The following is a 55399-nucleotide window of genomic DNA, read 5'->3' as shown; positions in this document are numbered from 1 at the left end:
TAAGCAGTTCCAAGGTGAGGCCGGCGATTGTGGTGGGTCACGGCAGTTGGGCGGGCGACTTGCTGGTGGTGCCGGTGACCTCACCGCTCTTAGCTGACTTTCAGCGGTGTGAGGTGCCGGCGGGAAATCCGGCAGGCCAGCCATGCCACAAACTTCCACTTGGGGACGATGGCCGGTTTGTTTTCCAGGCGGGTGTGCTGGCCGAGGATGAGGTCGGAGAGTCGGGCTCCGGTGATGGCCGGGATGTAAATGTCGCCCTGATACCAGCCGTAGCAGTCCCATGACGCGGCGACCCAATAGACGTCAACGGCCTCAAGGCGCTTGTGCCAGAACCAGAGTGCTTCCAGTTCGCGGACGACTGTGCGGTTGGCCCGGCACATGTCCTGATAGGTGATGACATGCCGCCGGAGTTGGCGTGCGGCACTTTGCTGATGGGGCATGATGGTGGAAGGTTGGTGTAGTGGTAAACCGGTAGGGGCATGGGAGGTTAGGGTTGGAAACGAAAAGGCCCGGCGTCATGCCGGGCCTGTGTCGCTTGGGTGGTGGTCCGATGCCTACGCGGCTTCGGGCAGCGGTCAAAGCCCCGCTTCGGCCAGGCGCTCGTCCATCTCGGTCTTCTGGAGCTCGTTGGTGAACTCGGTGAGGTCGCCGGCCATCACGCCGGTCAGGTTGTGCGAGGTGAAGCCGATGCGGTGGTCGGTGATGCGGCTTTGCGGGAAGTTGTAGGTGCGGATCTTCTCCGAGCGGTCGCCGGAGCCGATGAGCGAGCGGCGGTGGCTGGAGTAGGCTTCCTGCTGTTCGCGGAGTTTCTGCTCGTAGAGCTTGGAACGGAGGATCTGGAGCGCCATTTCCTTGTTCTTGATCTGCGAGCGGCCGTCCTCGCAGCGGACGTAAAGCCCGGTGGGAAGGTGGAAGATCTGCACCGCGGATTCGGTGCGGTTGACGTGCTGGCCGCCCGCTCCGCCGGCGCGGCAGACTTCGATGCGGAGGTCTTCGGGTTTCAATTCCACATCGACCTCCTCGGCCTCCGGCAGGACGGCGACGGTGACGGTGGAGGTGTGGACGCGGCCTTGGGTCTCGGTGGCGGGCACCCGCTGGACGCGGTGGACGCCGGACTCGTATTTCAAATAACGGAACACTTCCTGGCCGGTGACCTTGAGGATGACTTCCTTGAAACCGCCGACTTCGGACGGGCTGCTTTCGAGGTGCTCGCATTTCCAACCGCGGAGGTCGGAGTAGCGTTGATACATGCGCATCAGTTCGGCGGCGAAGAGCGAGGCTTCGTCGCCGCCGGCTCCGGCGCGGATTTCGATCAGCGCGTCGCGGTTCTCGTTGGGGTCGGCGGGGAGCAGCGCGTATTGGAGTTCGGTGCCGAAGTTCGCGATTTCGGTTTCGAGCGCCGGGATTTCCTCGGCGGCCATCGCGGAGAACTCGGGGTCGTCGGACTTGGCGAGTTCCTGGTTGTCGGCGAGGTGGCGTTTGGCGGCTTGGAGCTTGTCCCAGAGTTCGAGGGTTTGCTTGAGCTTGCCGTGCTCGCGAAGGATCTCGGTGGCGCGCTTGGGGTCGGCGAAAAGCTCGGGATCGCCCACCGCTTCTTCCAGCTCGGAGAAGCGGTCGCGGCGTTTGGCGATGAGTGAGGAGTAATCCACGGAAGCTGGTAGAAGCGGATAGTTGGTAAGGCGCGCCCCGACTGAGACAGGCGGGACGCTCAATGCTGTCACTTCAAGAATTTTCAAACACAGATGGACGCAGATGGACGCAGATGAAGAACACAGATAAAGAGTGCATTTTCATCCTATTCATCCGTGGTTGAATCTTCTTAATTTATTGCGCTATTCTGACAGTATTGGGCGGGACGCTTCGGGGTGTCAGCTCTGGTCGATGGTCTTCTCGGTGGCGGCGTCGATGATGAGGAATTTCTCGCGGTTCATGGTCGGATCCGAGCGGAAGATGAGGCGGCCGGAATGCGAGCGCTCGAGTTCCATCAGGAGCTTGGCGTCCTCGCTCTTGAAGCGGTTGAGGACGTCGCTGTTGACGATGACGATGATGTCGCCGACGGAGTCGTGACGTTTCTGGATGACGGTGTGCAGGCGGCGCTGGATCTCGATGGACATGGTCATCGGGGTTTTGACGCGGGCGCGGCCCTGGCAATACGGGCAGGGCTCGTACATCGAGTCCCGGAGCGATTCGTTGAGCCGCTGGCGGGTCATTTCCATCAGGCCGACGGGGGAGATCTGGAGGACCTGGGTCTTGGCCTTGTCCTTCTTGAGGCGCTCCTTGATGGCCTTGTAAACCGTCTGCTGGTCCTTGCGGTGGCGCATGTCGATGAGGTCGATGACGACCAGCCCGCCGATGTTGCGGAGGCGGAGCTGGCGGGCGACCTCGACGGCGGCCTCGACGTTGGTTTCGAGGATCATCTTGTCCACGTCCTTGGAGCCGCGGTTGCGGCCGGTGTTGACGTCGATGGCGATGAGAGCTTCGGTTTCATCGATGACGATATAGCCGCCGCAGGGCAGCCAGACCTGGCGGGAGAACGCCTCGTCGATCTGTTTCTGGATGTTGATGCGCTCGAAGATCGGCTGGCCGGCGGCGGACGGCATGTAGTGGATGCGGCGCTTGGCGCGGCGGGAGATTTTCCCGGCGATTTCGCGGATCATCTCGGTGGTCTCGGCGTCGTCGCACATGACCTGGTCGATTTCCTCGGTGAGGAAATCGCGGGCTGTGCGCTCGATGAGGCCGGGCTCCTGGAAGATGCAGGCGGGGGCGGGGTTGTTGGCGCGGCGGGCTTCGATCTCGTCCCACTGTTCGAGGAGCATGTGGAGGTCGCGGACGAGGTGGCGGCGGCGGATGCCGCTGGCGGCGGTGCGCATGATGATGCCCATGCCCTCGGGGACCTGGAGCTTCTGGGTGATGATGCGCAGGCGCTGCCGCTCCTTGGGATCCTCGATCTTGCGGGAGATGCCGAACTGCTCGGTGAAGGGCATGAGGACCAGATAGCGGCCGGCCAGCGAGATGTTGGTGGTGACGCGCGGACCCTTGGTGCCGATGGGGCCTTTGGAAACCTGAATGACGATTTCCGAACCAATCGGATAGATGTCGGGGATGTCCTTGGAGCTGATTTTTTTCTGCTGCTTCCTTTTGCCTTCGCGCTGGATTTCCTCGAGGCCCGCGTCGAGCGCGGCGGGGATGGCGTCCCAGAAGTGAAGGAAGGCGTTCTTGTCGAGGCCGATGTCCACGAACATCGCCTTGAGGCCACCCTCGATGTTTTTGACGCGGCCCTTGAAGATGCCGCCGACGATGTTCTGGTCGCCCTCGCGCTCGACGGTGTATTCCTCGAGCACGCCGTCCTCGAGGAGCGCGACGCGGCGTTCGAGTTTCTCGACGTTGACGACGATGCTGTTGCCGCGGGCGGGGTTGGGTTTGCCGATGCCGAGGAGTCTTTTGATGTGTTGGATCATATGGATGGGAGTTTGTTGGTTAGGGAATTGATGTTTGATGTGTTGGGGAAATCAGGGGTCTGTGACGGGGATGGCTTTGGGAATCACCGAGCCCTCGGCATCCACCTCGGGGGTGATGGTCGGGGTGGGGGTGACGGTGGTGGAGGGAGGGGTGTGGATGCCGGAGGCGACCTCGCCGGCTTCCTCGCCGGTCTCGCCGGCGGGTTCTTCCGCGACTTGCGGCGGGTCCGCGGCGGTGGCGACGGAGGGCGGTGCGGGGACGGTCTCTCCAGCTTCGACGGCGGCGATCATTTCCGGGGAGATCTCGATGGTCTTCTCGATGCGGTCGGTGTTTCCGAGGGCCTTGGTCATGGGCTTGAGCGGGAGCTTCACGCCGTTGTCGCGGGCGAAAATGCCCCGATAGACGAGGTTGACCAGCGGGCCGCAAACGCCGCCGCCGGAGCCGCCGTTTTGGACGAGGATGCAGATGGCGTATTTCGGGTTGTCGTAGGGTGCGAAGCTCATGACCCACGAGTTGTTGGATTTCTTGCCGTTGTCGGTGGTCTGGGCGGTGCCGCTTTTGCAGGCGACGACAATGTTCGTGAGTTTGGCTTTTCCCGAGGTTCCACCGGGGTCGTTGGTGGACATCCGCATGCCCTTGCGGATGAGCTCGATGTCGCTCGCCTTGATCCCCGACCGGGTGAGATCGATTTCAAGCTTGGGGACGTCCGGAATGACGGTTTTGCCGTCCTCGCTCACCGCCTTTTTCACGATCCGGGGTTTGTAGTATTTGCCGCCGTTGGCGACGCAGGCGGTGACGGCGCACAGCTGGAGCGGGGTGGCCAACGAGTCGCCCTGGCCGATAGAGAGGAAGGCGTTGAGGGCGGGAGTCATGGTGAGGGAAGGGTTGGCGCTGCGCCACGCGCGGCTGCCGGGCAGGATGCCGGCGTCTTCCTTGGGCAGCTCGATGCCGGTGCGCTTGCCGATGCCGACGAGCTGGCAGCCCTCGACCATCGCCCTCCAGCCGATGGTGTTGGCGAGCTTGTTGAAGTAGGGGTTGCAGGAATGCTGGATCGCTTCGGATAGATCCTGGCCGCCGTGGCTGCCCTTGTGGAGGTTCCAGATCCAGCAGCCGACGTTCTTGTTGCCGTAGGTGACGTAGCCGTCGCAGGAGTAACTGCGGGTGGCGTTGCCTGCCAGGGCGCCCGCGATGGCGGTGGGGATCTTCATGGTCGAGCCCGGAGTGAACTCGGAAATCGCCCGGTTGGTGAACGGGGCGAGCTGCATGTTGGCCCGATAGGCGTCCCAGTTCTTCTGGGAAATGCTCGGGATGAAGTCGTTCGGGTTGTAGTCCGGCACGGAGGCCATGGCGAGGACCTCGCCGGTGTTGACGTCCATCACCACGCCGGCGGCGCGGCCCGCGAGACGCAGGGTGTTCTCTAGCAGGAACTGGACGCGGGCGTCGATGGTGAGCCGGAGTTTGGCGCCGATGCCGGGCTTGGTGTAGTCGGACATCCGGATGGTGCGGCCTTTTTCGTCCTTGACGATGGTCTTCTGTCCCTCCGGTCCGCGGAGGGTTTCGTCCATCGAGGCTTCCACGCCGGCGATGCCTTTTTCATCGCCGATGTAGTGGTTGAATTGGCGGGTGGCGCTGTCCGGGACGTCGCCTTTTTCCCACTGTTTCAAATAGCCGAGGACGTGGCTCGCGAGCGCGCCGTAGGGATAGTGCCGCTGCGGGCGGATGCTCGGATAGACTCCGGGCAGTTCGAGGTTGTGCTCGGCGAACTTGGAGAACTCCTCGTAGCTGAGATCGGAGCGGTAGCTGAAGGGGATGAGCCCGCCGTGGGTGAGGAAGTGGGTGCGGAGGTCGCCGGCCTTGTAGGGGCGGGCGAGGTTGAGGCTCGGGTCGCCGAGCACGCGGATGGGGCCGTCCCGGACGATGGCGACGATGTCCTTCTCCGAGCGCTTGCGGGGCAGGCCGTCTTCCCGGGTCAGGCGCTGGATGGTCGGGTCCTCGGTGTGTTGTGATAGATAGGCCTGGCGGATTTCGTCGAGGTTGAAGGAGACCTCGTAGTTGCGGAGGTTGCGGGCAAGGGTGATGCCGTTGCGGTCGGTGATTTCGCCGCGGATGCCGGGCTCGCGGACGGTGACGGTGCGGTTGCCTGGCACCTGTTGGAGGAAATCGTCGCGGCGGACGATCTGGAAGTCATAGAGGCGGGAAAGCAGCGCGCCGAAGCCGACGAGCACGAGGGCCGTCAGCAGGTAGAGTCGGAAGCGGTAGCTGGGTTCCATGGCCTCAGTAAGCGTGGCGGCGTTTGCGGCCGGCGTCGGGATTGATCGAGTGGTCGCAGGATTTCGCGACGCGGAAGAGCAGCCAGAAAACGAAGGGGGAAAACAACATGGTCAGCAGCGAGGTGAAAACCATTTGCAGGAGGGTGGCCTTGGAGAGCATGAAGTCCCCGCGGACGAAGTTGATGATGGCATATTCGGCCGCCAGATAGAGGAAGATGGCGATGCCGGTCAGGAACGCGGAGAACTGCCATTTCCCCTGTTTGAAGAGCGGCTGGATTCCCTGCATCAGGAACCCCATCGCGGCGAAGAGCAGGATCGAGTAGCCGAAGCGCAGGGACTCGACCTGCTGGGTATAGACTTCCGCGTCCCCGCCGTGCGGGCCGAGGGCGCAGTGGGCGTCCCAGAAAAACCCGCCGATGAAGGCGAGCAGCAGCATGGTGGGCTGGCCGACGGTGACCGCCGAGCAGAGGAACACCAGCTGGATGAGCATGATGCGCGACTGGTGGATGCTCGTGAACGCAGGCAGGAACTGCTGCACCACGAAGGAGGCGAGCAGGAGCAGGATCGTAATGAACGAGTAGCGGATCACGGACGGGTCAGGGAGCGGCGGAGAGCACGACGAAAACCGTGCCTAGATCCGCGAAGTTCACCGAGGGCCGGACGAGAGCTTCGGAATCCAGCGCGCCTTTTTCGACGGAATCGATGGTTCCAAGTAGAATGTTAGGCTGGAAGATCCCCCCCCGGCCGGTGGTGAAGACGCGGAGCCCCGGACGGAGCGCGGCGTCGGTTGACAGGAATTTGAGCCGCAGCAGCGGGTTGCCGTCGAAGCGGCCGCGCTGGCCGCTGAGGATGCCGACTTCCGGCGAGCCCTCGACGCGGGCGGAAACCTGGCATTTCTCGTCGGTGAGCAGGAGCACGGACGAGCGGTTCTGGTCCTTGTAGATGCGGTCGATCTTGCCGACGAGCCCTTCGTTAGACAGCACGGCGAGCTGGGTGCCGATGCCGCGCTCCTGGCCGGCGTCGATGTCCACGGTCTGCCACCAGGTGGTCGGCTGGCGGCGGATGACCTGGGCGGGGACCACGTCGAAGTGGGTGGCCTTCTTGTAATCGAGGGCATGCCGGAAGCGCTCGTTTTCGAGTTCGAGTTCGCGATAGCGCGACTCGATGATCCGCAGGCGCCCGAGCTCGCTGCGGACGGTTTCGAGCTCGACTTCGAGTTCCCTCGAATGACGGGTTTCATGGAGAAACGCGCGGGCCTGGGTTTCCATTTGCGAGCCGGATTTCAAGAACGGCGACATCGCCGAAAAGTAAAGGTCCTGCACCTCGCGCACGGCGCGGTCGCTTTGGGTGAATGCCCAGAGCGCTCCTCCGAGGAAGAGCAGCAGCGCGATGAGGTTGAGCGGCTTCATGGCCGGAATGGGTCAGTGAAAGTCCGATTAACGGTCCATGCTGGCGACCCGCTTCAGGAGTGGAAGCTCTTGAAGTGCCTTGCCCGTGCCTTCGGCCACGGCGCTGAGGGGATCCTCGGCGATGTGGACGGGCAGGCCGGTTTCCTCGCGCAGGAGGCGGTCAAGCCCCTTGAGCAAGGCCCCGCCGCCGGCCAGCACGATGCCGCGATCGACGAGGTCGGCGGCGAGCTCCGGCGGGCAGCGCTCGAGAGTGGTGCGGACGGCGTCAACGATGGTGCTGAGGGGGTCCGCCATGGCCTCGCGGATTTCCTGCGAGGTGATGGTGATGGTTTTGGGGAGTCCGGCGACGAGGTCGCGGCCCTTGACCTCCATGGTCATTTCCTTGGGCAGGGGAGCGGCCGAGCCGAGGCGGATCTTGATGTCTTCCGAGGTGCGCTCGCCGATCATCAGGTTATAGGCGCGCTTCATGTATTGGATGATCGCCTCGTCCAATTCGTCGCCGGCGGTGCGGACGCTGCGGGCGTAAACAATGCCGGAGAGGGAAATCAGCGCCACCTCGGTGGTGCCGCCGCCGATGTCGACGATCATGTTTCCGGCGGCTTCCTGGACCGGAAGTCCCACGCCGATCGCCGCCGCCATCGGCTCTTCGATCAGATAAACCTCGCGCGCTCCGGCCTGCTCGGCGGATTCGCGGACGGCGCGGCGCTCGACCTCGGTGATGCCGGAAGGAATGGCAATAAGCACCCGCGGATTCGAGCGGCGGCCCTTGTTCACCTTGCGGATGAAGTGGCGGAGCATCGCCTCGGTGACTTCGAAATCCGCGATCACGCCGTCTTTCAGAGGGCGGATCGCGACGATGTTGCCCGGCGTGCGGCCGAGCATGCGTTTCGCATCATCCCCCACGGCGAGCACCTCGTTGGTGCCGGCTTTGACTGCGACGACCGACGGTTCGCGTAAAACGATGCCGTGGTCCTTGACGTTGATCAGGGTATTCGCAGTGCCTAGGTCGATGCCGATATCATTAGAAAACAGGTTTCCAAAAAGCTTTTTGAACATGGATGTTGTTGAAAATAAGAGAGTAAATCGTAAAAGTGGATGGATTCCGGAGTCCGGACGCCGCGTCATTCCAGCTGGCAAGCCTGAAGAAAAACGGTGCGGGGCAAGGAACTCCTGAAGGCGAACGGAGGAACGTCAACACTCGCCGCCCCGAGGTCAAGCGGGAATCCGTGTTCCTCGCCGTGGCGTTCAATGTTCCACACGCTGGAAACCAGCGCCTCGCGGGCAAGGGGAGACGGCGGAAGAACGGTTGCCGCCCACGATCAAAATGGAGGCCGTCACTGGACGGGTGATGCAATCCACCTGCCTCATGGCGAGAGTGGGGCCATTCTGACCGTGGGCGGTCCTTCGGGGGGGAAGTGGGGAAAAGGGTGCATGGATCGGGAAGGAATTAGAGACAATGAACCGGTGCGGACTATTTTGAATAGCCCCGAAACTACGTAGAAATGACAATAATTCGTAGCCGCTAAAGCGAAGGTCTCACTTACGGGGCGGGATCCAGCCGATAGCCATTCAGCGCGTGTTGGAAAAAGATCATTTGGCTTCAGGGTCTGAAAGCGGTCCCGGGGATTGATTTCTCGGGAAGATCAGCCTCCAAATGGAGAGGCAAAACCGGCGCATGCTGGCGGATATGACGGCGTGGGCGGAAATTCTCGACGCCTTGGGCTGGAACGTCGCGCTGCGGCGGCCCGCGATTTCCGGATCTGACCGCCACGGATATCCGGGCGGGTCGTATTGAAATCGGCGTGAACGACGGCTTGCCGATTTCAAATTCGCTGCTTAATTTGCGCCTCAACAGACGCCCATGAAATCCATTTCCCTTTTCTCCCTGTTCGTTTTGATCGCTCCGCTCTCGGCACAAGACAAGGCCGTGCCGGCCGAGAAAAATCCCGTCGTCAACAAGGAGGCCTTGCAGCCCAACCAGCAGGCGTTCCTCAATCTCCCTGAGGAAAGCCGGAATGAATTCATCAAGCATCTCAGCGAGGGCAACCGTCTTTTCCAACAGAAGCGGGTCTTCGAAACCCTCGAGGAACTCGACAAGGCGGCGAAGATTTTCACCGACAGCCCGGAAATCTACAACCTGCGGGGCAGCTGCTTCGTGGAAATGCGCTCGTTCGACAAGGCGCTCGACCAGTTTGAAAAGGCCCGCGCCCTGGCCAAGGACAACCCCAGTATCGATTTCAACGTCGCGGAGGTTTATTTCGTCACCAAGGAGTGGAAGAAGGCCGTGGATCTGTTTGAAAAGATCATGAAAATTCTGCCGCCGGAGAACACCGCCCTCGGGCGGTTGGTGGAGTTCAAGATTCTGCTCTGCAAGAAGAGGCTCGGATTGAACGACGAGGTGACGATCCTTGCCGGGAAATACGATTTCCTCGATGACTCGCCGTTTTATTACTACGCGCAGGCGGCCCTCGCCTATGACAGCGATAATTTGGTCAAGGCGGAAGAGTGGCTGGCGATCGCCGGCCGGATTTTCCGGGATCCGAACGTGCTCGCTCCGTGGCAGGACACGCTCGTCGAGCACGGATACATCAAGAGTTTCTACGGCGACGACGCCGCCACGGAACAGTGAACCGGCGGCTGGGGCGGTCGTGAACGATTGCCGAAATCTCCGTCGAGCCTCGCATCATGGTTCGATTTTGCTTCAAAACCCTTGTGCTTGTTCTTGTCGTGCCGGGCGTCTTCGCCAGCGGGGCGGCGGTCGGGCAGGGGACGACTCCCAGGGTCGTGGTGCCCACGGGCAGCCGCCCGCTGGTGCCGGTGCGTCCTCCGGCGGCTTCCACCGCGCGGGTGCTCTATCCGTGGAAAACCCACGTGACCTGCACGATTTTCTGGATTGGCGAGCAGCCGACGTCGCGCAATCCGACACCGAACTGCAAGTCGTCCTGGGACCAGAACTGGGCGTCCAATTTCGGCGGATACGATGATCCGGAGCCGGCGAACCGGGTGGCGAACCACACGACCGGTGAATTCCGGCCGAAGGGTTTCGTGCCCAAGCTCAATTCGTTTTATATCGCGCTGCCGTACAATGACGTGCTGGGCTACGGCAGGCACAAGCCGGAAGCCGCCAGGGTCGTGCCGTGGTTCGCGCGGATGAGTCCGGATCCGGGCAAGACGGTTTGCAAAGGCCGCTGGGTCCAGATTTACAACGGCAGCCGGAGTTGTTACGCGCAGTGGGAGGATTGCGGGCCGTGGGTGACCGATGACTGGGAATTCGTCTTCGGCACCAAGCCGCCGAAAACCACGGAGAACGGCGCGGCGGGGATCGACCTATCGCCCTCGATCCGCGACTACCTCAGCTTGCGCTCCGGCCAGAAAGTGCACTGGCGCTTCGTCGAGGCCGGGCAGGTTCCTTACGGTCCTTGGAAAAAATACGGGCAGGAGGTTCCGGTCGCGAACAACCCCGATCTGCTTGCCCAGCAGCGTTATCTCGAGTATTTGAGGAAACTTCGCGATGAGGAGTTTATGAAGAAACCCCTGAACCAACTTTGAAACCAGACGCCCAAGCGGTGGAAATGCTTCGGTCTTTGGGAATTCTTAGCTTCGCCTCGGAATAAACCTTCATTCTTCTTGACTCGTTTTGGGGCGGAGCCTAAATCACCGCCCCCAAACGAACTTTTACCACTGATTCCCATGGCCAACGCACAAGTTATTCTCAAAGAAAAAATCGAAGGCCTTGGTGCCGAAGCAGATGTTGTCAAAGTCCGCGCCGGATACGCCCGGAACTTCCTCATCCCGCAAGGCAAGGCTTTCGAAGCCAACCGCTCGAACCTCCGCCACGTCGAAGCTCTCAAGACCGCTCGCGCAGCCCGCGAAGCCGTAGAGCTCGTCGAACTGCAGGAACTCGCCGTGAAGATTTCCAAGCTCAAGCCGAAGTTCGTGCTTTCGACCGGCCAAGGCGGCAAGGCGTTTGGATCGGTCACCAACATGGACATCCACAAGGAGCTCGAAGCGGCCGGAATCGTCATCGACCGTCACTCCATCGAGCTGGAGAAGCCGGTGAAAAAGTCCGGCAAGACCGAAGTCCAAATCCGCCTCCATCCCGAGGTCATCGCCACGCTCACCATCTCGGTGGACGCAGGCGCGGAAGAAGCCGAAGCGTGATCCGCTGCTGATTGATTTTCATGAAAAACCCCCGGTTCGTCAGACGAACCGGGGGTTTTTGTTTTTGAGCGCGAACTCGAAATTGGAGGGTCAGACCAGTCCCTGGCGGAGGGCCTTGGAAACCGCCTCGGTCTGCGAGCGGACCTCCAGTTTCCGGTAAACCGAGCGCAGGTGCATGTCCACGGTGTGCTGTGAAATGAAGAGCTCGTCGGCGATTTCCTTTTTGATCAGGCCGCGGACGAGGAGGCGCAACACCTCTTCCTCGCGGTTGGTGAGCGGCTCGACGTGCTTGACCGGACCGTAGCGGGCGAATCCCTGCAGGATCATGTTGGCGATCGGCGCGCTGAGCGCCGAGGTGCCGTCGATCACGTCGCGGATGCCGGAGAGGATTTCGTCCGGGTCGGCGGTTTTGAGCAGATAGCCGGACGCGCCGTTGCAGATGGCGCGGTAAACTTTGTCGCGGTCATCGGATGCGGATAGAATGAGCACCTTGATCTCGGGCAGCAGCGCGCGGATTTCGGTCAGGACTTCGAGGCCGTCGCGGCGGGGGAGGCCGAGATCGAGAAGCAGCAGGTCCGGCCGCTCGTTGGTGAACTTCAGCTTGTCGAACAGCTCGGCCGCGCTGGAGAAGTGATGCGGGCAGGTGAGGTCGTCCTCGTTGCTGATGAGGCGGCGAATCTGTTTGGCGAAGACCTCGTGATCTTCGAGAATCCAGATGCAGTGGGTGGTGGTGGCTTCGGCGATCATGCGAGGGCGGGGTGTGAGGTGAGGTGGGAGCGTTTGACGAGCAGGCGGATGAGGGTTCCGGTTTCCTTGGAAGAGGTGATTTGCAGGCTGCCCTCAAGCACCCGGGCGCGGTCCTGGAGCTTGTTGACGGTGGCCGGCTTGAGGTCCGCGTTCACGGGCAGGCCCACGCCGTTGTCGAGGATTTCCAGGGCCAGATTGTCGTCCTCGTCCCACAGGCGGATGGCGACGCGGTCGGCCTGCGAGTGTTTTAGGACGTTGTGGATGGCTTCCTTGTAGAAGAGAAACAGATGGCGCTTGGCGTCGAGCGACAGCTTGGCGGCGGTCTTGTGGGACTCGCACTCGACGGTGAAACTGATTTCCCGCAGGAGTCGTCCGGCGGTTTCGCGCATCCGCTGGACGAGGTCGCCGATCGAGTCCTGGCGGCGCTCCAACAGCCAGACGATGTCGCGCATGGCCAGCGAGCTCTCGCGGGCGATCGATTCCACCTCGCCGAGGTCATCGGCGACTTCCTCCGGGCCATGGAGGCGGACGAGATCCTTGCGGGCGCTGCGGGCGATGAGGGAAATGCTGCCGAGATTGCTGCCGATGTCGTCGTGCAGGTCGGAGGCGATCCGTTTGCGGATTTGGTCGAGTTGGTTCTTCGACATCAAGCGCCGCCGCTCGACGATGAAGACGGGAATCAGGAATGTCAGGCCGAGGATCATCGCGGAGCCCCAGGTTGCGTTGAGTTCGCTTTCGGAAGCGAGTTGGTGGTGGATGGGCTTGAGCGCGGCGAGTTCCCGCTCGATCTTGCCGCGCTCGGAGAGCTGGGCGAGCCAGGTGGCAAACGAGGAAATCCGTTTTTCCGAGGTGTAGCCGTCGGTGAGGGAGGTGATCTCGGAGGATTCGGCACCGTGCGAGCGGGTGACGGGAAGACCGCTGGCCAAATTCTTGCCCTGCGACCAAACTTCGATTTCCGAGAAGGCGTGGATTTTCCGGTCTCCCATCAGGTAGGGGGCGACTCCGGTCAGGCGGAGGCTTTTCGCGGACTTGCCGCGGAGGGGAATCATCAGCGGGGTCATGCTGCTGGAGCCGGCTACGGGATTGGTCCACGCCAGTTGCTCTTCGCTGCCGTCCGCCGCTTGCAGATGGAGGGTCATCGATTCGGGAAGCACCGAGGATTCGAAGGACGGGTTGAGCTGGTAGGGGAAGATGATCACTCAATCCAGAGAGCTGGATTGCCCGAGTTCAAGAGTCCAGGAAACGGTTTCGGTGGTGCTGGAAACCTCCACCAAATCGCCTGTCCCGGCGATGGCGCCGATGCCGTTCTGCCAGATGCCGAGAGGGGTGCGGGCATCCGTCAAAGCCTCGGGATACCAAGTGCCCGGTGCGTTTATGTCTCCCGAGCAGGTCACGGCGGCTCCGAACGAAACCGGCTCGCCGCCCGCAATCACCGCGATTTCGGACAAGCCGAAAACATCGCTCGTTCCCTTCCGGTGACCTTCATGCACGGTCAGTCGCACGTAGCGGGCGGTGTCGTGCGCCGTGAATGGCACCGGGTTGCCTTCGGAAAAGCGAGGAGTCGTGCCGGAGGTGTAGAGCACCGTGCGCTGGGCGAAATCCGCCTGATTTGACAGCTCAAGGGTAAATCGTTGCGGGAAAATTCCGGAATCTTCTAAAAACTCTCTCTGAGCAGGAACGAGGAAAATCGTCTTGATCAGGTGTTCGCGGCCCAGATCAAGCGTCACTGTAGGGTCTGGAGCGTTGGCATTTGCGCGGCAGCCCCGGTAACCCAAGCCGGTCTTCATCGCATGTTCGCGGTGCTGGGCGAAGGTCGATACCCGGTTGTTCAGCCATAAGACACGGTATTCCGTCTTAACGAGTTGTGAGTCAAAAACACGGGCGATCGTGCTGATCGGATTGGCAATCTGAGCCGTGTTAAAGGCCGTCGCCGAGGTGGGCGAGAGGCAAGTTAAAGCCGACAGCGCTGCGCTGCGGAGATGGCGGGAATGACCGGTGACTGGCATGATTCAGTGAAGCAATATTTCTGGGATGCTGTGTGTTTTTTAAAAACAATCAACATTTTTTAATTAAAAACTTATCAGTGGTAGTTCCGTCCGCACGAGCGGGTGTCTTCAACGGACAGTCGCCGCGCCGGAGTCGGCGTTCAGAACGGCAACAGGAAACGTTTGACCGCCTCGCGTTTGAGCCGGAGTTCGCGCCATTCGTTGACGAGGCGGCTCGCTTCAATGATCCCGCAACCTGCGGGCAGCATCAGGTTTCTGCCGTCCCACCAGATGCCGCGAATCGCGACGACGGCATCGAACCGGCCTTGATCCCAAAGTCCGAAGGGAGCGCCGAATTGCGGGGGGCAGCCGAGACGTTTCCGCCAACCCAGCAGGAGGGAAAGGGTTTCCGCCGTGCGCGGCAAGGGGCCGAGCGCCGGCGTGGGATGGAGCCGCCGGAGCAGGTCTTCGGCAGTCTGCGGCGATTGAAGATCGAGGCTGATGAGAGTCAGGAAATGGACGATTGATCCGAGGTCGAGGATTGCGCGGGTGCTGCGCTCGATGCGGCCGAGCTCGAGGAGCTTGGAGACGAGCGTCTGCGCGACGTATTCGTGCTCGCGGATTTCCTTTTCATCGACGGCGAAAACCTCGCGGTCCTCGCTGCGGGCGGTGCCGGCGAGCGCCATGGTTTCGAGCCGGTTGCCATCAAGCGAAAACAGCAACTCGGGAGTCGCGCCCGCGAAACCGGTGTTCTGTTGGAGCCGGCCATAGGAATGGAGCGGCGCGGCCTGGCGGGTCATCGCCGCCAGGATCGCAGGTCCGGGGGATTGGCGTGCGGTGCCGGCTTCGGTGACCACCGGCACGGTTTTTTCAAAAACTCCGCCATGGATCGAAGACATGACTTCCTGGAAAATCACGGAAAACGGCGCGGCGTCCAGCGGAGTCCACTCACAGTCGAGTGGCGGGGTGTCGCGAAAACGCGCGGCCATCTCCGCGGTGGTGGTCCGCTCGACGCGGCTCGGGGTTTTCCACGGCCTCGCATCCTCCAGCGCGAAATCCTGCACGTAAAACGCAACGCCTTCGGACGGCGGCCCGGCGGATTCCGTGAATGGCCCGTGGCCGACCACCACGCTGCCGTCCCGCTTGGCCAGCCAGGCCATTGAGTCTGAAATGTGTTCCATGAGGTGCTGGGGAAGGGCGGGCGTGACGCCCAATTCTTTCATTTTAAGAATATTTAACCGCAGATGAACACAGATGGACGCAGATGAAGAACACAGATAAAGACTCGATTCTCCCTCGGTTTATCTGCGTTCATCCCGTTCATCTGTGGTTCGATTTTCTCATTCTTCAAAACTCAACTGACAGGATTGGGCGTGACGCCCGGCTCACTGCTAGAGCCGCGCGAGCACGGCGTCGCCCATGCCTTGGGTGCCGACCTTGGTCTCGCCGGGCTGGCGGGTGGCGATGTCGCCGGTGCGGAAGCCGTCGGCGATGGTCTTGGCCACCGCGGCTTCGATCGCGTCGGCCGCTTCGATTTCCCCGAGCGAGAAACGCAGCAGCATGGCGAGTGATAGGATCTGGGCGATGGGGTTGGCGATGCCTTGGCCGGCGATGTCGGGAGCGGAGCCGCCGGAGGGTTCGTAGAGGCCGAAGTAGAGGCCGTCCTCGCGCTGTTTTCCTAACGAGGCGGACGGCAGCATGCCGAGCGAGCCGGAGATCATCGCCATTTCATCGGATAGAATGTCGCCGAACAGGTTTTCGGTGACGAGCACGTCGAACGAGCCGGGACGCTTGATGAGCTGCATGGCGGCGTTGTCCACATACATGTGCGAGAGCTGGACTTCGGGGAATTCCTTGGCGATCTCGATGACAGTCTCGCGCCAGAGGACGGAGGAGGCGAGCACGTTGGCCTTGTCCACGGAGAGCAGTTGTTTTTTCCGGCCCATGGCGGCGGTGAAGGCGACGCGGGCGATCCGCTGGATCTCGCTTTTTTGATAGACCATGGTGTCGAAGGCGACGGGCTCGCCGCCACGCTCCTCGCGGCCCTTCGGCGTGCCGAAATAGATGCCGCCGGTGAGCTCGCGGACGCAGAGCACGTCGAAGCCGTCGGCGATGAGTTCCTGTTTGACGGGGGATGCGTGGGTGAGCGCGGGCAGGCAGACGCCGGGGCGGAGGTTGGCGAAAAGGCCGAAGTGTTTGCGCAGCGGGAGCAGCGCGCCGCGTTCCGGTTGGATGTCGGGTGGCAGGGATTCCCATTTCGGTCCGCCGACGGAGCCGAAGAGGATCGCGTCCGCAGCCTCGCTGGCCGCGACGGTTTCCGGCGGAAGCGGGTGGCCGGTGGCATCGATGGCCGCGCCGCCGACGAGGTGCTCGCTGCGGGCGACGGTGAAGCCGAATTTGGCTTCGACGGCGTCAAGGAGGCGGAGGGACTCGGCCATGACTTCCGGGCCGATGCCGTCTCCGGCGAGGATGGTGATGCGATGACTGCGTGACATGCGCGGGAAAATGGCGGGCGATTCGGAAACTGGCAAGATGAAGAAGCGTGGATTGCGGTGAAAGGGGGATTGCCCGGCCCCCTCCCTTGTGGTAGTTTTCGACCATGAGTGTGAAGGAAATCAAAGAGCAACTGGCGACTCTTCCCAGGCGGGATCAAGATGAGGTAGTGGCCTATTTGTTCCACCTCAGGCACAGGGATGATCCGGATTACAATCGGGAGATAGACCGGCGGCTGGGTGATCGGAATTCCGGCAATTGGCTTTCCATCGATGATTTCGAGGCGCTTTTGGAGCGGAAAGGGGAGGATTGAGTGGAGCCGTATCGGGTATTTCTGCATCTCGACCTGCTGGAAGCCATTCCCGCCAATGGCAGGCAAAAGCAGCTGATCATGGAATTTGTGCATTTGTTGGCAAGGGAGCCGCAGACAACAGGCGATTATTCCCAACGTGATGAAAGCCAGCGCTCGCGGCAGGTGAAAATCGTGGGAGATTACGCAGTGACTTACTGGGTGGATGAGCCGGTGAAGACGGTGATGATCGTCGGTGCGCGCTTGGCGGATAGGTGATTGCGCCTAAGCCGAACCTTGGCTTGCGGAGTGCCCGCGATGGGATCATCGTCCGAACACTATGCAGGCCGTGACCGATCGCTTGAAGAATTTCCTCCAATACGTGGCCGTCAATCTGATCGACGAGCCCAGCCAGGCGCAGCTCAAGGTGGCGGAACTCGGACCCAAGCGGCTGCGGTTCAAACTCGTCCTCGCCAAGCCGGATGTGGCGATGCTCATCGGCAGGAACGGCTTCACGGCCTCGGCGGTCCGGGGTGTTTTAAAGGCGGCTGCCGAGCGGGAAGGGGTGCAGGTTTCGCTGCAAATCCACTCGCAGGAGGAAGAAGCGGAGCTCCTCGCCAAAGAAGGCGAGCCGTGAGTTCCATCAGGTCCCAGCCAGGCAGCCGGGGCAGTTCTGGGCGAAATGGCCGGGGTGGATTTCGTCGAGCGGCGGGGAAGTTTCCGTCAGGCAGAGCTCGGGATTTCCGAGACGGTTCCGCTGTTGGAACGAGCAACCTGCGGCCGGACGCGAGAGGTCGGGAGGCAGGCCGGGGATGGTGTAAAGCAGCTCGCCTTTCGGGTGGCTCGCGGGAATCGACTTCAACAACGAGCGGGTGTAGGCGTGCAGCGGTTGGCGGAAAAGGTCGGATTTCCCGGCGCTTTCGACGATCCGGCCGGCATACATCACGTTGATGTGGTCGCACATTTCGGAGACGACCGCCAGATCGTGGGTGATGAAAACCACGGCGGTGCCGAGTTGTTTCTGGCGGTCGCGGATGAGGTCGAGGACTTGCTTTTGCACGGTCACGTCGAGCGCGGTCGTCGGCTCGTCGCAGATGAGGAGTTCGGGCCGGGTGATGAGGGCCATGGCGATCATCACGCGCTGGCGCATGCCGCCGGAAAACTCGTGCGGATAGGAATGGATGCGTTTTTCGGGGTCGGGAATGCCGACTTCCGCGAGCGCGTCGATGGCGCGGTGGAGGGCTTCCTTGCCGGTGCAGTTTTCGTGCAGCGCGAGCGGTTCGGTGAGTTGCGCGCTCACTTTCATGAACGGGTTGAGCGAGGTCATCGGGTCCTGGAAAATCATCGAGATCCGCTTGCCGCGGATTTTGCGGAGCTGTTTCTCGGGAATTTTAAGAAGATCGACGCCGTCGAAAACCGCCTGCCCGCCGTGGATCCGGCCGGGCGGCTGGGGGATCAGGCCGAGCAGGGAATAACAGGTAACCGATTTCCCCGAGCCGGACTCGCCGACGATGCCGAGCGTCTCTCCGGGCTCGACGCTGAACGAGACGTTCTCCACCGCATGCACGACGCCGTTGCGGGTGTGAAAGCGGGTGGTGAGATTTCTGACGTCGAGCAAGGGCATGACCCGCGGACTTTCGCCGCTGCGGGAAAAAGTGCAAGCGCGCGGGTCACGGCCGGATCAAGCGCTCCTCGATCCAGCGGCCGACGTCGGAAAAAGCGCCGTTTTCCAAGGGTCGGCCCATGCCGAGCGCCAGCACCGGAACTTGCTCGCGGGTGTGGTCGGTGCCCGGATGGTAGGGGTCGTTGCCGTGGTCGGCGGTGAGAATCACCAGATCGCCGGGGAGAATCCGCCCGGTGAATTTTCCTAACCACTGGTCGAACTCGCGCAAGCATTCGGCGTAGCCCTCCGGATCGCGGCGGTGGCCGTGGAGCGAATCGAAATCCACCAGGTTGGCGAAAATGAAGTGCGGCTCGCCGCGCGGCTCCTGCCAGAGGCGTTCGATCACCGCCATTCCGTCCGCGTTCGACTTCGTCGGATACGATTCGGAGATCCCCAAGCCGGCGAAGATGTCGGAAATTTTCCCCACGCCGATGGTCGTCACCCCCGCCGCTTGCAGCCGGTTCAGCACCGTCTCGCCCGGCATCAGCGAGTAGTCGTGGCGGTTTCCGGTGCGTTTGAAATCCGCCGCCGAGTCTCCCAGAAACGGCCGCGCGATCACCCGGCCGATGCGGATGCCGTGCTCATCCAGCAGCGCCCGCGCCGTTTCACAAAGCTGCCACAAGCGCTCCAGTCCGAAGGCTCCCTCGTGCGCCGCGATCTGCAGCACGCTGTCCGCGCTGGTGTAGAGGATCGGCTTGCCGGTCCGCAGGTGTTGCTCGCCCAGTCGCGTCAGGATTTCGGTGCCGGAGGCGGCGATGTTGCCGATGAATTCCACCCGGCCACGCTTTTCCAACTCCGCGACCAGTCCGGACGGAAACGACGCGAAGGTCGCGAAGGCCTCGTCCGGCCCGCCGCCCATCAGCTCCCAGTGCCCGGTCGTCGTGTCCTTGCCCGCCGACTTTTCAGTGAGCCGCGCCCAGGATGCGGCGGGATGGATTTCCACGTCATCGGGTAGATTCAGAATTTCATGGAGCCCGAGTCGCGCGAGATTGGGCAGCGCGAATCCCGGAATCCTCGCGAACAAATGCCCGAGCGTGTCGGCGCCCGCATCGCCGTATTCCGCCGCGTCCGGCGCGTTGCCGCAGCCCACCGAATCCAAGACGACGCACAGGACGCGCTTCATGCGCTGGGTGAGTAGCGGTTGAAAGTCGGCGGGCGCAGGAAGCCGATCAGCGTCTGCCCTGATTTTCTCGCGAACTCAACCGCCAGCGAGCTCGGCGCGGAAATGGCCGCCACCGCCGGAATCCGCGCGGCCAGCGCCTTTTGCATGATCTCGAATGACAACCTGCCGGAAACTAGCAGAAGCGTGGATTTCAGGTCGATGCCGTTGAGCAAGGCGTGGCCGATCACCTTGTCCACCGCGTTGTGGCGGCCGATATCCTCGCGGAGAACGAGCAGCTCGCCATCAGCGGAAAAAATCCCCGCCGCGTGCAGTCCGCCGGTGGATTCGAAGGTCGTCTGCGCCGCGCGGAGTTTCGCCGGCGCGGCGAGGAGAACGGCGTCGGAAATTTCGATCCCGCGCGCGATCGGCGGGAAGTCGGTGAAGATCGCCTCCAGCGTCGCCTTGCCACAAAGCCCGCAGGAGGAGCCGGTGAAGAGATGCCGCGTCAGCCGCCCGAGGTCCACTGCCACTCCGTCGGCGAGGAACACCAGCACCCGGTTTTCCTCGGGCCGCGGCTCGATTTTCCGCAACTGATCCACCGATGAAACGATGCCCTCCGTCACGAGAAAGCCTGCGGCCAGCTCCTCGTCGTGGCCGGGAGTCCGCATCACGACCGCCACCGGGTGGCCGTCGAGACGGATTTCCAACGGCTCTTCCACCGCCACTTGGTCGTCGATCACGACGGCTCCGCCGGGCCGGTGCTGGATCAGCGAAATCGTTTGCGAAGCTTGCATTTCCGCGAGCTTTGTTAGCCGAGCTTCGCCAGGATTGCGTTGAAGGTCGGGCTCGGGCGCAGCGCGGCGGAGGCCAGTTCGTCGGACGGCATGTAGTAGCCGCCAATGTCCACGGGCCTGCCTTGCACGGCGAGAAGCTCCTCAACGATTTTGGATTCGTTAGCGGCGAGTTCCGCGGCGATCGGCGCGAACAAGGCGCTGAGTCCGCTGTTCTTGTCCTGCGCGGCCAGAGCCTGCGCCCAGTAGAGCGTCAGGTAGAAATGGCTGCCGCGGTTGTCGATGCCGGGGACTTTGCGGGCCGGGGATTTGTCCTCGATGAGGAATTTCCCGGTCGCCTCGTCGAGCGTGTCGGCGAGGATCTTGGCGCGGGCGATGTGGAAGGTTTCGCTGAGATGCTCCAAGGAAACCGCGAGGGCGAGGAACTCGCCGAGGGAATCCCAGCGGAGGTAGTTTTCCTGGGTGAACTGCTCGACGTGCTTCGGCGCGGAACCGCCGGCACCGGTCTCGAACAGCCCGCCGCCGTTCATGAGCGGGACGATGGAAAGCATCTTCGCGCTGGTGCCGAGTTCGAGGATCGGGAACAGGTCGGTGAGGTAGTCGCGCAGGACGTTGCCGGTGACGGAAATGGTGTCCTTGCCGTCTTTGAGCCGTTCGAGGGTGAACTGGGTGGCTTCCGCGGGAGCGAGAATCCGGATGTCGAGGCCGCTGGTGTCGTGGTCGGCGAGATAGCTCTTCACCTTGCCGATGATCTGCGAGTCGTGCGCGCGGTTTTCGTCCAGCCAGAAAACGGCGGGAGTCTGCGAGGCGCGGGCGCGGGTGACGGCGAGCTTCACCCAGTCGCGGATCGGCGCGTCCTTGGCCTGGCAGGCGCGCCAGATGTCGCCGGCTTCGACGGCATGCTGAAGCAGGACCTGGCCCGCGGCATCGACGACGCGGACGGTGCCGGTGCCGGCGATTTCAAAGGTCTTGTCGTGCGAGCCGTATTCCTCGGCGGCCTGCGCCATGAGGCCGACGTTCGGCACGGTGCCCATGGTTCTCGGGTCGAAAGCGCCGTGCTTTTTGCAGAAGTCGATGGTGGTTTGATAGACGCCGGCGTAGCTGCTGTCCGGGATGACGGCGAGGGTGTCCTGAAGCTTGCCCTGGGCGTCCCACATCTTGCCCGAGGAGCGGATCATGGCGGGCATCGAGGCGTCCACGATGACGTCGCTCGGGACGTGGAGGTTGGTGATGCCCTTGTCGGAATTGACCATCGCGAGCGCCGGGCCGGTGGCGTAGGCGGCTTGGATGTCGGCCTCGATCTCCGCCTTTTGGTCGGCGGGGAGGGTTTGGATCTTACTAACCAGATCGCCGAAGCCGTTCCGCAGATCCACGCCGAGCGCGGAGAAGGTGGCGGCGTGTTTGGTGAGGAGGTCCTTGAAGAAGACCTCGACGGCGTGGCCGAAAATGATCGGGTCGGAGACCTTCATCATGGTGGCTTTCAGGTGGATGGAGAACAGGACGTCGTCTTGTTTCGCCTTGGCGATTTGCTGTCCGAGGAACTCGACGAGGGCGGCCTTGTTGAGGACGGTGGCGTCGATGATTTCGCCGGGAAGGAGCGCGGTCTTTTCCTTGAGGACAGTGGCCGTGCCGTCCGAGGCGACAAACTCGATTTTCACGGTGGTCGCCTCGGACACGGTGAGGGATTTCTCGTTCGAGTAGAAATCATTGCCGCCCATCGTGCCGACGCTGGTCTTGGAATCGGCGGACCAGGCACCCATCGAGTGCGGGTTTTTGCGGGCGTATTCCTTGACCGCCTTGGGCGCGCGGCGGTCGGAATTACCCTCGCGGAGGACGGGATTCACGGCGCTGCCCTTGATCTTGTCGTAGCGGGCGCGGGTTTCCTTCTCGGCATCGGTCTTCGGGTCGGCGGGGAAATCGGGGATGTTGTAGCCCTTGGCCTGGAGCTCGGCGATGGCTTCCTTGAGCTGGGGCACGGACGCGCTGATGTTCGGCAGTTTGATGATGTTCGCGTCCGGTTGGGTGGCGAGCGCGCCGAGTTCCGCCAAGGCGTCGGGGACTTTTTGATCCGCAGTGAGATTCTCCGGAAATTTGGAAAGAATGCGGCCGGCCAGCGAGATGTCCCGGGTTTCCACCGCGATGCCGGATGGCTTGGTGAACGCCTGGACGATCGGCAAAAAGGAATAAGTCGCGAGAGCCGGCGCTTCGTCGGTCTTGGTGTAAATGATGGTGGGGACCTGGGGCATGATTTGGCGGGATGAAATTTCGGGCAGACGCTAAGGGCATCCGCTAGCCGCGGTCAAAAGCAATTGCTTCGCCAATTCGCGGTAGAAACGCCAAGGGCGAAATCCTTCGCGTGCAGGCGCTTGTGAATAACTTGGGCAAAGTGCCGGAATCCGGCGAATCTAGCGGATTTCAGGGTTGGCTAGGGCGGGGATTCCTTGATTTTCTAATGAGGACCGGGCCCGCGACCCGCTTGGAGTTATCACCACTGATCCGGGGGCTTTAAACGATTGATGGATCCGGTGGCTGCTGAAAATGAACGGGATAGGGAGTTGTGAATCGCTTGCTCGCACTTGTTGCCAAGTTATTCACAAGGCGTTCTGCGCCTTCCGGACAAGAAATCCGCAAGATCCGCGGCGGTGAGCGAACTTCAAAAATTCCTTCAGCAATCCGATGTGAACAACTTGGGGAAAGCTTCCTGTTCCACGCCGCGCGTCGCGCTGAAAACCTAGGAAACGAGCCATTCGCATCGCGATTTGTGGAACAATCCGGCGGAGGCTGGCGCGTCATCCCGGAGCCGCGCCGCGATGAGAGGCCGCATCCGGGGTTTCTGCGGATTCTTTGCACTTTACCCTTGGGCGCGATCCCTTCAGACAAGGAGCCCCGCCGCATGAAAATCATGGGGCGGATCATTCAAATCATTCAAATCATTCAAATCATTCAAATCATCCATCATGGACATCCAAATCGCCACCCTTTGTGACTTCGCCGCCGACTACAACGGCAAGCTCGTCATTTCCGGAACCTTCGACACCCTTGCCGCCCGCGCCGTGCCTGTGGTGCACCCGTCGTGCGCCCTCGCCATGCGTTTCTGCTTCACTCCGGAAGACGCGGGCCGCCACAAGCTCTCGATCAACATCATCAACGAGGACGGCGAATCGCTCGACCCGAACAACATGCCGATCGAGCCTGAGTTCGAAGTCGCGCTGCCGAAGAACGTTCCTTTCCTCACCCGCAACATCGTCATGAACCTGCAAGGCCTCCGCTTCGAGGAAGCCGGCATCTACTCCATCGACATCGGTTGCGACGGCGAGATCCTCGTCCGCCTGCCACTCCGCATCGTCCAGGTCTCGCAAGGACCTAACGGCGAAACCCAAATCGGCTGATCCCCGGACCGGTTTTCATTCAGCGCGCCACGGGTCAGCCGACCTGCGGAGCGTTTTTCATTTTCCGCCGGGCGAACCATTTGCGGATTTCCTCGACCCACAGCACGCTGCTGGCCACCGCGCCGATGAGGAAAAAGTGAGTGGCCGAGATCGACACGGTGTGGAACAGTCGGTTCATCGGCGCGGTGTAAACCACGGCGAGCTGGAGCAGGTTCGCGAGCACCAGCCCGCCTAGCAGCCAGCGGTTACGGAGGAGGCCGAGCCGCAGCGCCGAGCGGGTGGCGCTCTCGCAGTTCAGCGCGTTGAACCACTGGCAGACGGCGAGCAGGGTGAAGGTCTCGGTTTGCACCACGGCGAAGGGCGCGCCGGTCGAGAGCCGCCAGATGAAGTAGCCCAACGTGGCGGCGGCGGAGGTGGGCACCATCACGGCCATGCGGCGCAAAATGGCGCGGGTGATGAGCGGCTCGCCGGTGCGGATGGGCTTGCGCGTCATTTCATCCCCCTCGGGCCCTTCCATCACGAGATTGATCGTGAGCGTGCCTTCGGTGATGAGGTTGATCCACAAGATCTGCACGGCGGCCAGCGGCAGCGGATAGCCGAATAACAGGGCGCCGAGCAGGACGATGACCTCGTCGAGCGAGGTCGCGAACAGGAACAGCAAGAGCTTCTGGATGTTGCTGTAAACGAGCCGCCCTTGCTCGACGGCGCTCACGATGGTGGCGAAATTATCATCCGTGATCATGATCTTGGCCGCCTCTTTCGCCACCTCGGTGCCGGTGATTCCCATGGCCACGCCCACATCCGCGCGGGCGAGCGCGGGCGCGTCGTTCACTCCGTCGCCGGTCATCGCCACGACGTGGTTCCGTGCTTGGAACGCTTCGACGATGCGGAGTTTCTGCGCGGGATGCACCCGCGCGAAAACCGCGATGTGGTCAAGGTTCGCCGCGAGGTTGTGCTCCGACATTTCCTGCAGCTCGCGCCCGTCCACCGCCCGGTCGTGCGCGTCCGCCATGCCGAGCATGCGGGCGATCGCCAGGCCGGTCGCCTTGTGGTCGCCCGTCACCATCACCGGTCGGATGCCAGCGGCACGGCATTCGGCGACGGCGGCTTTCACCTCCTCGCGCGGCGGGTCCATTTGCCCGACGAAGCCGAGGAAAACGGCCCGACCGCCGAACTGCTCAAAGCCCGCGTCCTCGTCAATCGTCGATGACTCGACCATCGCGACGGCCAGCAAGCGCAACGATTGATCCGCCATCTGCTCGGCGACTGACAGAAACTTCCGGCGCTTGCTTTCATTGAGCGGCCGCATCTCGTCGCCATGCCGGGCGTGACCGCAGAGCGGCATCAGCATCTCGGGCGCGCCTTTGATGAAAATCCGGTTAGGCCCGCGCTTGTGGCCGTGTTGGGTGGCCATAAGCTTGGCGTCGGGGTCGAATGGGATCTCCGCGCGGCGCGGCCATTCATGATGAAGCCGCGCGGGCTCGACGCAGCCCTTGAGCGCCACGGTGAGCAGCGCCGCTTCCGTGGGATCGCCTAACGCCCGCCAGCGGGACTCCTCGGAGGTAGGAGGCACGAGTTGGGAATCGTTGCACAGCACGCCGGCTTCCAGGATGAGGCGCAGCGCGGAATCTCCCGCGGGCGAGAGCTCTTTGCCATCGGAGACCAAGCTGCCCGCAGGCGTGTATCCGGAGCCGGAAACCTCGACCTCGCGGCCGTCCGGCAGCCAGAGCGCGGTGACGGTCATTTCGTTCTTGGTCAGCGTGCCGGTCTTGTCGGTGCAGATGATACTGGTGGCTCCGAGCGTCTCGACGGCCGCCAGCCTGCGCACGATGGCACCCTTCGCGGCGATGCGCTGCATGCCCACGGCCAGGCCGATCGTGAGCGCCACCGGCAGGCCTTCCGGCACCAGCGAGACGGTCTGGCTCATGGCGACCATTAGAATTTCCGTCAACGGCATCCCCCGCAGCATTCCGGCGACGATCACCAGCGCGAACAAGCCGACGGATGCCAGCACCAGCTGGCGGCCGAACTGGTCCATGCGGATTTCCAGCGGGGTTTTCGGCTCCTCGGCGGCGGTGGTGATGGTGGCGATTTTTCCCACTTCGGTGGCGAGTCCGGTCGCCACCACCAGTGCCTTGCCGCGCCCGGCGGTGATGTGGGTTTCGGAGAAAACCATGTTGCGGCGATCCGCTAGCAGCGTGTCTTCCGGCAAGGGGCCGGCGTGTTTCAGCACCGGCAGGGACTCGCCGGTGAGCGCGGCTTCGGACGCTTCGAGCGCGGCGGCTTCCAGCAGGCGCGCGTCCGCCCCCACCGCGTCTCCGGCTGCCAACACGATCACATCGCCCGGCACCAGGTCGCGCGCCTCGATCATCCGCGCCTCGCCATCCCGCAGGACGCGCACATGCAGTGAGGAAAGCCGCCGAAGCGATTCCATCGACCGCTCCGCCCGTCCTTCCTGAAACGCGCCGATCAGCGAATTGACGATGACGACCACGAGGATGACTCCCGCGTCCTCATGCTTGCCCAGCGCGAAGGCCAGCACGGCGGCGGCGAAGAGCACGTAAATCAACGGGCTGGTGAACTGCCGCAGAAACACGCGCCACCAGGATTCCCGCTCCTCTTCAGGCAGCGAATTCGCGCCATGCCGCGCGAGGCGCAGCGCGGACTCCTCGGAAGTCAGGCCCAGAGCCGGATCGCCGCCGATCTCGCGACAGGCGTCCGCAGCGGGCATCTGATGCCAGGCCAGGGTGGGGGAGTTCATCGTCCGCCATGCATCATCGCCGAATCTCCGGATGGATGCGAGGCCTGAGTTTGCTGACTGTGGCGTCGCTCTGTGAGCGACGCTACATGGCGTATCTTTGGCGGCCCCGTCTGAATGACAAATGCGCTGTGCTGCGCCATGAACTGGGATAGCTTCGCAAGACGCTGCCCGGAGTTCCCTCGGAGCGTCGAGATTGGGGCCAGTCAATCGGAAACGTTCGCGTGAAGTTTGCTGATGGGCACTCGGAGTTCTGGACACGGCTAGGCCGTTGCATCGATGTCCGACGATCAGATACCGGATTGGTCGGTTGGTCTCGCTACACCAGCCGGAACTCGTATGGGGAGCCAGTGAACAGCGTTCTCCGCGTGATGGTATCGACCAGTGAGTGGAGAGATTTTCAGGCCGGGCCGTTTATCGAGGACTGGCTATTTGTGGATCATGACGCAGCGGTCATCATTAGATCACGCGGGCGTCACGGGCCATCACACATTCACAAGTTTTCACTGAAGACTGGCAGACTCATCGATCATGCCAAGGGAATTGGGAGATACGAAGACACTCCAGAATGGGCCAAGTGTGGCCCCCATGTCCTGGCGGCAGATGCGCGAGTAATACCGTCTCTATCGCAGCGGCTTTCCAGAGAGCAGCATCATGCGATCCGTGGCTTGGAATGGCAACAAGCCGGAGAACTCGGCGTAGAGATCGATGCTGTGGCCGACGTCGCACACCATGAGAAACGGCGGGCGGCCCTCGGCGACGGGGAGCGAGGTGATGTAGCCGCGGCCTTGGTGGAAGGCGCGCTCAAGGGCGCAGTCGAAGACGTAGAGGTTTTTCGCGGGATCGGCGGAGGTGGGATCGGGGCGCGGGACTTCGAGGATGTCGCAGAGTTCGGAGAGGAACATCTGGTAGTTCGCGCGCTCGGCGGCGCCGGAATTTTACCAGCGGGTGATGAAGGATTCGATGGCGTCCGGCGGCATGGACGGAGCCTAGCGGATGGAGGCGGCGGGGGAAGTTGAATGTGGAGTGACGTTGCGAAGGCCGAAGTGGTTGTTGAGAGTGCCGAAGTGGTCGTTGCTAAGGGCTAAGCGACCATTGCTTAGGGTTAAATGCTCGTTGCTAAGGTCGAAGTGGTCATTGCTAAGGTCGAAGTGGTCATTGCTAAGGCCGACGCAGTCGTTGAGAGGGGAGGGGTAAGATTTCCAGAATTTCGCCACCCGCGCGGCGAAAGAACTCGATCCGGGCAAGCCGCTGCTGGTTTACTGCCGCAGCGGCCGCCGCAGCGCGGAAGCCGCCGCCGCCCTCGTCAAACTCGGATTCGCCGACGTCCGCAACTTGGAGGGCGGCATCCTCGCCTGGGGAAAAAGCCGGCAAGCCGATCGTCAAGCCCGAGTAATTCCATCCATTCCATGAAGTTTCCATTCCTGAAATCCAGCGCGCGCTGCTGGATCGCCGTCGTCTGCATCCTCGCCACGGGTTTCCCGTCCAGCGCCTACGCCCAGCTCGGTGCCTTGAAAAAGGCGGTGGCGGGTGAGGAACCCGCGAAAGCCGCCGCCCCCGAAAAACCCGAGGACGCCCGCAAACGCCTCGAACAATGGCATCAGGAAGCCCGCGACGCCCTCGCGAAATTGGACATGCCCGGTGCCGAGGCCGCGCTCCCCGCCGGCATCACCCCGGCGGAACTCGACGACCGCCGCCGCGATCTCGAACAGATGGCGCTCACCGCCACTCGCTCGATCAAAAATTTCACCGTCATCGCGGACGCCCGCAAGACGCTCGAAGCCTCCCGCGCCGAGGATACCGCATGGACCGGTTTCAAGGAATCTCCTCCCTACTCGCTGCTGATGATCGACGAGCTGCTCAACGAGCGCGACGCGGTCAAAGCGAAACTCACCTCCAACGAATCCTCGCTTTCCAACCTCGAAAGCCTCCTCTCCGGCACCGTCGGGGAAACCAAGGCTGCGGAAGACGCGGTCAACGGGTGGATCGTGGCGGTGCAAAACGCCGGCGACGGCAAGACCGAGGCGGCCAAGTGGCGGCTTGAAGCCGCGCGCACCAAAGCCCGCCTGCTCGCCGCCCGCGCCGGCATGCTGCAGAACGCCCGCGGCAGCCTCAACGATCTCATCGCCGCCGCCAAAATCGACCTCGCCCTGCTCGACCGCAAGGTGAAGATCGCCCGCACCGACGCCAGCCTCAGCGAGGACGACATCGCGCGGATTTCGAAAATCTCCGACGAGCGGAAAAATGAAGCGCAGAAGGAAATCCGCGAGATTTCCAAAGGCCTCAAGGCGGCGACGACCACCCGTGCCCAGGCGCAGGCCGCCCACAACGCCCTTGTCGCAACGGCCTTCCCGGGCAAGGAGCCGGAAGGTTTGCAGCTCGCCAAGTTCCGCGTGGAAGTCGCTGAGAACCGCATCGACGGGATTCAGTCGATGATCGAGAGCCTTGAAACCCTCATCCAATTGGAAAACGTCGGCTGCAAGGCGCATCAGGACCGCAAGTTGCTGGTCAACGCCGCCAATCTCGAGGAGCGGACCAAGTTCCTTGGCTCGATCAAGCTGTCCCACGACCGCCTCAGCGCTTTGGAAAACGTGATCGGCAACGACATTTCCACCTGCGGCGCGGACCTCAGCAAACTCGAAGCCCGCGCCGCGTCGATTTCCTCGGACGATCCCCGCTACGCGCTGGTCAACCAACAGCGCGCCACCGCCAGCGAAAAACTCGCCATGCTCCAGCGCGTCGAGCAGGCGGTGGTCGCGCAACAGCGGCTGGTCAAACGTTGGATCGCCGAGCACTCACCCAAGCCCGGCGAGGCCAAACTTTTCAAGCGGATCTCCGCCATCAGCGGCACGGCTTGGGAAACCGTTAAAAAAATCTGGGCCTTCGAAGTGATGACGTTCGAGGAAAAGGTGGAGATCGACGGCGAGACGCTCACCGGCAAGATCCCGGTCACCCTCGGCATGTTGCTGCGGGCGTTGTTGTTTTTCCTCATCGGTTACTGGATCGCAGCGAGGATCGCTAACCGCATCCAGGCCGGCCTCGTCACCCGCGGCCACATCGCGGAAGCCCAAGCCAAGACGCTGCGCAACTGGGCGATGATCGTGGTCGGCGTGTTCCTCGCCATCGGCACGCTGGCGTTTTTGAAAATCCCGCTCACCGTCTTCGCCTTCTTCGGCGGCGCGCTCGCCATCGGTTTGGGTTTCGGCACCCAGACGCTGATCAAGAATTTCATCAGCGGCATCATCGTGCTGGCCGAGCGCAAGGTCCGCGTCGGCGACATCCTCGATGTGGACGGCATCATCGGCACGGTTGTCGAGGTCAACACCCGCTCATCAGTCATCCGCGGCGCGGACGATGTGGAGACGATGATTCCCAACTCGCTGTTTCTCGAAAACCGTGTGACTAACTGGACGCTCTCGAGCTCGAAAATGCGCCGCAGCCTCCGCGTCGGAGTCGCCTACGGCACTGAGCCGCAAACCGTGATGGAGATCCTCACCGAGTCCGCCGCGCGCCACGGATTGATCTGCAAGCATCCCGAGTCCTTCGCGATTTTCGAGGACTTCGGGGACAACGCGCTCGTTTTCAGCCTCTACTTCTGGATTGAGCTCGGCGGCAGCACCAGTCCCATGGTCGTCATCAGCGACCTGCGCCTGATGATCGAGAAGCGTTTCTCGGAAGCGGGAATCGGCATCCCGTTCCCGCAGCGCGAAATGCACCTCACCACCGACCAGCCGATCCAAGTGCAAGTTTCCAACCCGCCGGCATGAACGACGCCCACTGGATGAATCTCGCGCTGGAGGAGGCGCGCAAGGGAGTCGGCAAAACCGCGCCGAACCCGCCCGTCGGCGCGGTCATCGTGAAGAACGGCGAGCTGCTAGGAAAAGGCTGGCACCGCGCCGCCGGCCAGCCGCACGCCGAGCGCGAGGCGCTGGCGGACGCCGCCGGCAAAGACGTTCGCGGCGCGACGATTTACATCACGCTCGAACCCTGCTCCACCCACGGCCGCACGCCGCCGTGCACGCAGGGTTTGATAGACGCCGGAATCGCCCGCGTGGTTTACGCCGCCGTGGACCGGAATCCGGACCACGCCGGTCGCGCGGACGCCCTGTTGCAAGCCGCCGGCATCGAAGTGGTTTCCGGTGTCTGCCGCGAGGACGCGGAGAAACTCCTCCGGCCGTTTTTCAAAGTCCGCGACACGGGATTGCCATGGGTCATCTGGAAATCCGCGATGAGCCTCGACGGCCGCATCACCCGCCCGCCCGGCGAAGGCCAGTGGCTAACGGGCGAACTCGCCCGCGCCGACGTCCAGAAACTCCGCGCCACCGTGGACGCCATCCTCACCAGCGGCGAGACCGTCCGCCGCGACAAGCCCGCTCTAACTATCCGCGTCCCCGAGCTCCTCGCCGGACGCCAGCAACCGTGGCGCGTCGTCGTTTCAGGCCGCCCGGAAACCTTGTCGCTCGACGAATCGATGGAGCGCACCCTCATCCGCCCGCGCGGCGACCTCGCGGAAATCCTGCGCAACCTCGCAAGCGAGCAAGGCGTGCTCTCGCTGATGATCGAAGCCGGCGGCGTCTTTTCCGCCGCCATGTTCGAGGCCGGCCTGGTCGATGAAGTCGTCGTCTATTACGCGCCCATCCTCTGCGGCGGCCCCTCGCCCGGCCTCGCCGGAGCGGGCTTGCGCGAGTCGCTGCATTTGAAAGAAATCGATTTCCAACAGTTTGGAAATGATCTCCGGCTGCGCGGCATCGTAAGAACTTAGGGCGTTCACACGCAACTTAGGGCGTTCACACGCCGTGCAGCGCGCCGAGGATGCGGCGGGACTCGTCCTCGGTGAAGCGGGTGCCACGCCGCAGTTTGCTGGCGAGGGTGTGGGAATTCACCCCCGAGAGGCGGGCGAGTTTGGAGAGGTTGAGCAGTGGCGCGAGGCGGGAGATTTCCTCGGCGGCGAGGTCGGGCTCGGGAATGGGGTCGTTGTGCTTGGTGGCACTGGCCAACCAAGCTTCGGCTGCATCCTCGATCATAGCGGCGGCTTCGGGATAAGTGTCTCCATGGCTGATGCAGCCGGGAAGTGCGGGCACGTTGGCGATGTAAGCCTGGTCCTCCTCAGACCAGTGGATTTTGACGAGGTATTTCATGGGATGGTGGTTTAGCGGAGAAAGTCACGGATTTGGCTGACGTAGATCGGTTTGATGAGGTTACCATGTTTCGGCAGGGTAATCCGGCGGCCGTCCGGGTGGCGGTATACCTGATGGCTGCCGGTCCCGAGGTCCCAGACGAATCCGGCACGCTCAAGAACGGAAACGGCTTCGGCGAAGGTCACGTTGTGGACTTGGTCCGGGTTCATGATTTTCGCCTTCAGCCTCTCCGCCTTGCCCATGGGAAGAGATTGAACAAATTCTTGTGCGACGCAAGGGCGTTGAACAATTTTTTGTGCGGATCCAAGCTCCCGGTAATTTCGGTTGATCTTTTCGATTCCGACCATTCGATGGGGAGCACACCGCCCCGCATGTCCACGCCCGATTTCAAAGCCAAGCTCCGCGAGGTGCCCCACCAGCCCGGGGTTTACCTGATGAAGGATCGTCTCGGCCTGGTCATTTACGTCGGCAAGGCGCTCGATTTGAAACGCCGCGTCTCGTCGTATTTCATGGCCTCCCAGAAAATGCGGGCGGACGTGAAAACCCGCGCGCTGATCGACTCGATCCACGATTTCGAGTTCCACACCGTCCGCAACGAGGAGGAGTCGCTGGTGCTCGAGTCCAAGCTCATCAAGGACTACCTGCCGCGCTACAACATCGCCCTCCGCGACGACAAACGCTTTTACTTCGTCAAAATCCGGCTCGCCGAGCCCTGGCCGCGCTTCGTGACCACGCGGATGAAGAAGGACGACGGCTGCCGTTATTTCGGGCCGTTTCCGCATTCCAGCGCGCTGCTCGGCACGCTCGAATGGCTCAACCGCAGCTTCGGCCTGCGCGTCTGCCGCACGCACCAGCCCGGCGAGTCGGACTACAAACACTGCAACGCCGACGTCATCCGTAACTGCTCGGCTCCCTGCATCGGCCGCATCAGCCGCGAGGACTACTTCGCGAAAATCGAGGAGGCCTGCCGCGTGTTAGACGGCAAGGGCAAGCGCGAGGTTTTCGATGCCCTCCGCGAGGAAATGACCGCCGCCGCCGACCAGCTGGATTTCGAAAAAGCCGCCAAGTTCCGCGACATCCTCCAGAACCTCGAAAAAACCCTCCGCCCGTCCCGCCAGTTCAGCCGCGGCCTCGGCATCCAGACGACGGTCCGGCCCGCCGAGGATCTGGCGGAACTCGGCGAGGAGCTCCACCTCGCCGGACCGCCGCGCGTCATGGAGTGCTTCGACATCTCCAACGTCTCGTCCAACCACATCGTCGCCTCGATGGTGCGCTTCACCGACGGCAAGCCGGACAACAAGAACTACCGCCGCTACCGCATCCGCACGGTCGAGGGCCAGGACGACTTCGCCTCCATGGCGGAGGTCATCCGCCGCCGCTACTCGCGCATCCTGATGGAAAACAACGCCGCCAACCCCGACGCGGAATTCTCCCAGGAAAATCCAACAGACGCCCAGCGCCGCCTCGCCCGCGACGGCCGCGCGAAAATCGTCCTGCCGGACCTCGTCATCGTGGACGGCGGGAAAGGCCAGCTCGGCATGGCCGTTAGGGAGCTGCGGGCCCTCGGCTTGCACGACCTGCCGGTCGTCGGCCTCGCCAAGCAGCACGAGGAGATCTTCGTCCCCGGCCGCGGCGAATCCATCCGCATCCCGCATGACCGCGGCGCGCTCAAGCTGCTCCAGCGCATCCGCGACGAGGCCCACCGCTTCGCCAACGGCTACAACTCGCTGCTCTACCGCCGCCGGATGAAGGAGAGCCTGCTCGACGACTGCCCCGGCATGTCGGCTAACAAAAAGCGGCTCCTGTTGGAGAAATTCGGCAGTGTCGCCCGCCTGAAAAAGACCCCGGCCGGCGAGATCGCCAAGCTCCCCGGCATCTCCGAAAAAGCCGCCACCACGATCATCGAGTTCCTCAACCGTGACGGTTGAATCACTCGCAAGCTTTCCGCTCACACGGGGCCGCTGAGGAGATTGAGCATTTCGCCCCCGCAATGCGTGAATAAGGCCCGCCTCATTTCCTGTTAGTCTGGAGAGGTTTTCGTTCTGCCGCAAATCATTGTAAATCAATCGTCTTAACCGAATTCTTCAAGCCTGTTTTCGGTTATGTCAATCTCTCTCGGTTCCGTCGGAACTGTCCTGCCCTTACCGACTCGCTGTGGCTTGAAGCGGGCATCCGCCGGTGTCTCTTACTTTCCCAAAGCGGGCGCGACTTTCTTCAGGATCTCACCGAACGCCATGATACCGAAATTCTCCTGACCACCTTCTTCGAGAGCCTCAAGAGCAAGCGCCGCCTTGCCGGCGAGCTCATCCTCACCGGCTCCAACTCCTACTCGGGCGGCACCAATATATACGGGGGACTCGTCCAGTTCACCAGCGCCGACAATCTCGGATCGGGCGAGCTCCACTTCGCGAACGGCGGCACCTTGCAGTGGGCGGCGGGAAACACAGCGGACATTTCGGCCCGCCTCTATTTCGCACTGACCGGCGACTCCTCCGCGACTTTCGATACCAACGGGAACAACGTCATTTTCGCGTCGAACTTCATCAACAAGAACTCGCTGATCAAGGAGGGACTCGGCAACCTCACTCTAACGGGAACCCATAGTGGCGGCATCAAGATAAAGCATGGAGCCCTGACTATCGGAGCGACCGGCGCGGTCTCGGCCGGGTCCTCATATGTCGGGGATACCAACGGAGACGTGGGCGCGCTGCAGTTCTCTGGCGGCTCGCTTTCAAGCGGAGCAGGAATTCTCGGAAACGCCGCCGGAAGTCAGGGGACCGCCACGGTAACCAGTGGGTCTTGGACGAATTCCGGCAACCTCTTTGTCGGCTTCAGCGGCGCCGGAACCCTGCTGATCAATGGCGGCACGGTCTCCAATACGATCGGCTACATCGGCTACTGGAGCGGCAGTGAGGGCAGCGCCACCGTGACCAGTGGCAGTTGGACGAATTCGAACGACCTCTATGTTGGCGACAGGGGCACGGGCAGCCTGCTCGTCGATGGAGGTCTGGTGAACGGCTCACTTGCCTCCACCGCAGTCAACGTCCAGTCCGGCGGCTTCGGCGGTATCGGCGGTTTGGGCGGAAATCTCACCCTCGCCAGCGGCACCACCCTCGTCCTTGGGGTTGCCGCCACCGCGATCAATGGCCCGGTGGTCGCGGGAACTTCCACCCTCAGCGGCAGCATCACCGTCTCGCCCGTCCGCAGCGGCGGCACGCTGGTGCCCGGCACCTACACAGTGCTCGCCTTCAGCGGCAGCCTGCTCGGCTCGCCCGCCTTCACCTGGTCCGATCCCGCCGGGCAACTCCGCGCCACCTCGTTCACCACCACCGCCAACGAAGTGCAAGTGACCTTGGAGACCGATCCCCAAGCCGCGCTGAACGCTTGGAGGCAGTTGCATTTCGGCAGCATCGACAACACCGGCGACGGCGCGGACCTCAATGACTTCGACCACGACGGCCTCGTCAACCTCGTCGAATTCGCCTTCGGCCTGGACCCGACACAGAACAGCGCCGGCCAGCTACCCGAAGCCCAGCGCATCGGCGGAAATCTGATCACCACCTTCTCCACGCCCGCCGGCGTCAGCGGCATCATCTACGGCGCGGAATCCAGCACCACCCTCCACGCCGGTGACTGGCAACGCGTCCCCGACACCGGCAGCGCGCCCGAGCACCTCTTCAGCACACCCATCAGCGGCGACCGCAAGTTCCTGCGCCTGACCGTGGTTCCCAGCCCCTTGTGACAAGGGAGCGTCGGCATTCTGCCGATTGAGGGAGCGTCGGCATTCTGCCGATTGAGTGCGGGCGACATGCTGTCGCCCGTTCTTGCCAGGAGCGGCGGACAGAATGTCCCCGGCACATAGCGTTCCGAATGAACGCGCTCCTTGCCCGTTTTCCTCGACTCCTCCCGCAAAATCCTCCAGAACATGCACTTCGCGCAAACCGCGCGTCCGTTTTCCATTCCGCGCGTCACCGCAATGGTGCTCTGCCGGGCTGAATCGAAGGCATTCCCTCGACTCAGCCACCACATGAAAACCATCCCCGTCCTGCGGGCGCTTGCGCTCGTCCTTGCCCCACCTCCACGGCGCTGCACGCGCAGGTGCCGCAGATCCTCAGCTACCAGGGCCGCGTCGCCGTGGGCACCGTAAACTTCAACGGCTCCGGCGCGTTCAAGTTCGCGCTCGTCAATGCCGCCGGCAGCACCACCTACTGGAGCAACGACGGCAGCAGCTCCGCCGGCTCGCAGCCGACGGCGGCGGTCTCGCTCCCCGTCACCAAGGGCCTCTACTCGGTGCTGCTCGGCGACACTTCGCTCGCGAACATGACGGCCATCCCGACCACCGTCTTCGCCAACTCCGACGTGCGGCTGCGGGTGTGGTTTGACGACGGAGCAAACGGCTCGCAACTCCTCACGCCCGACCAGCGGCTCGCGGCGGTGGGCTATGCGATGGTGGCGGGCGGGCTGGCACCCGGCGCGACGACCCCGGCGAGCGCGTTGACGGGAACGATCACGGGTGGCCAGCTCGCCTCCGACCTCACGCTAAGCGGCACCACGACGGGCACCTTCAGTGGCGACGGCTCCGGGCTGAGGAATCTACCGTCCAGCGCGAACACTTCCGAGCCTCCCACCAACGTGTTTCCGGCACAGGGGATGGTGTGGATCAAACCGGGGACCTTCCTGATGGGCTGCCGCGTCGGCGAGTTGGGGCGTTCGACGAATGAAACCCAGCACCCGGTGATCCTGACCAAGGGCTTCTGGATGGGGGTGCATGAGGTGACCCAGGCGGAATACGTGGCGGTGATCGGGTCGAACCCGAGCTATTTCCAAACTCCCAACGTCGTGACAAATGACACGAACCGCCCGGTGGAGCAGCTCTCCTGGACTTCCGCAGTGGCGTATTGCACGGCGCTGACGACGGCTGAGCGGACCGCAGGGCGAATCCCTGCCACCTGGGAATATCGGCTGCCTACCGAGGCGGAGTGGGAGTATTGCTGCCGGGCCGGGGCGCGCACCACGCGTTTTGGCTACGGGGACGATCTGGCCGCCACCTCGCTGGGCGATTACGCATGGTATTCCGCAAACAGCGGCAACACGACCCTTCCGGTGGAGCAAAAACGGCCGAATGCGTGGAGGCTGATGGATATGCACGGGAACGTGTTTGAGTGGTGCTTGGACTCGACGGATGGGGGGGATTACCCCGGTGGGAGCGCGGCTGTCACCGATCCGCGAAGTGTTACGGGCTCCTACCGCGTGCTGCGCGGCGGCGGCTGGCGCAGCAGCGCCAGCAACGCGCGCTGTGCCCGCCGCGACTACGCCCGCCCGGACAACGCCAACAGCTACTACGGCTTCCGGGCTGTTCTGGCCCCAGGTCAGTGAGCTGAACGGTAGCGGAGCTGCCCGGAGCAGGCGTGGCAAGAGAGGGACGAACGCCGCCTGACTGCGGAGAGGCAGTGGAGCGAGAAATATAAGATGACCGATGAACCGATAGAGAAGACAGCCCCGCGCAGCGGACGGAATTTTTTCCGTGCAAACGGCCATGAGCCATCCACTTGAATGCAACTGAAAATGTTCACCATTCCGATCAAAAACGTCAACGAAGCGGAAGCCGAGATGAATGCTTTTCTGCGCGGTCATCGGGTTCTGGGGGTGAAGAAGGCGGATGAACATCGAACATCGAACATCGAACATCGAACTTCCAACGTTGAACATCGAATTAAGAAATCATCCGCCGCCGCTTATTCTCCGACCATTGCGAGCACCCGGCTTTCGAGAGCTTTGTCCACGAAGAAGCCCGCGTCGCGGCGGAGCTTGTCGATCTCGTTGTGCAGCGATGCAATGGAGCCTACGTGTTTTGCCGCGATGAGAACACCTAGCACACCGATGGTGCGTATACCCACGCTTGCGGCGCATTGCCGGCCTTCCTTTTCATCCATCAACACGGCATCGGCAGTGATGGACAAGGCCAGTCGCAGAGCTTCGGTTTCTCCCGCATCAAGTCCGCGAAGCTCGGCAGGGAAAGGGGCGGACACCGGCAGGGGCATTTCCTTCAACCATCCGGTCCGCACGGCTTCCGAGAGCGCCGCTTGGGCTGAGGGAACATCCAAAGCGGTCAGTTCGCGCGCCACGGCGGGCGGCATCCAGACTTCGGCAAATTGCTCACGCAGGAGCGCCAGCCTGCCGATGATCGCCAGATTTGACAAAGGCGAGGTGTCACTGACCACGAGCATAAGCGAGATCGGCCTGCAGCTCGGTATCCGTATAGTGGCGTGCGATGCCGCGACGCCCGATCTCCTGACCGAAGGCGATCTTCGGCATTCCGGCCAGTTCCGCCGCCTTGCCCAGGCTCAACACGTCCCGTGTATACAGGCCGCACGCGATTTCAAGCAACAGGTAGCCCTTGCGCTCCTGCTCCGGGATGGGAAGCGCCGCCAGCACATCATCTGGAATGTCGAGAGTCACACTCATGGCGGACGCTAACCCGCAAACATCCACCCGTCAACGCCAGCCCAGCCCCGTCTTCCGAAGATTGCATCACCGTCCCTCATTCCACAACCCGTCACTCCGCTGCCATGAAACCAACACCCCGTCTCCTGCCCGCCTTGTTCCTCACCCTGCTCACCGCCGCCGCCCACGCCGGCCCGCGCAGCTCGACGAACTACAGCATCCCCACTGACACCACCGACGCCGGAGGCAAGCGTGCCACGAGCGCCAGTTACACCCATGACGGCAGCGTGGGCGGAGTGGTCGGCATTTCCACCGTCGCCACACCTGCGGAGACCGCGAAGAACGGCTACCTCGGCCAGCTCACCGAAGTGACCGCCCTGCAACTCGCCGCCGCGCCGACGAGGGTGAACGAAACCGCCACTCTCGGCCTGACCGTGCTCGACAGCATCCCGGACAACTTCGGCAGCTACGCCGGAGACAATCTCGCCGACGACTGGCAGTTCGGCCACTTCGGTTTGGATAACCCGCTCGCCGCCCCGAACCTCGATCCCGATGGCGACGGCCAGAACAACGCCTTTGAGGAAATCGCCGGGCTGGTCCCGACCGATCCGCTCTCGCGTTTCCTCATCACCATCTCCCCGGTCCCCGGCCAGGCGACGCAGAAACGGGTTGTGTTTGATCCCGTCGTCGCCGGCCGCAGTTACACCGTGAAAACCAGCCCCGATCTCGCCGCCGCCTCATGGACTACGCTCGCCGGCAGCACGAGCAGCGACAACGGCAGCCAGCGCACCGTCACCGACACGAGCGCCAGCGAGACGAAGAAGTTCTACACGGTGGAGATTGTGAAACCGTGAGGAACAAGGAGGGGCGATGCATGATCGCCCTGTCCATGAGATGACCATGCAAAGCGCTTCGCTCGCCTCATTGGCTCTCCATGGGCATTGGCGGACGCGTTCCGCCGCTCCGGAGGCGCGGATGCATGAATCACCCGACCAGGTGCGCGCCTTGCGACGGCCGCGAGGCGAAGATCTGGGGCTTGATGCCGGTGGCCTTTTCGTATTCCGCGCCGAGTGTGGCGGCGATTTCCGAGGCTTTGCGGGACTCGCAGAGGGTGACGGTGGAGCCGCCGAAGCCGCCGCCGGTCATGCGGGTGCCGATGACGCCGCCGTTGCGACCGATCTTGCGGGCGATCTCGACCATGATGTCGAGCTCCTTGCAGGAGACTTCGAAGTCGTCGCGCAGCGAGTCGTGGCTGGCGGCCATCAGCGGGCCGAGCGTTTCGAAATCGTTTCTCGCAAGCGCGGCGGCGGCGGCGATGGTGCGGGAAATTTCCCCGACGACGTGGCGGGCGCGGCGGTTAACCGGGTCACCGAGCTTTTCCCAGTTGGCCTGCACGTTGGCCGCGGTGACGTCGCGCCAGGAGGCCTTGCCGAGAATGGCGAGGCCGTCTTCGGTGTGCTTGCGGCGGGCGGCGTAGCCTCCGTCGGAAAGCTCGTGGTGGACCATCGTGTTCGAGATCAGGACGGTGAGGTCGGGATTTTCGAAGGGGACGAGTTCGGGTTCGCCGGTCTGGCAGTCGATGAGGACGAGGCGGTTGGGCTTGCCGAAGGCGGAGGCGAACTGGTCCATGATGCCGCAGGGGACGTGGGCGAAGTCGTGCTCGGCTTTCTGGCAGAGCAGGGCTTTTTCCTTGGTGTCGAGGACGGTGTCCAGCAGACCTTCGAGGAAAGTGGCGGTCGCACATTCGAGTGCGGCGGAGGACGACAAGCCCGCGCCGCCGGGAATGGAGGAGAGGATGTAGGCGTCGAATCCGGGGATGTGGTGGCCGCGGTCCTGGAAGCCGCGGATCACGCCGCGCAGGTAGTTCGCCCACTTCGGCTCGCTGATTTGCTGCGGCTGGGTGAGGTCGAGGGTGACGACTTCCTCGCTGATCGCAGAGGTGATGCGGGCTTGCGAGGTGCCGTTGGCGCAGCCGGCGATGACGATGTAGCGGTCGATCGCGAAGGGCATGACGAAGCCGTCGCAATAGTCGATGTGCTCGCCGATGAGGTTGACGCGTCCGGGCGCGGCGGCGGTGATGGTGACCTTGGCTTGGAGCCGGCTGGCGAGTCCGGCAGCGGCGTCATTTACAAGATCGCTGAGGTTTGGATTGATCTGGAGCATGGGCATTTGGAGATTGGGGTCGCCTAGGCGGCGGGCGATTGGTCGAGACGGCGGCGATAGCTTTCCACGGCATGTGTCCAAGTGACATGGATTCCTTCCGCCGGACGCAGCCAGACGGCGCGGTGCATCATGAGCATCGCGGGGGCGGCGTAAAGCAATTCGGAAAGTTCGGCTTTGGTCAGGCTGGCGGGGCCCTCGCCGAGGCAGCGGGCGGCCAGCGCTTCTTCAGCAGCCGTCAGGTCGGAATGCTCCAGCAGGGAGACGTGGACGCCGTTGACATAAGGATCGACGACTGCGGCGACGACGCCGCGGCGGGCATCGGTGGACGCGTCGAGCGCGGGATCGACGGCGGCGGTGGCGTTGTCGGCTAGGCGGATGACGGAGGGCGGATTGAGCTCTTCGGGAGTGGCGAGGATTTTCCGTTTCAGCAGGGCGCGGCCGTAGCGGGAGCGGCTGGTCCAGACGGAGACGGGGGCCGAGAGCAGCAACCCGAGCAAAATCGGGGTCATCCAGAGGGCGAAGGCGTATTTGGAAGTGAAGTCGCCGGGGTTTTTCGAATGGTAGCCGATGTTGATGGCGACGGCGGTCCAGGCCAGCCCGAGAATCGTCTGCGGCGCATGGAAGCGGAACGCGTCGCCCCACGCGGTGCCGTCGGTTTCGCGGTTTTGATTTCCCCAGCCGACCGCGCGGCCGAGGATGATGCTCAGGACCATCAGCGAGTGGGCGAGCATGATGCAGGGCGCGAGCAGCATGGAGACGATGGTTTCCATGGTTGCTCCGATCATGATCCGGAAGGTGCCGCCGAAGGAGCGGCGGATGCTTGGCGTTAGGATCGCGGCGGTGACCGCGAGGATTTTCGGCAGGAACAACAGCGCGAAAATGACGGCGGTGAGGATGATGCTCTGTTGGATCCCGTCGATGTGGAACCAGCGGGCGGCGTAGCTTTCGAAGGGAAGCTGGCTGAGTTCGCTGGAATAGCGGTCCCAGGCGATCCAGGTGCCGAGGGCGAGAAACAGAAACCACAGCGGGCTGCCGAGGTAGGCCATGATGCCCATGAAGAGGTGCATTCTGACGGAAAACGGCAGCTTGCGGGCGAAGATGAGCCACATGTGCTGGAGGTTTCCCTGACACCAGCGGCGGTCGCGGATGAGGTGGTCCACCAGCGTGGGAGGGGCTTCCTCGTAGGTGCCCTCGATGTCCCAGGCGAGCCAGACTTCCCAGCCTTGGCTGACCATCAGCGCGGCCTCGACGAAGTCGTGGCTGAGGATGCGCCCGCCGAAGGGCTCGCGGCCGGGCAGGGCGGGGAGCTCGCAGAATTCGGAAAACGGCTTTACGCGGATGAGCGCGTTGTGCCCCCAGTAGCTGCCGCCGCTGAGCTGCCAGAAGTTGAGCCCGCGGATGAAGAGCGGGCCGTAAAGCCGCATCGCGAACTGTTGGAGGCGGGTGAAAATCGAGGAGCCGCGGATCAGTTTCGGTGCGGTCTGGAGAATCCCGAGCCGCGGATAGGCCTCCATGATGCGGGTCATCGTGACGATGTCGGCGCCGTCCATCAGGCTGTCCGCGTCGAGCACGAGCATCGCTTCGTAGTCGCCGCCCCAGGTGCGGACGAAGTCGCCGATGTTGCCGGCCTTGCGGTTCTCGTTGGTCTTGCGGCGGCGGTAATAGATGCGGCCGAACGCGTCGAGACGCCGGCAAAGGTTGGTCCACGAGGTTTCCTCCATCACCCAGAGGTCGAGGTCGCGGGTGTCGCTGAGGATGAAGAAATCGAACGACTCCAGGTTTCCGGCGGCCTCGATGGACCGATAGATGGCCTCGATGCGGGCGCAGACGCGGACGCTGTCCTCGTTGTAAACCGGGATGACCACCGCGTGGCGCTTGGCGAGCGGGCCGGTTTTCCCCTCGGCGAGCTTGCTGATCCTGACCGAGCGCTTGCGGCCTAGCAGCATGTCGAACGCGCCGAAAATCGCGTGGAACGAGCCGAGGACGAGCAGGCCGTTGAGGACCACGAAAATGGCCAGCAGGGGGAAGTGGGCCTTTTGAAACTGCATCCGATAAAACAGGTCCGTCAGCCAGAGGGTGGCGAGGATGTTGACGACGAGCACGCTGCCGAAGAAAACCGTGCGTCGCAGGACCGTCCGGAAACGGCCGAAAAACGGCTTGGCGGAATCGCGGGTGGTTAGCTCGGTGTTTTCCATCAGTCCAAAAGGGTGAACCACACGGTGACGACGATCAGCAGCAGGAGCAGGCCGACAAACATGATCCGGACGATCGGCTTGCGGTCCATCGTTTCCCACCATTGGGCGGCACCGCTGCCGATGACGTTGAATTCAAGAGGGCGGGGGACCATGGTCAGCTGGGCGAAGCGCGGGCCGGCGGCGAGGTAGGACTTTTTCATCGCCTCGACGAACTCGGCGGGCCACGGCGCGGGCGTTAGGAAAACGCCTTGCCACTGGTCCGGCATGCCGGCGAGCAGCAGCGCGAGGCGGCCGCGGGCGGCGAGGCGGCGGTTTTCCAACGGCACATCGAGCACGTCCTGCGTCCAGTTGGCGACTTCGCTCAAGGCTTCCTCCATCGCCAGCAGGCGGGCGGGTTTTTCCGGTTCGTTGGACCGCCGGGCGGAGGCGCGCCAGAGAATTCCGCGGACCAGTTCGGCGACGAGCAGGCGGTTTCTCAGGCGCAGTGCTTGCAGGTAGGCCTCGACGGCGGCGTAGGCCTCTTCCCACTCATTGAGCTCGCCCTCGCTGAGCGGGCGCAAGGTGTTCAAGGAGTGATGCGATGGACCCATGTTTCGGTGAGGAAATTTTCTCCGCGTTTGAGGCAGCAACGAAGTTCGACCGGGCCGATGTCAGCGAGCTTTCCGCCTTCGGCGGCAGGCGCGATTTGGAAGGCGACGCGCCAGCGGGCGTTCGGGATGGGCTGGATCGTGATGCCTTGGATTTTGACTTTTTCCGCGCCGGCCCCAGTGGCCTGGACGAGCGGGGTGAGCGGGATTTCGCCTTGCTGGTTGAGGGCGTTGCCGGAGAATTCGACGACCATGGTGCGTTGCTCGGGCTGCCAGTCATGCACGCCCGTGCGGGTGGCCACGACGTGGCCGTCGGCCATCGACGGGTCTTCGTCCATGGTCCAATGCTGGCGGTAGGCGAACTCGATGCGGTCGCCGGGTTGAGGTGTCCGTGCCGGTTCCCACATCGCCACGGTGTTGTCGGATAGTTCGTTGGTGGTGGGGATTTCCATCAACATCACGCGGCCCGGACCCCAGTCGGAGGTCGGCTCGATCCAGAGCGAGGGCCGGAGCTGATAGTCCGCCTCGCCGTCCTCGTAGGCGGAGAAACGGCGGTCGCGCTGCAGGAGGCCGAAACCGTCGCATTTTTCCATGTCGAAGAAGCTGAACTCGAGCTTGCCGGTGTCGTTGGAGATCGGGCGCCACAGCCGCTCGCCGGTGCCGGTGCGGATGGCGAGGCCGTCGGAGTCATGGACTTCCGGGCGGAAGTCGTCGAAGCGGCGGCGCGAGTTTTCGCCGAACCAGAACATGCTCGACATCGGGGCGATGCCGAGGCGCTGCACTGCTTTGCGGGCGAAAAGAACGGCTTTGACGTCAACGAGCGTCTTGTTGCCCGGCGCGATCTTGAATTGATAGGCACCCGAGTAGGACGGGCCGTCCAGCAGTGCGTAAACCGTGGCCTGGGTGCTGTTTTCATCGGGTTTGCGCAGCCAGAATTCCCTGAAATTCGGAAACTCCTCGGCGACGCCGTCGGCTCCTGTATTCACGGCGATGCCGCGCGAGGAGATGCCGTAGCGTTGGTTTTTGCCGAGCGCCCGCCAGTAGCTCGCTCCTTGGAACGCGATGAGTTCGTCGAAAATGTCCGGGTTGTTCAGCGGCGCGTGCAGGCGGAATCCGGCGAAGCCGCCCTCGGCGGGCAGGTCGCCGTGCTTGTTGATGAGTGGGCCGTAATTGAAAAACGCCTCGGCCAGACGGATCTTCTGTTGGTGGCTGCTGGTGAACTCGTTAAGCGTCACCGGCTCGCGATACAAGTAGCCGGGATGGAAGAACATCGCGCGGAACGGCAGTTTCTCCGCGGCCCACAGGGCTTGGTTCGGGTTGAAGCGGATGTCGCGGTATTGATCGTAGGTCAGCTCGTTCATCCAAGCCGGCAGGCTGTCGAGGCTGGGAGCGACGTAGGGCTTGTTGGCGAGGTCCCGAGCGCGACTTTGGATACTTTCGAATCCGACATCCTCGCGTTCCCAAGTCTGGCACAAAGCGGAGGAGGTCAAAGTTGCAAACGTCGCGAGCAGAATAAGTTTCCTTAGCACAACAGGGTCATAGGGTGGGGATAGCCCGCCCGTCAAGAATCGTGATTTGGAAATGTTTCATGAAATTAGACTTTCGAATCCAGCCGGGTGGCGTGATAGGTCAGAATCCCGTCGAAATCGACGACCTCCGGGTCCGCGACCTGCCGCTCGGGGTCGAAATCGAGGAAAAACCGGTCCACCCGGAATCCACAATCCGCCAGTAGCGCGATCAGTTCCGGGTGCTCGATCCAGCGGATGGTTTGGCGGGAACGGTGGGTCTGGGGAGGATTTCCGGTGAGGGAATAGCGGTGCTCGCGCTCGACGAGTTGGCGGCGGCGGTCCAGACGGTGGCGGGTTTCCAGCAGTCCCTCCCGGCCGTCCGGCAAGGTGACGCGGTGGTCCTCATACCATTGGTTTTCCGGGAGGTCGCCCAGCAGCTCGGCGTAGGGCATGAAAACCGTGAGGTAGAGTCCGCCGTGGTTTTCGAGGAGGCCGTGCCAGTGGCGGAGCGTCGCTGCGGGATCGCTTGCGAGTTGCAGGGTGAACGCCGGGGCCAGCAGGGAGGAGAATTTCCGGCCGTCGTCCCAGACCGACATGTCGCCCTCGTGGACCACCGGCTGGATTGCTAATTTCCGGGCTCGGGTATTTCCCTGCTCCAGCATGTCGCGCGAGAGTTCGAGGCCTTCCACGTCCAGCCCCATTTGGACCAGCGGGAACATCAGCCGCCCCGAGCCCGAGCCGATCTCAAGCGCCGGACCCGGATGTTTTTCGAGAAACGTCGCCATCAACGCCACCTCGGAGCCGTCGTCCTCGGCTTCCCAGAAGGCGTCGTGCAGCTCGGCTTCGAGAGACAGATAGGGCTGGGACATCTGATCTCCTCAAATCTCCGCCGCGGACGGCGGTTGCGATTTCCCGCGCAGCTTGAGGTTGAGCAGCTCGACGAGCAGCGAGAACGCCATCGAGAAATAGATGTAGCCTTTCGGAATGTGGAAGTGCATCGCCTCCGCCATCAACGCCGTGCCGATGAGAATCAGGAACGACAGCGCGAGCATTTTTACCGACGGGTGACGCGAGACGAAACTGCTGATCGCGCCGGACGCCAGCATCATCACGCCGATGGAAATCATCACAGCCACCATCATCAGCGAGACGCGTGTCGGGTCGTTGACCATGCCCACGGCGGTGATCACCGAGTCGAGCGAGAAGATGATGTCGATCATCGCGATCTGCACCAGCACCGCGCCGAAGCTGGCTTTCGCCTTGCTGGTCATGGTCTCTTCCTGGTGACCTTCCAGGTTGTGGTGGATTTCCTTGGTGGACTTCCAGATGAGGAAAAACCCGCCGCCTAGCAGGATTAGGTCCTTCCACGAGAACCCGAGCATGCCGCCGTGCTCGGCGGCTTTCGGCATCATGTCCCACAGCGTCGGGTGGACGGGGATTTCGAAAATCGCGGTTTGCAGGCTCATGATCCAGGTGATCGAAAGCAGCAGGACCATTCGCGCGCCCATCGCCAGGCTCAGGCCGATCAAGCGGCCCTTTGCCCGCTGCTCTTCGGGCAGGCGGTCCACGAGGATGGAAATGAAGACGATGTTGTCGATGCCGAGGACGATTTCCAACAAGGTCAGTGTCAGCAGCGCGCCCCAGGCTTGGGGATCGGCGAGCCAGTTGAATTCAAGAAGGGAGGCGATGATCATAATGAGGCGAATTCCAGAGCGCGTTGTTTCATCTGGTTCGCCATCAGAGTCAAGGCATTGGCGCGGGTCGGCGCGAGATGTTCTTTCAAACCGGTGCGGTCGATGAAGCCCATGTCTGCGGTGAGGATGTCGTCCGGCGTCTCGTCGCCGAGCACCCGGACGAACAGCGCGATCATGCCCTTGGTGATGAGCGAATCCGAATCCGCCGAGAAACGGACTTTTCCGCCCTCGAACGCGGCGTCGATCCAGACCTGCGACTGGCAGCCCTTGATCAGGTGCGCGGGCGTCTTCGCGGCCTCGGCCATCGGCGCGAGCTTTTTCCCGAGGCTGATGACGTATTCATAACGCTCCGTCCAATCCTGAAAAAGGGCGAGCTCCTCCAAAAGGTTCTCCTGCTTGTCTGCGATGCTCATGCGGCGGAATTGATACGCGGGATGAAAACGCGGGCAAGCTTGATCAAGTCGCCGGCGCGAGTCTCTGGAGCAGCAGCGCGGAAACGAAGGCGAGGGGAGGGACGAACAGGCAGGCGGCCGTGAAAGGCAGCGTCCCCGTCATGGCCAGAGAGGGGAGGCTGAGAGGCAACAGCGCCATCCAGTCGATGAGCGGTATTCCGGCAAGCAGTCTGGAAACGTGCCGGGACACCGGTTTTCTCCAGACGCTCAGGCTGAGGACTGTCCACAGGCAGTAGGGGAAAAGGCCCGCAAGCATGAAGAGCACGGAACCGACGCGCCATTGATAGACCGCGTAAGAAACGGCGGTGGCCGCGGTGACGAAAAGGATTCGCGCGAGATTGGAAATGCTGGCGGGTGGATTTGGCAACGCCTCGTATCTGGCGCTCAGGGAAAGACCCGCGATGTGACAAAACAAGCCCAGCGCGCAGGCACCGATCATTCCCGAATAGGGCGGAAAAAACGCGGAGTCCGCTAGGATTTCAAACAGCTGTCCCGTCGGCAATCGCAGGCTGAGCCAGTCACCCTGCCCCGGGAAGACCGTGGAAAATCCGACGGCGCCCATCACCGGCAACAGCGCGCGGCACAAGCCCATCGCGACGACCGCCCAAGGGCTGCGTTTATGCCAGTAGGTGTAAATCACGACCATACAGAGGATCACCACCGCCACGGCCGCGCTCGCCGGACTCGTCACGGCGCTGAGAAAGATCCCGCCCGCGGCGCAAACCGCCGCCACGCCCAGATAGAGGCCCGGCGGAAACAAGCCGCGCGGCAGTGCCCGCTCCGGGCGGCTTTTCAAGTCCCACGCCCGGTCCATCCAGTCGTTGAGGAAATTTCCCGACACGTAGAGCAATACCCCGGCCAGCGCCAGACGGGCAGCGGCGGACCAAGGATGTGAAAACGAACACCAGCCTCCCAGATAGCCGGCAATCGCCACGCCCAGCCAGACGTTGCCCACCACGCTAGGGATGTTCGCCACCCGGGCGGTGGACAGCAGCGCGTGGATCTTTCCGGAGCGGTTCATCGGCCCGCAGCATGGGGGAAACCGGCGGAACCGCCAAAAGGAAATCTCCCGATATTTTGCTTCAGCCGGCAGGGCAGGATATGCGGAGTGCAAGGCGCTTGGCGGGTAGTTCCACCTCCTTCATCAGCCGATAGTCCTCCCGTCACCTGAACCAGAAACACCATCATGAAACAATCCATCACCTCGCTCGGCGCATTCGGCCTGCTTAGCTCGTTCGTCTTCGCCGGCTCCCCGGCTGCCGTCGCACCCGCCAGCGACGGCTTCGGCCAAGCCCGCCGCCCGATCAGCAACCCGACGCTTTTCGACCTCGCGCTGCCCACCACCAACCTCCATCCGATCTTCGTCTATCACAGCCTGCCGGATCATGTCAGCAGCACTCTCGGAAAACTGCCAGTCGGCGGGGACGTTGAGGTTTACGCGGTCCAATTCGAATACGCTCTCAACGACCGCCTCTCGATCGTCGCCTCCAAGGACGGTTACGTGGACATGAATCCGGACGACACCCTCAGCGAGGAAAGCGGCTTCGCCAACCTCGGCGCGGGTCTGAAATACGCGTTCATCCTCGATCCGGTCGCGCAAACCGCTTTGAGCGGCACGATGTCCTTCGAGCTTCCCATCGGAAACAGCGACGTCTTCCAAGGCGAGGGCGACGGCGCCGTGAACCTGATGGTTTCCGGACTCAAACTCGTCGATAACTGGCAGTTCGCCGGTGGCCTCGGATTTCAAATCCCATTCTCCGGCGAGCAGTCCACCGAGGGCTGGCTCAGCGCGCATGTCAGCTATGAGCTTTGCAAATGGTTCATTCCGCTCGTCGAAGTGAACTGGTTCCACGTCCTCGATTCGGGGAACGGCGCTGGCAACTATCCGAGCCAAGCCGGCGGCGCGGTGCCTGCCGTCCTCACCTTCGAAGGCGGGGATTTCTTCAATCTGGGAGCATCGAACTCGGATGAAAACCGCGACTTCGTCTCGGCCGCCATCGGTTTCCGTTCGCGTCTCTCCGATTCCGTCGATGTCGGCGCCGCCTATGAAATCCCGCTGACCAACGAGGATAACAGCTTGATGGAAAGCCGCGTCACCGTCGATCTGGTCTGGAAATTCTGATCTTTTTGTTCGGTTGTTGTGTTATGCCCGGAGCGGATCACCGCTTCGGGCTTTTTGTTCGACGCCGTCTGCCCGGCCGTCTAGAAAATGACCCATGAGCAAAATCTCTATCGTTCTCATCGCCATCGTCGGGCTGGTCGTTGTCCTCGGCCTGTCGGCTGTCGGCACTTATAACGGACTTGTCGGAAAGCAGCAGGGCGTCGATGCCGCCTGGGCGCAGGTCCTCAACCAGTATCAGCGGCGCGCGGACTTGGTGCCGAATCTGGTCAAGACCGTCGAGGGTTCCGCCAATTTCGAGAAATCCACGCTCGAGAGCGTGGTCAACGCCCGCGCCTCGGTCGGACGGGTGACCATCGACCCGAGCAAGGCTCCGGTCGATGCCGCCACGCTGCAGAAATTCCAGGAAGCGCAGGGGCAGTTCAGCAGCGCCTTGAGCCGCTTGCTGGTGGTGGCGGAGAACTATCCGGACCTGAAGGCGAGCGCCGGATTCCGTGACTTGCAGGCGCAGATGGAAGGCACCGAGAACCGCATCGCCGTCGAGCGCGGCCGTTTCAACGAGGTGGTGATGGGATACAACACCAGCATCCGCCGGTTCCCGACCTTGATTTTCGCCGGAATGTTCGGCTTCCACCCGAAGCCCTATTTTCAATCCGACGCCGGAGCCGAGAAGGCGCCCGAGGTGAAATTCGACTTCGGCAACGGCCGATGAGACGACTGCTCGCCTGTTCCGCGGTCCTGCTGGCCTGGCTTTGCGGCCTCGTCCCGGATGCCCGCGCGGCCGCTCCGCTGCCCGCCAGTCCGACGCCGCATTACATCCTCGACGACGCGCGCTGGCTGGGTCCTGCCGCGTTCCAGTCGCTGGACGCGAAACTGCAGGCCTTCGAGGGCGAAACCTCGTCGCAGATCGTGGTCGCGATTTTCCCGCAAATTCCCGAGGGCGAGGAGCTGTTCGATTTCAGCCAGCGGCTCTATCAGACATGGAAACCCGGCCAGAAGGGCAAGGACAACGGCGCGATTTTCCTGGTCTTCGCCGCCGACCGCAAGATGCGGATCCACACCGGCTACGGACTGGAAGGCGTGCTGCCGGACGCGCGCTGCAAGCAGATCATCGAGGACGTCGTCGCGCCGCAACTCCGCCAGGGAAACCGCGAGGCCGCCATCAACGCCGGGGTCGATGCGATGATCGCCGCCGCCAAGGGCGAATACCAAGGCACAGGCGGCACGCAGCTTGACCGTGCCGAGGAGCATCCCGGTCCGGGTTTGATTCTCTTCATTCTCATCGTCCTCGTTATTCTAACGATCAAATTCCGCCGCTTGTCCGACGTCGTTTACAGCGAGACCGGATCGATGCGCAGCGGCGGCGGTTGGAGCGGGGGTGGCTGGTCCGGCGGAGGCGGCAGCTCGGGTGGCGGGTTTTCCGGCGGTGGCGGCAGAAGCGGCGGCGGGGGTGCCAGCGGCGGCTGGTGAAACAAGACAACAAGATGAAATCCTTTCTGACAAACGAAGAAGAGGCCTCGCTGGTCGAGGCGATCCGCGAGCAGGAAGCGCGCACCAGCGCGGAGATCCGGGTTTGCGTTAGCTACAAGCTCCTCTGGAACCACGAGCGCTACGCCTGGCGGAAATTCGAGGAAGTCGGCATGCGCGACACCCGCCAGCGCAACGCGGTGCTCATCGTGATGATGCCGCGCACCCGGAAAATCGTGATTGTCGGCGACAGCGGCGTCAACGTGGTGGTACCTCCCGGTTACTGGAAGGACGCGGTCGCCGCGATGGTCCGGCAGATGCACGACGCCGGCCCGCTTGAAGCGCTGCGCGAAGGACTCCGCCGCCTGGGAGACACCCTAGCCGTTCACTGGCCGCGCGAAGCGGATGACCGGAACGAGCTGCCGGATCAGATTTTGAAATGAGTTTATCGCGGTGGCAGCGACTCCATAATCCCCTCGCAGCCGTCTTTCAAAAGCTCGATGACGTGGTCGAACCCGCGCTGGCCGCCGTAGTAGGGATCCGGCACGCGGAGGTCGTCGTGGCGGCGGCAGAAACTCACGAAGGGCTCGATTTTCGCGTGCGGGTTCCCGCCCGCTTCGAGCCGCCGGACGTCGGATAGATTCGTCTCGTCCATCGTCACGATCAGGTCGAAATCCTCCAGATCCGCGCTTTGGATTTGTCTGGCACGGCCTTCGACGGTGAACCCGTGCCTGCCGAGCGACTCGGACATCCGCGAGTCCGGCGGCGATCCGGCGTGGTGCCCGATGGTGCCCGCGGAATCGATTTCAAACTCCTCCGCGCGCCCGCGGTCAGCCACTTGCTTGCGGAAGATGATCTCGGCCGCCGGCGAGCGGCAGATGTTGCCGAGGCAGACGAAAAGAATCCGATAGGGGCGGCGCATGGCGGTGGTCAGTTGCCGAATGGCAGTTCGTCGGAAATCCGGGTGGTTTCCTCCTTGATCCGCTCGCGGGCGGTTTCGAGGTAGTGCGGGTCCAGCTCGATGCCGGTGAAGTTTGCCAAACCCTGACGATGCGCGGCGATGGCCGAGGTGCCGATGCCGAGAAACGGATCGAGCAGGCGGGTCGCAGGGCCCTTGCCGTGGATGCGGATGCATTGCTCGACGAGAGCGACCGGAAAAGTCGCGGGGTGGGGGCGGTCCTTGTCGCGCGACTGGATGGTCTCGTAGGGGATAAACCAGGTGTTTCCCCGGCAGCGCAGGTCCTCGCCGCCGGTGTGGCCCCAGCGGGCGATGTTGGATTTGTAAACGTAAGGCACCCCGGCGGCGCGGCGGTCGAGCTCGACGCCGCCGGTTTTCGTCAGGTGGAAGACATACTCGTGGCAGTCGTTGACGAAGCGCTTCGAGTTGATCGGCTTGAAATGCCCGGCGCTGATCTGGTCGTTGGCGCGGGTCTCGATGGTGATGGATTTCACCCAGTGGAAGGTGTTCTGGAGGGTGAAGAGCGGATCCGCCCCGTCCGTTAGCGCGAGGATCAGCTGGTGGGGCAGCAGAGGATTCGCCGGGGCCGCGCCGACGTTGAGGAAGAACGACGCGTCATCCGCCATCACCCGCTTCACCTCGGCGGCCCATTGCCGGCACCAGCCGAGGAACTCCTCGCGCGGCGCGGTGTCCTTGAAACTCTTGTAGGCGATGCCGAGATTATACGGCGGGGAGGTGACGACGAGGTCGAAGGAGGACGCCGGAAGTGTTGGAAGGGTCTGCAGGCAGTCGCCATTAAGAAGATACACGGACGGGCGTTTACGCGGCAATCGCGCATCGGTCAATCCTTGTAGGCTGAAATGGTCGTCAGGAAGATATGAAGTCTGGTTCAAAGGTGAGAGGGTCGGGCCTCATCGACTCGGGGAAACCTCATATCATCCACGAGGCGTATTTACCAAGGCGGTTGGCTGACGAAGCTTGGTTCCAGAGCGACTTCATCGTAATAGCGGTGGAATACCGGACACGCCGAACCGGACATCGGGGGCACCAGCCAAGACCAGTCGCCGGGCACGGTCCGTCCGGATTTTTCTTCGATCTTGATGTGTCGCATGAATTGGGAGGACGCCGTGTGGTGGTCGACGATGGTAACGCCTGCTTCATGGAAGGAGTGCAGCACGGCGGTGTTGAGTTCCACGAGTGCTCTGTCTTTCCACAAGTTCCGGGGTGAGCGCAGGTCGAGTCCCATGCCTTTGGCGATGCCTGGCAGTTGGTTGTAGCGGTTCTCATCCCCTAAGTTCCTTGAGGCGATCTCGGTAGCCATGTAATGGCCGCTAAAAGGAGCTGCGGTGAAGCGCCAGCCTCCTCCGATGAGCGCCATGTCGGAAATGACCGGCACGGCATGCCACTTGAGTCCCAATGCCGCGAACCATGAGAGGTCGGGGTGGGAGATCGGCACTTCCATCACGGAGTCGCGAGGAAGTGGATAAAATCGGCAGGTGTCACCGGGGACGTCGATCACCAGAGGTAGCAGGTCGAAATGGCTGCGCTCCCGGGGCGGGCGCCAACCCATCGCAATCACTTTGAGGGTGAATTCCAATTGTTCGGGATCACCCGTGATCGTGCCGTTGCTTTCGCGGTAGCCCGCGTATCGGACGAGTTGTCGGTTCCAAATCCGGATGCCCGGCTCCCCTTCCTGGGCAGGTGGGAATACGGTGATTGCGGAACGGACTTTTCCGCCGTTGGTTGCAAGGCGAAGGTGTGCGACGCAGGCGTCGAAGATGTCATCGGGATTTGCGGTCGTTCGCGCGTCTATCACCTCAAGTTTCTTCCAGAACAGACGGCCGATGCAGCGCGCGCTGTTTCTCCACGCGGTTCTTGCCATCATGGCAAGCTCATGTTCGGGCATGGGTTGGGTTAGGTCCTGAATGCATGAAGAGGGCGACATGGGGCGATGGTGCATGATTACGATTTCGAATCTAGCTGTAAAATCCGCGAATTCTATTGGAATGGGCGGGGGGGGCCGCGATTCGCTGGCATTACTTTATGGTGCTTTGTGACTCCTTGAAATGCAAATTTTGCATTTCAAGGGAGGGTTTCCGAAATGAAAACTGGACATCCGTTGGTAAATCAGCATATCTTAAGTGTCACAAGGATATGAAATTAATCGATTACGAAAGTGAAGGGGGCGTGGTGGTCAGTGAGCCTGCGTCGGCGTATAGGGAAAAGCCGGTGGCCTTGAGCAGTCATACCTTGGACACGGCCAGTTGCTTGTTTGGGACGATGGATCTCGTTCTTTGCCATCTGCGGGCGTCAAAATTGAATCTCAGCAGCCTTCATCTGCTGATGATCCTGTATCCCTTGGAGAACCGGCGTATAAAGCTGAATGCTCTGGCGGCCAGGATGGGTCTTACCTGTGCCGGAATCACCAAGGTCGCCGACTCGCTCGATGAGATAGGTTTCACTTTTCGTTCAGTGGTCCCGGGCGACCGCCGCTCGATCTTCATGAATTTAACAGATGAAGGCGCTGCGTTTGCCGAATCGATCGAAGAGTCGCTGGTCTCATGCATCCGCGAGGGGCTCGGGATTGGCTCTGGCGGTTTTTTCAGGGACATCCGGTGTGAGAGTCTGCCTGAGGCAAATTAATTCTTACCCCTGGTGTTTCCGTGACTTGCACCAATAAAATTTTGTAGGGCGCATTCAAGTGGCCAACGCAATTTGGTGATTCTGGCAAACACGCACTGAAATCACCCCGCTCGGTGCCGCTTTCAACACCACGGCCAACGAGTCGATCCTCGCCGGTCAGACGTCCGCCGTCTCCGCGGCGCGGAGCACGGCGGGCAACTGCCGATGGCAGGGCTGATCGTCGGCGGTCTGCTTCTGCGCCGCCGCGCGTCGTGCAAGACGGTTGCTTGAGTCTGAGTTTCTAATCTCGTCTTTTTCCCAGCTCACAAGACGCGCCGCCGCCGCAGGCAGAGGGCGAGTGCTCCCCATGAAAGCGCCATCACGCCCGGCTCCGGGATCGCGATGGCGTTCCAGGCGAGACCGAAGGCTTCGCTGCTCACGCTGCCAGTGGTGTCGTAGATCATGCCGGGGAAGCTGACCTTGAGACCGTAGCGGCCGGCGTCGATGGCATCGAAGCGCAGAAACTCGGTGTTGTTATAGAGACTCATCGACTCGCCGATCTTGGTGGCGAAGTGCCCCTGGTCGTCGAGCTACCAGACTTGCAGGTTCAAGTCGGAGAGTGGAGGTCGGCGCCGGTGTCGGTCGTCGAGGTGAAGTCCCGCACCGAGAATCAGTTGAGTGCGACGTTGAGGGTCATCTCGGTGGTGAACGGGGAGGCGAAGACGTATTCCAAGGTGGAGCCCAGAGGGATGGTGGCGGAATCCCAGCCGACCGCGTCGATGGCCCCGCCGACACTTTCGGCCAGGTCGCGGGTGCCGAAGAGATAGACTGTGGCCGCGGTGGAGAGGTTCATCGCTCCGGCTCCGGTGGTGAGGTCGAGCGCCTGGGTGGTGACGTTGAAGGCGTTCTGGCCGTTGTTCCAGCCCTCGGTCTTGTCGGCTCCGGCCATCAGCACGGACTTGATGACGCGGGTGTCGAAGGCGACCGGGGTGGCGTTGAGGTTGAGGAAGGGATCGGTTTTTGCCACGTCCTTGAGCAAGGCGATGCCGCCAGCGACGAGGGGCGCGGAGTAGCTGGTGCCGTCCATGTTGGTGAAATATCGATCGGTGGGGGAGGGTGTTTGCACCCATCCCGCGAGAGCCGTGCTGGCGCCGATGGTCCCGCTGTCTCCCAGATAAGCGGCGAGGAGCAGGCGCTCGCCGGGGGCGGCGATGTCCACCGCGGCGCGCACGCCGGTGTAGAGAGTGCCGCCTTGGTCCATCGGATTGTAAAAATCCGTCTTACCGCCGGAAGAGAAGCCGGACGGGGTGAGGAACGAGCTGCCGCCAAGCGAACCCACCGAGATGTTGTTATACCCCGCGGCGGGTGAGGAGACCGCCGTGGAGCTGCCGCCATTACCGGCGGATGCGACGAAGGCGACGGTCGGGTTCTGGCGCGCGAGGCCGTCGATGGCAAGCGACTCGCCCGAAGTGGCGGACGGGTCGCTACCGCCCCAGCTGCCACGGCGGATTTTTGCACGGGTCATCGGCGGGGTGA

At 62.5% G+C, this 55399-nt stretch carries 55 protein-coding genes and 1 pseudogene; 20 read left to right on the top strand and 36 right to left on the bottom strand.

Features of this window, described 5'->3' with window-relative positions:
* Positions 1 to 89 precede the first annotated feature (89 nt).
* From AC4DF4_RS01055 to AC4DF4_RS01025, 7 genes are all read right to left on the bottom strand, one after another.
* Complete coding sequence (locus AC4DF4_RS01055) at positions 90 to 440, bottom strand: hypothetical protein (protein WP_490046250.1); 351 nt, start codon at positions 438 to 440, stop codon at positions 90 to 92.
* A 135-nt stretch (positions 441 to 575) separates the two neighbouring features.
* The gene (gene prfA / locus AC4DF4_RS01050) at positions 576 to 1649 is read right to left on the bottom strand and encodes a peptide chain release factor 1 (RefSeq protein WP_490046249.1); all 1074 of its coding nucleotides are present in this window, start codon (positions 1647 to 1649) and stop codon (positions 576 to 578) included.
* A 219-nt stretch (positions 1650 to 1868) separates the two neighbouring features.
* Complete coding sequence (locus tag AC4DF4_RS01045; protein ID WP_490046248.1) at positions 1869 to 3458, bottom strand: Rne/Rng family ribonuclease; 1590 nt, start codon at positions 3456 to 3458, stop codon at positions 1869 to 1871.
* A gap of 51 nt (positions 3459 to 3509) precedes the next feature.
* A complete protein-coding gene (locus tag AC4DF4_RS01040) occupies positions 3510 to 5729 on the bottom strand; it encodes a peptidoglycan D,D-transpeptidase FtsI family protein (RefSeq protein ID WP_490046247.1) in 2220 nt (739 codons plus the stop codon).
* Positions 5730 to 5733: 4 nt separating this feature from the next.
* Positions 5734 to 6318 carry a hypothetical protein gene (locus AC4DF4_RS01035; RefSeq protein WP_490046246.1) on the bottom strand — a complete coding sequence of 195 codons (585 nt, stop codon included), beginning with the start codon at positions 6316 to 6318 and terminating at the stop codon, positions 5734 to 5736.
* Positions 6319 to 6325: 7 nt separating this feature from the next.
* Positions 6326 to 7138, bottom strand: coding sequence for a rod shape-determining protein MreC (gene mreC, locus AC4DF4_RS01030; RefSeq protein ID WP_490046245.1), 813 nt, complete (start codon positions 7136 to 7138; stop codon positions 6326 to 6328).
* A 27-nt stretch (positions 7139 to 7165) separates the two neighbouring features.
* Entirely contained in the window at positions 7166 to 8194 is a 1029-nt protein-coding gene (locus AC4DF4_RS01025; RefSeq protein WP_490046244.1) for a rod shape-determining protein, read from the bottom strand.
* Between the two features lie 805 nt (positions 8195 to 8999).
* Between AC4DF4_RS01025 and AC4DF4_RS01020 the strand changes: the two genes are divergently transcribed.
* The 3 genes from AC4DF4_RS01020 to rplI all read left to right on the top strand — a co-directional run bounded on the left by AC4DF4_RS01020 (position 9000) and on the right by rplI (position 11299).
* A complete protein-coding gene (locus tag AC4DF4_RS01020) occupies positions 9000 to 9767 on the top strand; it encodes a tetratricopeptide repeat protein (protein WP_490046243.1) in 768 nt (255 codons plus the stop codon).
* Between the two features lie 56 nt (positions 9768 to 9823).
* Positions 9824 to 10687: a hypothetical protein gene (locus AC4DF4_RS01015; protein WP_490046242.1), complete on the top strand. Its 864-nt coding sequence runs from the start codon at positions 9824 to 9826 to the stop codon at positions 10685 to 10687.
* 141 nt (positions 10688 to 10828) lie between these two features.
* Entirely contained in the window at positions 10829 to 11299 is a 471-nt protein-coding gene (gene rplI, locus AC4DF4_RS01010) for a 50S ribosomal protein L9 (RefSeq protein ID WP_488257329.1), read from the top strand.
* A gap of 90 nt (positions 11300 to 11389) precedes the next feature.
* Here the strand turns inward: rplI and AC4DF4_RS01005 are convergent, their stop codons facing one another.
* The 5 genes from AC4DF4_RS01005 to leuB form a co-directional block, all read right to left on the bottom strand.
* Positions 11390 to 12046 (bottom strand): response regulator, encoded by a 657-nt coding sequence (locus tag AC4DF4_RS01005; protein ID WP_490046241.1) that lies wholly within the window; start codon positions 12044 to 12046, stop codon positions 11390 to 11392.
* Positions 12043 to 13245, bottom strand: a complete 1203-nt coding sequence (locus tag AC4DF4_RS01000) for a sensor histidine kinase (RefSeq protein WP_490046240.1) — start codon at positions 13243 to 13245, stop codon at positions 12043 to 12045. Before AC4DF4_RS01000 ends, AC4DF4_RS01005 begins: the two co-directional genes overlap by 4 nt.
* Positions 13246 to 14052: a hypothetical protein gene (locus AC4DF4_RS00995; RefSeq protein ID WP_490046239.1), complete on the bottom strand. Its 807-nt coding sequence runs from the start codon at positions 14050 to 14052 to the stop codon at positions 13246 to 13248.
* Positions 14053 to 14192: 140 nt separating this feature from the next.
* Positions 14193 to 15254 carry a chorismate-binding protein gene (locus tag AC4DF4_RS00990; RefSeq protein WP_490046238.1) on the bottom strand — a complete coding sequence of 354 codons (1062 nt, stop codon included), beginning with the start codon at positions 15252 to 15254 and terminating at the stop codon, positions 14193 to 14195.
* Positions 15255 to 15422: 168 nt separating this feature from the next.
* Positions 15423 to 16526 (bottom strand): 3-isopropylmalate dehydrogenase, encoded by a 1104-nt coding sequence (gene leuB / locus AC4DF4_RS00985; protein WP_490046237.1) that lies wholly within the window; start codon positions 16524 to 16526, stop codon positions 15423 to 15425.
* Positions 16527 to 16630: 104 nt separating this feature from the next.
* Between leuB and AC4DF4_RS00980 the strand changes: the two genes are divergently transcribed.
* The 3 genes from AC4DF4_RS00980 to AC4DF4_RS00970 all read left to right on the top strand — a co-directional run bounded on the left by AC4DF4_RS00980 (position 16631) and on the right by AC4DF4_RS00970 (position 17450).
* Positions 16631 to 16837, top strand: coding sequence for a hypothetical protein (locus AC4DF4_RS00980; protein ID WP_490046236.1), 207 nt, complete (start codon positions 16631 to 16633; stop codon positions 16835 to 16837).
* Positions 16838 to 17092 carry a hypothetical protein gene (locus AC4DF4_RS00975; protein WP_490046235.1) on the top strand — a complete coding sequence of 85 codons (255 nt, stop codon included), beginning with the start codon at positions 16838 to 16840 and terminating at the stop codon, positions 17090 to 17092.
* Positions 17093 to 17153: 61 nt separating this feature from the next.
* Complete coding sequence (locus AC4DF4_RS00970) at positions 17154 to 17450, top strand: KH domain-containing protein (protein ID WP_490046234.1); 297 nt, start codon at positions 17154 to 17156, stop codon at positions 17448 to 17450.
* Between the two features lie 6 nt (positions 17451 to 17456).
* Here the strand turns inward: AC4DF4_RS00970 and AC4DF4_RS00965 are convergent, their stop codons facing one another.
* Genes AC4DF4_RS00965 through AC4DF4_RS00950 form a run of 4 tightly spaced genes read right to left on the bottom strand, consistent with a single transcriptional unit; the run spans position 17457 to position 22615 of the window.
* Complete coding sequence (locus tag AC4DF4_RS00965; protein ID WP_490046233.1) at positions 17457 to 18437, bottom strand: ABC transporter ATP-binding protein; 981 nt, start codon at positions 18435 to 18437, stop codon at positions 17457 to 17459.
* A gap of 46 nt (positions 18438 to 18483) precedes the next feature.
* Positions 18484 to 19599: a phosphopentomutase gene (locus AC4DF4_RS00960; protein ID WP_490046232.1), complete on the bottom strand. Its 1116-nt coding sequence runs from the start codon at positions 19597 to 19599 to the stop codon at positions 18484 to 18486.
* Entirely contained in the window at positions 19596 to 20372 is a 777-nt protein-coding gene (gene fdhD / locus AC4DF4_RS00955) for a formate dehydrogenase accessory sulfurtransferase FdhD (protein WP_490046231.1), read from the bottom strand. Before fdhD ends, AC4DF4_RS00960 begins: the two co-directional genes overlap by 4 nt.
* Before the next feature lie 14 nt (positions 20373 to 20386).
* Positions 20387 to 22615 (bottom strand): NADP-dependent isocitrate dehydrogenase, encoded by a 2229-nt coding sequence (locus AC4DF4_RS00950; RefSeq protein ID WP_490046230.1) that lies wholly within the window; start codon positions 22613 to 22615, stop codon positions 20387 to 20389.
* A 320-nt stretch (positions 22616 to 22935) separates the two neighbouring features.
* Between AC4DF4_RS00950 and AC4DF4_RS00945 the strand changes: the two genes are divergently transcribed.
* Together AC4DF4_RS00945 and AC4DF4_RS00940 are read left to right on the top strand one after the other, a co-directional pair.
* On the top strand, positions 22936 to 23355 hold the full coding sequence (locus tag AC4DF4_RS00945; protein ID WP_490046229.1) for a hypothetical protein: 420 nt from the start codon (positions 22936 to 22938) through the stop codon (positions 23353 to 23355).
* Complete coding sequence (locus AC4DF4_RS00940) at positions 23327 to 23758, top strand: DUF6941 family protein (protein WP_490046228.1); 432 nt, start codon at positions 23327 to 23329, stop codon at positions 23756 to 23758. Before AC4DF4_RS00945 ends, AC4DF4_RS00940 begins: the two co-directional genes overlap by 29 nt.
* Positions 23759 to 23792: 34 nt before the next feature.
* Here AC4DF4_RS00940 and AC4DF4_RS00935 read toward each other — a convergent pair whose 3' ends face one another.
* Positions 23793 to 26519: a cation-translocating P-type ATPase gene (locus AC4DF4_RS00935; RefSeq protein WP_490046227.1), complete on the bottom strand. Its 2727-nt coding sequence runs from the start codon at positions 26517 to 26519 to the stop codon at positions 23793 to 23795.
* A 620-nt stretch (positions 26520 to 27139) separates the two neighbouring features.
* Positions 27140 to 27433, bottom strand: a pseudogene (locus AC4DF4_RS00930) (hypothetical protein); the annotation flags it as partial.
* A gap of 334 nt (positions 27434 to 27767) precedes the next feature.
* On the opposite strand from AC4DF4_RS00930, the gene AC4DF4_RS00925 reads away from it, so the two are divergent.
* From AC4DF4_RS00925 to ribD, 3 genes are read left to right on the top strand one after another with little or no spacing between them, the layout of a single operon-like run.
* A complete protein-coding gene (locus tag AC4DF4_RS00925; RefSeq protein ID WP_490046271.1) occupies positions 27768 to 27929 on the top strand; it encodes a rhodanese-like domain-containing protein in 162 nt (53 codons plus the stop codon).
* A complete protein-coding gene (locus AC4DF4_RS00920) occupies positions 27926 to 30283 on the top strand; it encodes a mechanosensitive ion channel family protein (RefSeq protein ID WP_490046226.1) in 2358 nt (785 codons plus the stop codon). The genes AC4DF4_RS00925 and AC4DF4_RS00920 overlap by 4 nt, the downstream gene beginning before the upstream one ends.
* Positions 30280 to 31278, top strand: coding sequence for a bifunctional diaminohydroxyphosphoribosylaminopyrimidine deaminase/5-amino-6-(5-phosphoribosylamino)uracil reductase RibD (gene ribD / locus AC4DF4_RS00915; RefSeq protein WP_490046225.1), 999 nt, complete (start codon positions 30280 to 30282; stop codon positions 31276 to 31278). Before AC4DF4_RS00920 ends, ribD begins: the two co-directional genes overlap by 4 nt.
* Positions 31279 to 31303: 25 nt before the next feature.
* Here the strand turns inward: ribD and AC4DF4_RS00910 are convergent, their stop codons facing one another.
* On the bottom strand, positions 31304 to 31654 hold the full coding sequence (locus tag AC4DF4_RS00910; protein WP_490046224.1) for a type II toxin-antitoxin system HicB family antitoxin: 351 nt from the start codon (positions 31652 to 31654) through the stop codon (positions 31304 to 31306).
* Between the two features lie 11 nt (positions 31655 to 31665).
* Entirely contained in the window at positions 31666 to 31863 is a 198-nt protein-coding gene (locus tag AC4DF4_RS00905; protein ID WP_490046223.1) for a type II toxin-antitoxin system HicA family toxin, read from the bottom strand.
* Between the two features lie 162 nt (positions 31864 to 32025).
* Between AC4DF4_RS00905 and AC4DF4_RS00900 the strand changes: the two genes are divergently transcribed.
* On the top strand, positions 32026 to 33582 hold the full coding sequence (locus tag AC4DF4_RS00900; protein WP_490046222.1) for an excinuclease ABC subunit UvrC: 1557 nt from the start codon (positions 32026 to 32028) through the stop codon (positions 33580 to 33582).
* A gap of 257 nt (positions 33583 to 33839) precedes the next feature.
* Here the strand turns inward: AC4DF4_RS00900 and AC4DF4_RS00895 are convergent, their stop codons facing one another.
* On the bottom strand, positions 33840 to 34058 hold the full coding sequence (locus tag AC4DF4_RS00895; RefSeq protein WP_490046221.1) for a hypothetical protein: 219 nt from the start codon (positions 34056 to 34058) through the stop codon (positions 33840 to 33842).
* Between AC4DF4_RS00895 and AC4DF4_RS00890 the strand changes: the two genes are divergently transcribed.
* Entirely contained in the window at positions 33960 to 35396 is a 1437-nt protein-coding gene (locus tag AC4DF4_RS00890; protein ID WP_490046270.1) for a hypothetical protein, read from the top strand. The two genes, AC4DF4_RS00895 and AC4DF4_RS00890, sit on opposite strands and share 99 nt — an antisense overlap.
* A 356-nt stretch (positions 35397 to 35752) precedes the next feature.
* Positions 35753 to 37030 carry a formylglycine-generating enzyme family protein gene (locus AC4DF4_RS00885; protein WP_490046220.1) on the top strand — a complete coding sequence of 426 codons (1278 nt, stop codon included), beginning with the start codon at positions 35753 to 35755 and terminating at the stop codon, positions 37028 to 37030.
* 359 nt (positions 37031 to 37389) lie between these two features.
* On the opposite strand, the gene AC4DF4_RS00880 is transcribed toward AC4DF4_RS00885, so the two are convergent.
* Positions 37390 to 37881, bottom strand: a complete 492-nt coding sequence (locus AC4DF4_RS00880; RefSeq protein WP_490046219.1) for a PIN domain-containing protein — start codon at positions 37879 to 37881, stop codon at positions 37390 to 37392.
* Positions 37865 to 38119 carry a UPF0175 family protein gene (locus AC4DF4_RS00875; protein ID WP_490046218.1) on the bottom strand — a complete coding sequence of 85 codons (255 nt, stop codon included), beginning with the start codon at positions 38117 to 38119 and terminating at the stop codon, positions 37865 to 37867. Before AC4DF4_RS00875 ends, AC4DF4_RS00880 begins: the two co-directional genes overlap by 17 nt.
* 104 nt (positions 38120 to 38223) lie before the next feature.
* On the opposite strand from AC4DF4_RS00875, the gene AC4DF4_RS00870 reads away from it, so the two are divergent.
* Entirely contained in the window at positions 38224 to 38952 is a 729-nt protein-coding gene (locus tag AC4DF4_RS00870; protein ID WP_490046217.1) for a hypothetical protein, read from the top strand.
* 130 nt (positions 38953 to 39082) lie between these two features.
* Here the strand turns inward: AC4DF4_RS00870 and galK are convergent, their stop codons facing one another.
* The 8 genes from galK to AC4DF4_RS00830 form a co-directional block, all read right to left on the bottom strand.
* Entirely contained in the window at positions 39083 to 40261 is a 1179-nt protein-coding gene (gene galK / locus AC4DF4_RS00865; protein ID WP_490046216.1) for a galactokinase, read from the bottom strand.
* Positions 40262 to 40284: 23 nt separating this feature from the next.
* The gene (gene mdoH, locus AC4DF4_RS00860) at positions 40285 to 42456 is read right to left on the bottom strand and encodes a glucans biosynthesis glucosyltransferase MdoH (protein WP_490046215.1); all 2172 of its coding nucleotides are present in this window, start codon (positions 42454 to 42456) and stop codon (positions 40285 to 40287) included.
* Positions 42456 to 43025, bottom strand: coding sequence for a hypothetical protein (locus AC4DF4_RS00855; RefSeq protein ID WP_490046214.1), 570 nt, complete (start codon positions 43023 to 43025; stop codon positions 42456 to 42458). The genes mdoH and AC4DF4_RS00855 overlap by 1 nt, the downstream gene beginning before the upstream one ends.
* Positions 43022 to 44533, bottom strand: a complete 1512-nt coding sequence (locus AC4DF4_RS00850) for an OpgD/OpgG family glucan biosynthesis protein (protein WP_490046213.1) — start codon at positions 44531 to 44533, stop codon at positions 43022 to 43024. Before AC4DF4_RS00850 ends, AC4DF4_RS00855 begins: the two co-directional genes overlap by 4 nt.
* A gap of 104 nt (positions 44534 to 44637) precedes the next feature.
* Positions 44638 to 45420: a class I SAM-dependent methyltransferase gene (locus AC4DF4_RS00845; protein ID WP_490046212.1), complete on the bottom strand. Its 783-nt coding sequence runs from the start codon at positions 45418 to 45420 to the stop codon at positions 44638 to 44640.
* Between the two features lie 9 nt (positions 45421 to 45429).
* Positions 45430 to 46245: a TerC family protein gene (locus AC4DF4_RS00840; protein WP_490046211.1), complete on the bottom strand. Its 816-nt coding sequence runs from the start codon at positions 46243 to 46245 to the stop codon at positions 45430 to 45432.
* On the bottom strand, positions 46242 to 46658 hold the full coding sequence (locus AC4DF4_RS00835) for a SufE family protein (protein WP_490046210.1): 417 nt from the start codon (positions 46656 to 46658) through the stop codon (positions 46242 to 46244). The genes AC4DF4_RS00840 and AC4DF4_RS00835 overlap by 4 nt, the downstream gene beginning before the upstream one ends.
* A 43-nt stretch (positions 46659 to 46701) precedes the next feature.
* The gene (locus AC4DF4_RS00830; RefSeq protein ID WP_490046209.1) at positions 46702 to 47718 is read right to left on the bottom strand and encodes a UbiA family prenyltransferase; all 1017 of its coding nucleotides are present in this window, start codon (positions 47716 to 47718) and stop codon (positions 46702 to 46704) included.
* Positions 47719 to 47883: 165 nt separating this feature from the next.
* On the opposite strand from AC4DF4_RS00830, the gene AC4DF4_RS00825 reads away from it, so the two are divergent.
* The 4 genes from AC4DF4_RS00825 (at position 47884) to AC4DF4_RS00810 (ending at position 50726) form a co-directional block, all read left to right on the top strand.
* Complete coding sequence (locus AC4DF4_RS00825) at positions 47884 to 48819, top strand: hypothetical protein (protein ID WP_490046208.1); 936 nt, start codon at positions 47884 to 47886, stop codon at positions 48817 to 48819.
* A 94-nt stretch (positions 48820 to 48913) separates the two neighbouring features.
* A complete protein-coding gene (locus tag AC4DF4_RS00820; protein WP_490046207.1) occupies positions 48914 to 49528 on the top strand; it encodes a LemA family protein in 615 nt (204 codons plus the stop codon).
* Positions 49525 to 50286, top strand: coding sequence for a TPM domain-containing protein (locus AC4DF4_RS00815; protein ID WP_490046206.1), 762 nt, complete (start codon positions 49525 to 49527; stop codon positions 50284 to 50286). Before AC4DF4_RS00820 ends, AC4DF4_RS00815 begins: the two co-directional genes overlap by 4 nt.
* 14 nt (positions 50287 to 50300) lie before the next feature.
* Positions 50301 to 50726, top strand: a complete 426-nt coding sequence (locus AC4DF4_RS00810; RefSeq protein WP_490046205.1) for a TPM domain-containing protein — start codon at positions 50301 to 50303, stop codon at positions 50724 to 50726.
* A 2-nt stretch (positions 50727 to 50728) separates the two neighbouring features.
* On the opposite strand, the gene AC4DF4_RS00805 is transcribed toward AC4DF4_RS00810, so the two are convergent.
* The 3 genes from AC4DF4_RS00805 to AC4DF4_RS00795 all read right to left on the bottom strand — a co-directional run bounded on the left by AC4DF4_RS00805 (position 50729) and on the right by AC4DF4_RS00795 (position 53147).
* Positions 50729 to 51205: a low molecular weight protein-tyrosine-phosphatase gene (locus AC4DF4_RS00805; RefSeq protein WP_490046204.1), complete on the bottom strand. Its 477-nt coding sequence runs from the start codon at positions 51203 to 51205 to the stop codon at positions 50729 to 50731.
* An 8-nt stretch (positions 51206 to 51213) separates the two neighbouring features.
* Positions 51214 to 52050: a DNA-methyltransferase gene (locus AC4DF4_RS00800; RefSeq protein WP_490046203.1), complete on the bottom strand. Its 837-nt coding sequence runs from the start codon at positions 52048 to 52050 to the stop codon at positions 51214 to 51216.
* Between the two features lie 143 nt (positions 52051 to 52193).
* Positions 52194 to 53147, bottom strand: coding sequence for a nitric oxide synthase oxygenase (locus AC4DF4_RS00795; RefSeq protein WP_490046202.1), 954 nt, complete (start codon positions 53145 to 53147; stop codon positions 52194 to 52196).
* Positions 53148 to 53395: 248 nt separating this feature from the next.
* On the opposite strand from AC4DF4_RS00795, the gene AC4DF4_RS00790 reads away from it, so the two are divergent.
* The gene (locus AC4DF4_RS00790) at positions 53396 to 53884 is read left to right on the top strand and encodes a MarR family transcriptional regulator (RefSeq protein WP_490046201.1); all 489 of its coding nucleotides are present in this window, start codon (positions 53396 to 53398) and stop codon (positions 53882 to 53884) included.
* Between the two features lie 302 nt (positions 53885 to 54186).
* Here AC4DF4_RS00790 and AC4DF4_RS00785 read toward each other — a convergent pair whose 3' ends face one another.
* Both AC4DF4_RS00785 and AC4DF4_RS00780 read right to left on the bottom strand, forming a co-directional pair.
* The gene (locus tag AC4DF4_RS00785) at positions 54187 to 54411 is read right to left on the bottom strand and encodes a hypothetical protein (RefSeq protein WP_490046200.1); all 225 of its coding nucleotides are present in this window, start codon (positions 54409 to 54411) and stop codon (positions 54187 to 54189) included.
* Between the two features lie 122 nt (positions 54412 to 54533).
* Positions 54534 to 55399 (bottom strand): S8 family serine peptidase (locus AC4DF4_RS00780; RefSeq protein WP_490046199.1); only part of this gene is annotated, 866 nt, incomplete at its 5' end.

It is taken from the genome of Luteolibacter sp. (genome assembly GCF_058122085.1).
The sequence above is the reverse complement of the archived record's forward strand: the minus strand, read 5'-3'. Positions and strand labels throughout refer to the sequence as shown.

Coding starts and splice junctions, on each gene's coding strand:
- AC4DF4_RS00910 (WP_490046224.1), bottom strand. CDS start 31,654: ATGAAATACCTCGTCAAAATCCACTGGTCTGAGGAGGACCAGGCTTAC.
- AC4DF4_RS00835 (WP_490046210.1), bottom strand. CDS start 46,658: ATGAGCATCGCAGACAAGCAGGAGAACCTTTTGGAGGAGCTCGCCCTT.
- AC4DF4_RS00965 (WP_490046233.1), bottom strand. CDS start 18,437: ATGCCCTTGCTCGACGTCAGAAATCTCACCACCCGCTTTCACACCCGC.
- AC4DF4_RS00825 (WP_490046208.1), top strand. CDS start 47,884: ATGAAACAATCCATCACCTCGCTCGGCGCATTCGGCCTGCTTAGCTCG.
- AC4DF4_RS00830 (WP_490046209.1), bottom strand. CDS start 47,718: ATGAACCGCTCCGGAAAGATCCACGCGCTGCTGTCCACCGCCCGGGTG.
- AC4DF4_RS01025 (WP_490046244.1), bottom strand. CDS start 8,194: ATGTTCAAAAAGCTTTTTGGAAACCTGTTTTCTAATGATATCGGCATC.
- AC4DF4_RS00810 (WP_490046205.1), top strand. CDS start 50,301: ATGAAATCCTTTCTGACAAACGAAGAAGAGGCCTCGCTGGTCGAGGCG.
- AC4DF4_RS00970 (WP_490046234.1), top strand. CDS start 17,154: ATGCAGGCCGTGACCGATCGCTTGAAGAATTTCCTCCAATACGTGGCC.
- AC4DF4_RS01045 (WP_490046248.1), bottom strand. CDS start 3,458: ATGATCCAACACATCAAAAGACTCCTCGGCATCGGCAAACCCAACCCC.
- AC4DF4_RS00990 (WP_490046238.1), bottom strand. CDS start 15,254: ATGAAAGAATTGGGCGTCACGCCCGCCCTTCCCCAGCACCTCATGGAA.
- AC4DF4_RS00935 (WP_490046227.1), bottom strand. CDS start 26,519: ATGAACTCCCCCACCCTGGCCTGGCATCAGATGCCCGCTGCGGACGCC.
- AC4DF4_RS00900 (WP_490046222.1), top strand. CDS start 32,026: ATGTCCACGCCCGATTTCAAAGCCAAGCTCCGCGAGGTGCCCCACCAG.
- leuB (WP_490046237.1), bottom strand. CDS start 16,526: ATGTCACGCAGTCATCGCATCACCATCCTCGCCGGAGACGGCATCGGC.
- ribD (WP_490046225.1), top strand. CDS start 30,280: ATGAACGACGCCCACTGGATGAATCTCGCGCTGGAGGAGGCGCGCAAG.
- AC4DF4_RS00815 (WP_490046206.1), top strand. CDS start 49,525: ATGAGACGACTGCTCGCCTGTTCCGCGGTCCTGCTGGCCTGGCTTTGC.
- AC4DF4_RS00880 (WP_490046219.1), bottom strand. CDS start 37,881: ATGCTCGTGGTCAGTGACACCTCGCCTTTGTCAAATCTGGCGATCATC.
- AC4DF4_RS00920 (WP_490046226.1), top strand. CDS start 27,926: ATGAAGTTTCCATTCCTGAAATCCAGCGCGCGCTGCTGGATCGCCGTC.
- AC4DF4_RS01015 (WP_490046242.1), top strand. CDS start 9,824: ATGGTTCGATTTTGCTTCAAAACCCTTGTGCTTGTTCTTGTCGTGCCG.
- AC4DF4_RS00805 (WP_490046204.1), bottom strand. CDS start 51,205: ATGCGCCGCCCCTATCGGATTCTTTTCGTCTGCCTCGGCAACATCTGC.
- AC4DF4_RS00980 (WP_490046236.1), top strand. CDS start 16,631: ATGAGTGTGAAGGAAATCAAAGAGCAACTGGCGACTCTTCCCAGGCGG.
- AC4DF4_RS00950 (WP_490046230.1), bottom strand. CDS start 22,615: ATGCCCCAGGTCCCCACCATCATTTACACCAAGACCGACGAAGCGCCG.
- AC4DF4_RS00795 (WP_490046202.1), bottom strand. CDS start 53,147: ATGCCCGAACATGAGCTTGCCATGATGGCAAGAACCGCGTGGAGAAAC.
- AC4DF4_RS00960 (WP_490046232.1), bottom strand. CDS start 19,599: ATGAAGCGCGTCCTGTGCGTCGTCTTGGATTCGGTGGGCTGCGGCAAC.
- AC4DF4_RS00870 (WP_490046217.1), top strand. CDS start 38,224: ATGAAACCAACACCCCGTCTCCTGCCCGCCTTGTTCCTCACCCTGCTC.
- AC4DF4_RS00875 (WP_490046218.1), bottom strand. CDS start 38,119: ATGAGTGTGACTCTCGACATTCCAGATGATGTGCTGGCGGCGCTTCCC.
- AC4DF4_RS01020 (WP_490046243.1), top strand. CDS start 9,000: ATGAAATCCATTTCCCTTTTCTCCCTGTTCGTTTTGATCGCTCCGCTC.
- AC4DF4_RS01055 (WP_490046250.1), bottom strand. CDS start 440: ATGCCCCATCAGCAAAGTGCCGCACGCCAACTCCGGCGGCATGTCATC.
- fdhD (WP_490046231.1), bottom strand. CDS start 20,372: ATGCAAGCTTCGCAAACGATTTCGCTGATCCAGCACCGGCCCGGCGGA.
- AC4DF4_RS00840 (WP_490046211.1), bottom strand. CDS start 46,245: ATGATCATCGCCTCCCTTCTTGAATTCAACTGGCTCGCCGATCCCCAA.
- AC4DF4_RS00845 (WP_490046212.1), bottom strand. CDS start 45,420: ATGTCCCAGCCCTATCTGTCTCTCGAAGCCGAGCTGCACGACGCCTTC.
- galK (WP_490046216.1), bottom strand. CDS start 40,261: ATGCTCCAGATCAATCCAAACCTCAGCGATCTTGTAAATGACGCCGCT.
- mdoH (WP_490046215.1), bottom strand. CDS start 42,456: ATGGAAAACACCGAGCTAACCACCCGCGATTCCGCCAAGCCGTTTTTC.
- AC4DF4_RS00790 (WP_490046201.1), top strand. CDS start 53,396: ATGAAATTAATCGATTACGAAAGTGAAGGGGGCGTGGTGGTCAGTGAG.
- AC4DF4_RS00785 (WP_490046200.1), bottom strand. CDS start 54,411: ATGAGTCTCTATAACAACACCGAGTTTCTGCGCTTCGATGCCATCGAC.
- AC4DF4_RS01005 (WP_490046241.1), bottom strand. CDS start 12,046: ATGATCGCCGAAGCCACCACCACCCACTGCATCTGGATTCTCGAAGAT.
- AC4DF4_RS00905 (WP_490046223.1), bottom strand. CDS start 31,863: ATGAACCCGGACCAAGTCCACAACGTGACCTTCGCCGAAGCCGTTTCC.
- mreC (WP_490046245.1), bottom strand. CDS start 7,138: ATGAAGCCGCTCAACCTCATCGCGCTGCTGCTCTTCCTCGGAGGAGCG.
- AC4DF4_RS01040 (WP_490046247.1), bottom strand. CDS start 5,729: ATGGAACCCAGCTACCGCTTCCGACTCTACCTGCTGACGGCCCTCGTG.
- AC4DF4_RS00940 (WP_490046228.1), top strand. CDS start 23,327: ATGGACATCCAAATCGCCACCCTTTGTGACTTCGCCGCCGACTACAAC.
- AC4DF4_RS00820 (WP_490046207.1), top strand. CDS start 48,914: ATGAGCAAAATCTCTATCGTTCTCATCGCCATCGTCGGGCTGGTCGTT.
- AC4DF4_RS00995 (WP_490046239.1), bottom strand. CDS start 14,052: ATGCCAGTCACCGGTCATTCCCGCCATCTCCGCAGCGCAGCGCTGTCG.
- rplI (WP_488257329.1), top strand. CDS start 10,829: ATGGCCAACGCACAAGTTATTCTCAAAGAAAAAATCGAAGGCCTTGGT.